The organism is Nocardiopsis sp. CNT312, assembly GCF_000515115.1.
GTDB lineage: Bacteria > Actinomycetota > Actinomycetes > Streptosporangiales > Streptosporangiaceae > Nocardiopsis.
The window spans coordinates 1-57671 of sequence record NZ_AZXF01000015.1 but is presented as its reverse complement, the minus strand read 5'-3'; the positions used below and the strand labels follow the sequence as shown (position 1 = coordinate 57671).

General features: G+C 71.8%; 50 protein-coding genes and 1 CRISPR repeat array (1 of these 51 running past the window's edge). Of the genes, 21 read left to right on the top strand and 29 right to left on the bottom strand.

Features of this window, described 5'->3' with window-relative positions; all coding sequences use genetic code 11:
• Positions 1–337: the 3' portion of an NUDIX hydrolase family protein gene (locus B042_RS0106620; RefSeq protein WP_028647619.1), read on the top strand. Its footprint begins 200 nt before the window's first position; the window shows 337 of its 537 coding nt (coding positions 201–537); its start codon lies off the left edge, out of view; the stop codon is at positions 335–337.
• A gap of 292 nt (positions 338–629) precedes the next feature.
• On the opposite strand, the gene B042_RS0106615 is transcribed toward B042_RS0106620, so the two are convergent.
• Positions 630–1067: a hypothetical protein gene (locus B042_RS0106615; RefSeq protein WP_028647618.1), complete on the bottom strand. Its 438-nt coding sequence runs from the start codon at positions 1065–1067 to the stop codon at positions 630–632.
• Positions 1068–1355: 288 nt separating this feature from the next.
• On the opposite strand from B042_RS0106615, the gene B042_RS0106610 reads away from it, so the two are divergent.
• From B042_RS0106610 to B042_RS0106600, 3 genes are read left to right on the top strand one after another with little or no spacing between them, the layout of a single operon-like run.
• A complete protein-coding gene (locus B042_RS0106610; RefSeq protein ID WP_028647617.1) occupies positions 1356–2012 on the top strand; it encodes a hypothetical protein in 657 nt (218 codons plus the stop codon).
• 58 nt (positions 2013–2070) lie between these two features.
• Positions 2071–2691 carry a TetR/AcrR family transcriptional regulator gene (locus B042_RS0106605; protein WP_051415511.1) on the top strand — a complete coding sequence of 207 codons (621 nt, stop codon included), beginning with the start codon at positions 2071–2073 and terminating at the stop codon, positions 2689–2691.
• A complete protein-coding gene (locus tag B042_RS0106600; RefSeq protein WP_028647615.1) occupies positions 2688–3902 on the top strand; it encodes an FAD-dependent oxidoreductase in 1215 nt (404 codons plus the stop codon). Before B042_RS0106605 ends, B042_RS0106600 begins: the two co-directional genes overlap by 4 nt.
• Positions 3903–3925: 23 nt before the next feature.
• Here the strand turns inward: B042_RS0106600 and B042_RS22160 are convergent, their stop codons facing one another.
• Positions 3926–5146: an NAD(P)/FAD-dependent oxidoreductase gene (locus B042_RS22160; protein WP_036554159.1), complete on the bottom strand. Its 1221-nt coding sequence runs from the start codon at positions 5144–5146 to the stop codon at positions 3926–3928.
• A gap of 296 nt (positions 5147–5442) precedes the next feature.
• Between B042_RS22160 and B042_RS0106590 the strand changes: the two genes are divergently transcribed.
• Positions 5443–6012 carry a pyridoxamine 5'-phosphate oxidase family protein gene (locus tag B042_RS0106590; RefSeq protein ID WP_028647614.1) on the top strand — a complete coding sequence of 190 codons (570 nt, stop codon included), beginning with the start codon at positions 5443–5445 and terminating at the stop codon, positions 6010–6012.
• 15 nt (positions 6013–6027) lie between these two features.
• On the opposite strand, the gene B042_RS0106585 is transcribed toward B042_RS0106590, so the two are convergent.
• Positions 6028–6801: a hypothetical protein gene (locus B042_RS0106585; RefSeq protein WP_081748633.1), complete on the bottom strand. Its 774-nt coding sequence runs from the start codon at positions 6799–6801 to the stop codon at positions 6028–6030.
• A gap of 150 nt (positions 6802–6951) precedes the next feature.
• On the opposite strand from B042_RS0106585, the gene B042_RS0106580 reads away from it, so the two are divergent.
• Positions 6952–7731: a phosphotransferase gene (locus B042_RS0106580; protein WP_028647612.1), complete on the top strand. Its 780-nt coding sequence runs from the start codon at positions 6952–6954 to the stop codon at positions 7729–7731.
• A 12-nt stretch (positions 7732–7743) separates the two neighbouring features.
• On the opposite strand, the gene B042_RS0106575 is transcribed toward B042_RS0106580, so the two are convergent.
• Complete coding sequence (locus B042_RS0106575) at positions 7744–8445, bottom strand: class I SAM-dependent methyltransferase (protein ID WP_028647611.1); 702 nt, start codon at positions 8443–8445, stop codon at positions 7744–7746.
• Positions 8446–8595: 150 nt separating this feature from the next.
• Between B042_RS0106575 and B042_RS24270 the strand changes: the two genes are divergently transcribed.
• Positions 8596–9222 (top strand): hypothetical protein, encoded by a 627-nt coding sequence (locus B042_RS24270; protein ID WP_155988917.1) that lies wholly within the window; start codon positions 8596–8598, stop codon positions 9220–9222.
• Between the two features lie 57 nt (positions 9223–9279).
• Here B042_RS24270 and B042_RS0106565 read toward each other — a convergent pair whose 3' ends face one another.
• The 3 genes from B042_RS0106565 to B042_RS0106555 all read right to left on the bottom strand — a co-directional run bounded on the left by B042_RS0106565 (position 9280) and on the right by B042_RS0106555 (position 12935).
• Positions 9280–10104, bottom strand: coding sequence for an alpha/beta fold hydrolase (locus B042_RS0106565; protein WP_028647610.1), 825 nt, complete (start codon positions 10102–10104; stop codon positions 9280–9282).
• Between the two features lie 113 nt (positions 10105–10217).
• Positions 10218–11984, bottom strand: coding sequence for a malto-oligosyltrehalose trehalohydrolase (gene treZ / locus B042_RS0106560; RefSeq protein WP_028647609.1), 1767 nt, complete (start codon positions 11982–11984; stop codon positions 10218–10220).
• A gap of 54 nt (positions 11985–12038) precedes the next feature.
• Entirely contained in the window at positions 12039–12935 is an 897-nt protein-coding gene (locus tag B042_RS0106555) for a putative RNA methyltransferase (RefSeq protein WP_081748632.1), read from the bottom strand.
• A 289-nt stretch (positions 12936–13224) separates the two neighbouring features.
• On the opposite strand from B042_RS0106555, the gene B042_RS0106550 reads away from it, so the two are divergent.
• Positions 13225–13509, top strand: a complete 285-nt coding sequence (locus B042_RS0106550; RefSeq protein ID WP_028647607.1) for a DUF1540 domain-containing protein — start codon at positions 13225–13227, stop codon at positions 13507–13509.
• 119 nt (positions 13510–13628) lie between these two features.
• Here the strand turns inward: B042_RS0106550 and B042_RS0106545 are convergent, their stop codons facing one another.
• Positions 13629–14267, bottom strand: a complete 639-nt coding sequence (locus tag B042_RS0106545) for a TetR/AcrR family transcriptional regulator (RefSeq protein ID WP_036554199.1) — start codon at positions 14265–14267, stop codon at positions 13629–13631.
• Between the two features lie 149 nt (positions 14268–14416).
• On the opposite strand from B042_RS0106545, the gene B042_RS0106540 reads away from it, so the two are divergent.
• Positions 14417–14782, top strand: coding sequence for a VOC family protein (locus B042_RS0106540; RefSeq protein ID WP_028647605.1), 366 nt, complete (start codon positions 14417–14419; stop codon positions 14780–14782).
• 161 nt (positions 14783–14943) lie between these two features.
• A CRISPR array of direct repeats spans positions 14944–16438; the repeat unit is 28 nt; unit sequence GGTCCATCCCCGCGTGCGCGGGGAGCAG.
• A 100-nt stretch (positions 16439–16538) separates the two neighbouring features.
• On the opposite strand, the gene cas2e is transcribed toward B042_RS0106540, so the two are convergent.
• From cas2e to B042_RS0106480, 11 genes are all read right to left on the bottom strand, one after another.
• On the bottom strand, positions 16539–16883 hold the full coding sequence (cas2e, locus tag B042_RS0106535) for a type I-E CRISPR-associated endoribonuclease Cas2e (RefSeq protein ID WP_028647604.1): 345 nt from the start codon (positions 16881–16883) through the stop codon (positions 16539–16541).
• Positions 16880–17815 (bottom strand): type I-E CRISPR-associated endonuclease Cas1e, encoded by a 936-nt coding sequence (cas1e, locus tag B042_RS0106530; protein WP_028647603.1) that lies wholly within the window; start codon positions 17813–17815, stop codon positions 16880–16882. Before cas1e ends, cas2e begins: the two co-directional genes overlap by 4 nt.
• Positions 17812–18510, bottom strand: coding sequence for a type I-E CRISPR-associated protein Cas6/Cse3/CasE (gene cas6e, locus B042_RS0106525; RefSeq protein ID WP_028647602.1), 699 nt, complete (start codon positions 18508–18510; stop codon positions 17812–17814). Before cas6e ends, cas1e begins: the two co-directional genes overlap by 4 nt.
• Entirely contained in the window at positions 18510–19223 is a 714-nt protein-coding gene (gene cas5e, locus B042_RS0106520) for a type I-E CRISPR-associated protein Cas5/CasD (protein WP_028647601.1), read from the bottom strand. The genes cas6e and cas5e overlap by 1 nt, the downstream gene beginning before the upstream one ends.
• The gene (gene cas7e, locus B042_RS0106515; RefSeq protein ID WP_028647600.1) at positions 19220–20416 is read right to left on the bottom strand and encodes a type I-E CRISPR-associated protein Cas7/Cse4/CasC; all 1197 of its coding nucleotides are present in this window, start codon (positions 20414–20416) and stop codon (positions 19220–19222) included. The genes cas5e and cas7e overlap by 4 nt, the downstream gene beginning before the upstream one ends.
• Positions 20413–21159 (bottom strand): type I-E CRISPR-associated protein Cse2/CasB, encoded by a 747-nt coding sequence (casB, locus tag B042_RS22150; protein WP_081748641.1) that lies wholly within the window; start codon positions 21157–21159, stop codon positions 20413–20415. The genes cas7e and casB overlap by 4 nt, the downstream gene beginning before the upstream one ends.
• Before the next feature lie 12 nt (positions 21160–21171).
• Positions 21172–22836 carry a type I-E CRISPR-associated protein Cse1/CasA gene (casA, locus tag B042_RS0106505; protein ID WP_028647599.1) on the bottom strand — a complete coding sequence of 555 codons (1665 nt, stop codon included), beginning with the start codon at positions 22834–22836 and terminating at the stop codon, positions 21172–21174.
• A complete protein-coding gene (gene cas3, locus B042_RS0106500) occupies positions 22826–25711 on the bottom strand; it encodes a CRISPR-associated helicase Cas3' (protein WP_255342303.1) in 2886 nt (961 codons plus the stop codon). The genes casA and cas3 overlap by 11 nt, the downstream gene beginning before the upstream one ends.
• A 615-nt stretch (positions 25712–26326) precedes the next feature.
• On the bottom strand, positions 26327–26998 hold the full coding sequence (locus B042_RS0106490) for a DUF4276 family protein (RefSeq protein WP_231493854.1): 672 nt from the start codon (positions 26996–26998) through the stop codon (positions 26327–26329).
• Positions 26995–28200 (bottom strand): AAA family ATPase, encoded by a 1206-nt coding sequence (locus B042_RS0106485; RefSeq protein WP_028647596.1) that lies wholly within the window; start codon positions 28198–28200, stop codon positions 26995–26997. The genes B042_RS0106490 and B042_RS0106485 overlap by 4 nt, the downstream gene beginning before the upstream one ends.
• Before the next feature lie 417 nt (positions 28201–28617).
• Entirely contained in the window at positions 28618–29133 is a 516-nt protein-coding gene (locus B042_RS0106480) for an ATP-binding protein (RefSeq protein WP_081748630.1), read from the bottom strand.
• Between the two features lie 289 nt (positions 29134–29422).
• Between B042_RS0106480 and B042_RS0106475 the strand changes: the two genes are divergently transcribed.
• From B042_RS0106475 to rpsN, 6 genes are all read left to right on the top strand, one after another.
• The gene (locus B042_RS0106475; RefSeq protein WP_028647594.1) at positions 29423–30289 is read left to right on the top strand and encodes a helix-turn-helix transcriptional regulator; all 867 of its coding nucleotides are present in this window, start codon (positions 29423–29425) and stop codon (positions 30287–30289) included.
• Positions 30286–30636: a DUF397 domain-containing protein gene (locus B042_RS0106470; RefSeq protein WP_028647593.1), complete on the top strand. Its 351-nt coding sequence runs from the start codon at positions 30286–30288 to the stop codon at positions 30634–30636. Before B042_RS0106475 ends, B042_RS0106470 begins: the two co-directional genes overlap by 4 nt.
• Before the next feature lie 160 nt (positions 30637–30796).
• Positions 30797–31897, top strand: coding sequence for a GTP-binding protein (locus B042_RS0106465; protein WP_028647592.1), 1101 nt, complete (start codon positions 30797–30799; stop codon positions 31895–31897).
• A gap of 3 nt (positions 31898–31900) precedes the next feature.
• Positions 31901–32158 carry a 30S ribosomal protein S18 gene (gene rpsR, locus B042_RS0106460; RefSeq protein WP_028647591.1) on the top strand — a complete coding sequence of 86 codons (258 nt, stop codon included), beginning with the start codon at positions 31901–31903 and terminating at the stop codon, positions 32156–32158.
• A gap of 39 nt (positions 32159–32197) precedes the next feature.
• A complete protein-coding gene (gene rpmB, locus B042_RS0106455) occupies positions 32198–32434 on the top strand; it encodes a 50S ribosomal protein L28 (protein WP_028647590.1) in 237 nt (78 codons plus the stop codon).
• A 2-nt stretch (positions 32435–32436) separates the two neighbouring features.
• Positions 32437–32742, top strand: coding sequence for a 30S ribosomal protein S14 (gene rpsN, locus B042_RS0106450; protein WP_028647589.1), 306 nt, complete (start codon positions 32437–32439; stop codon positions 32740–32742).
• Positions 32743–33769: 1027 nt separating this feature from the next.
• Here the strand turns inward: rpsN and B042_RS0106445 are convergent.
• Positions 33770–34771: a LacI family DNA-binding transcriptional regulator gene (locus B042_RS0106445; protein WP_028647588.1), complete on the bottom strand. Its 1002-nt coding sequence runs from the start codon at positions 34769–34771 to the stop codon at positions 33770–33772.
• Positions 34772–35280: 509 nt separating this feature from the next.
• Here B042_RS0106445 and B042_RS0106440 point away from each other — a divergent pair.
• The 4 genes from B042_RS0106440 (at position 35281) to B042_RS22145 (ending at position 41218) form a co-directional block, all read left to right on the top strand.
• On the top strand, positions 35281–36234 hold the full coding sequence (locus B042_RS0106440) for a carbohydrate ABC transporter permease (protein ID WP_028647587.1): 954 nt from the start codon (positions 35281–35283) through the stop codon (positions 36232–36234).
• A complete protein-coding gene (locus tag B042_RS0106435) occupies positions 36231–37055 on the top strand; it encodes a carbohydrate ABC transporter permease (RefSeq protein ID WP_028647586.1) in 825 nt (274 codons plus the stop codon). Before B042_RS0106440 ends, B042_RS0106435 begins: the two co-directional genes overlap by 4 nt.
• Before the next feature lie 55 nt (positions 37056–37110).
• Complete coding sequence (locus tag B042_RS0106430) at positions 37111–38373, top strand: extracellular solute-binding protein (RefSeq protein ID WP_028647585.1); 1263 nt, start codon at positions 37111–37113, stop codon at positions 38371–38373.
• Positions 38374–38464: 91 nt separating this feature from the next.
• Positions 38465–41218 carry an alpha-L-rhamnosidase gene (locus tag B042_RS22145; protein WP_051415509.1) on the top strand — a complete coding sequence of 918 codons (2754 nt, stop codon included), beginning with the start codon at positions 38465–38467 and terminating at the stop codon, positions 41216–41218.
• Here B042_RS22145 and B042_RS0106420 read toward each other — a convergent pair.
• Positions 41116–42459: a zeta toxin family protein gene (locus tag B042_RS0106420; RefSeq protein WP_028647584.1), complete on the bottom strand. Its 1344-nt coding sequence runs from the start codon at positions 42457–42459 to the stop codon at positions 41116–41118. The two genes, B042_RS22145 and B042_RS0106420, sit on opposite strands and share 103 nt — an antisense overlap.
• A gap of 293 nt (positions 42460–42752) precedes the next feature.
• On the opposite strand from B042_RS0106420, the gene B042_RS22140 reads away from it, so the two are divergent.
• Positions 42753–44309 (top strand): RICIN domain-containing protein, encoded by a 1557-nt coding sequence (locus B042_RS22140; RefSeq protein WP_231493853.1) that lies wholly within the window; start codon positions 42753–42755, stop codon positions 44307–44309.
• A gap of 66 nt (positions 44310–44375) precedes the next feature.
• Here B042_RS22140 and B042_RS0106405 read toward each other — a convergent pair whose 3' ends face one another.
• The 3 genes from B042_RS0106405 to treY form a co-directional block, all read right to left on the bottom strand.
• Entirely contained in the window at positions 44376–45344 is a 969-nt protein-coding gene (locus B042_RS0106405) for a TIGR03557 family F420-dependent LLM class oxidoreductase (RefSeq protein ID WP_028647583.1), read from the bottom strand.
• Positions 45345–45358: 14 nt separating this feature from the next.
• Positions 45359–45769 (bottom strand): ChaB family protein, encoded by a 411-nt coding sequence (locus B042_RS0106400; protein WP_028647582.1) that lies wholly within the window; start codon positions 45767–45769, stop codon positions 45359–45361.
• 86 nt (positions 45770–45855) lie between these two features.
• Positions 45856–48240 carry a malto-oligosyltrehalose synthase gene (gene treY / locus B042_RS0106395; protein ID WP_028647581.1) on the bottom strand — a complete coding sequence of 795 codons (2385 nt, stop codon included), beginning with the start codon at positions 48238–48240 and terminating at the stop codon, positions 45856–45858.
• 188 nt (positions 48241–48428) lie between these two features.
• On the opposite strand from treY, the gene pstS reads away from it, so the two are divergent.
• Positions 48429–49562: a phosphate ABC transporter substrate-binding protein PstS gene (pstS, locus tag B042_RS0106390; protein WP_231493852.1), complete on the top strand. Its 1134-nt coding sequence runs from the start codon at positions 48429–48431 to the stop codon at positions 49560–49562.
• An 80-nt stretch (positions 49563–49642) separates the two neighbouring features.
• On the opposite strand, the gene entS is transcribed toward pstS, so the two are convergent.
• The 5 genes from entS to B042_RS22130 form a co-directional block, all read right to left on the bottom strand.
• Positions 49643–50905: an enterobactin transporter EntS gene (gene entS / locus B042_RS22135; RefSeq protein WP_051415507.1), complete on the bottom strand. Its 1263-nt coding sequence runs from the start codon at positions 50903–50905 to the stop codon at positions 49643–49645.
• 101 nt (positions 50906–51006) lie between these two features.
• Complete coding sequence (locus B042_RS0106380) at positions 51007–51216, bottom strand: MbtH family protein (protein WP_028647579.1); 210 nt, start codon at positions 51214–51216, stop codon at positions 51007–51009.
• 135 nt (positions 51217–51351) lie between these two features.
• On the bottom strand, positions 51352–51612 hold the full coding sequence (locus tag B042_RS0106375) for a phosphopantetheine-binding protein (RefSeq protein WP_028647578.1): 261 nt from the start codon (positions 51610–51612) through the stop codon (positions 51352–51354).
• Between the two features lie 113 nt (positions 51613–51725).
• Complete coding sequence (locus B042_RS0106370; RefSeq protein WP_028647577.1) at positions 51726–55697, bottom strand: amino acid adenylation domain-containing protein; 3972 nt, start codon at positions 55695–55697, stop codon at positions 51726–51728.
• Between the two features lie 68 nt (positions 55698–55765).
• Positions 55766–57671 (bottom strand): amino acid adenylation domain-containing protein (locus B042_RS22130; RefSeq protein WP_155988915.1); only part of this gene is annotated, 1906 nt, incomplete at its 5' end.

The following is a 57671-nucleotide window of genomic DNA, read 5'->3' as shown; positions in this document are numbered from 1 at the left end:
CTACCACGAGCGGGTGCGCGACGCGCTCCTGCGGCACCTGGAGAAGGACCTGGGGCCGGTCGCCCTGCCCCGCATCCCCTCCTCGCCCCAGCCCTTCACCGTGGCGGAGTACTTCCCCACTCCGGGGGTCACGCCCTACCACGACCCGCGCCAGCACGCCGTGGCCCTGGCCTACGTCGTTCCGGTCTCCGGGGACTGCCAGCCCCGCCAGGACGCCCTGGACCTGGTGTGGCTCACCCCTGAGGAGGCGACCAGCCCGCACGTGCGCGAGGAGATGACCGGCGGCCAGGGGGTACTGGTGCGCCAGGCGCTGGCACACGTGGGCGACGCGCCGTAGGGTCTGCTCCGTAGACCTGGGTGCTGATCAGGACCCGCTCCGGCATCGCGGATGACGTGCCCGGACGTCATGGCCCCACCGATGCCGAGCGGGCCCTGCTCGCCCCGCTCGTGCCCGCCGACCCGCGCGAGGACAAGAAGCGGGCCGACCGCTGCCGCCCGCCCGACGCCACCTCGCAGCGCATCGCCGACCGGATCCACCACCCCGCCCGTGCGCAGAGCCGCACCCGGACGGGGCTCTGCGCACGGCGGTCGGATGCCCTGTGTCGGCACGAGCGATGCGGGTGCTGTGGTCAGACCGGCTGGAGAGCGAACTCGACATCCGACATGTCGTGAAGCCCCTTTCCGATGAGAACCTCTGCGACCTTGATGGGGAACATGACGTTCTTGATGAGCTTCCAGGTGAAGTCGTCATGGTCGGCGTACTTTGATCCCGGCCCCCCGAGCCAGCGCTCGCCGAACCTGAGTGCGTTCAGGGTGTGAGTCCCCTTGCCGATCACGATGCCGTGGTTGGTCGCGTGGACCTCCCAGGGCGTGGCAGATTCCCATCGGTCGAGATAGACGCCGTCATGGTCGAGTGACCAATACCGGTAACCGTCATAGTTGCTGTGGGTGTTTTCGATCGTGAAGAGACCGTCCGGGTTCTCGTGGAAGATGACGGCCTGCCCGAAATCCCCCTCCGTCTCGGTCAATCGGAGCCAGTCCCAACGGGAGCTGGTCTGCGCCTTCACTCCTCGATTCTGACATGTCAGAAAGTATTTATTTCCGGAAACGATGCCGTGTCCGGGCACATGTCCTCCAATGAAAATGAATACAAACAGAGACAGCAGGGACGCTATCAGAAACCGTCTTGCGAACCAGGGAGACACTCGAAATCCACCGAGAACCCCGAATGATTTCATCCGTTAATATTTTTTTCCTTTCCAGAGATACTCTGTTTGTTTCCCACGTGTGCTTGACCGCACTCAGTGGGCGCGGTGGATGAGGGACGTACAGGCCCACCGGCGTAGTCTCGTCCCATGTCCCCCTCTCCGCTCGCCGACGCCCTCGCCCTGGCCTCGAACGCCTCCCGCCCCGGGGCTGGCCGCGCCGTCCTCGCCCTGGCCGGTGCGCCCGGCGCGGGCAAGTCCACACTCGCCCGCCGCCTGGTGGCGGAGGTCGACCGCGCCACGGCGCCGGGGACCGCCGGGTACCTGCCCCTGGACGGGTTCCACTTGTCCAACGCCCAACTGGAGCGGCTGGGGCGGCTGGAGCGCAAGGGCGCTCCGGACACCTTCGACGCGCACGGCTACGTCGCGCTGGTGCGGCGGCTGCTGGAGGAGACCGGCCATCCGGTGTACGTGCCCGACTACGACCGCCGCCTGCACGAGCCGGTGGCGGCCCGGCACGTGTTCGCGCCGCACACCCGCCTGGTCGTGACCGAGGGCAACTACCTGGCGGGCGACGACGACCCCTGGCCGCGGGCCCGCGCCCTGTTCACCGAGCTGTGGTACGTGGAGGTGCCCGACACGGTACGGGAGGAGCGGCTGTACGGCCGCCAGCGGGAGGGCGGGCTGGCCGAGGGGGCGGCGCGCGCCTGGGTCGAGGGCAGCGACCGGGCCAACGGCGAGCTGGTCAAGCGCTCACGCGGCAATTGCACACGCGTGGTGCGCGGCGACCTGCCCATCTCTCCCTAGCGGGCCCGTCCACTTCCGTTCCCTTGACCGCAGCCCCGCACCCCCTTAGTTTAGTCATATGACCAAGGCGAATGGCCAAACACCGGTGAGGGCGGGTGCCACCTCCACCGAACGGGGGCGGGCCAGCCGCGCCGCGCTCCTGTCCGCCGCCGCCGAACTCATCCCCGAGGTGGGCTGGAACGCGGTCACCACCCGCCTGGTGGCAGCCAGGGCCGGTGTGCGGCCCGGCCTGGTGCACTACCACTTCGACTCGTTGGAGGCCCTGCTGCGCACCGCCGTGGACACGGCCGTCTCCGGCGCCCTCGACGGACCCGTGGCCGCGATGACCGCCGCCCCCGACCCCGTGGAGGGGCTGCTGGCCGCCCTGCGCGCCATGGACGCCTACCAGGGCGACGACCCCGACTCCGTGCTGTTCGCGGAGGCCTACCTAGCCGCCACCCGCGACCCCGTGCTGCGCGCCTCCATGTCACGGCTCATGGCAGAGGTCCGCACCGGCATCGAAAAGCGGCTGCGCACGCACCGCGTCCCCCAGCCCGAGGCGGTCGCCGAACTGCTGTGCGCCTTCCTCGACGGCCTCGTCCTGCACCGTGCCCTGGGGCCGGTCCCCGGCCCGGAGGCCTACGCCGAACCGCTGCGCCGCCTCCTGGCGGCGTCCGGAGACGGGGAGGCGACCCGATGAGGGCGATCGTCGTCGGCGCGGGCATCGCCGGACTGGCCACCGCCTGGTGGCTGCGCGAGGCGGGCTGGGAGACGACGGTCCTCGAGCAGCGGACCGAGCGCGGCGGTGCCGCCCGCACCGAGGCGGCCACGGCGGGCACCCTCCCCGGCGGCTACGTCATCGACTTCTTCGGCCCCGGCTACGACGCGGTCGAGCGGATGGGGCTGCTTGACCGGGTACGCGCCCACGACCTCGCGCTGGAGGGCGTCCAGTACCGCACGCCGCGGGGCCGCCCGACCGCGCGGATGGGCGGCGAGGCGCTCCTGCGGCTCAGCGGGGACCGGCTGGTCTCCCTGCTGCGCGGCGACCTGGAACTGGTGCTGCGCGCGTCCCTGGGACCGGAGGCCGACGTACGCCACGGGGTGGGCCCCGTCCGCGTCGACCCCGGCGGCGACGGCGTGTCCGTGGAGCTGACCGACGGCACCGTGGAGCGGGCCGACCTGCTGGTGGGGGCCGACGGCACGCACTCGCGCGTGCGCGCACTCGTCTTCGGCCCCGAGGAGGACTACCGCCGCTACCTGGGCGCGCACACCGCGGCGTTCCTGTTCGAGGACCCGGAGGTGGCCCGGGCCCTGGGCCGCGAACTGCACATGCTGGAGGCGCCCGGGGTGCAGGCGGGCCTGTACCGCCTCTCCGAGGCCACGGGCGCGACCTTCCTATGCCACCTGGCCCCGGACGGGGCGCTGCCCGCCGACCCCCGGGCGCGGCTGCGCCAGGTCTACTCCGGGATGGGCTGGCACCTGCCCCGGGTCCTGGAGACCTGCCCGCCCCGGCCGTTCTACGACGCCGTCGAGCAGATCACCGTGCCCGCGTGGTCGCGCCCACGGGTCGTGCTGGTGGGCGACGCCTGCCATGCGGTGTCGCTGATGGCGGGCCAGGGAGCGAGCATGGCGGTGGCCGCCGCCGAGGTCCTGGGCCGGGAACTGGCGGCGACGGGCCCCTCCGCGGAGAGGATCGGTGCCGCACTGGCACGCTACGAGGAGCGGGTCAAGCCGGTGATCGAGGCCAAGCAGGCCGCCGGCCGGCGCACGGCCCGGTGGTTCGTGCCCGCCTCGGCGGCGCGGCTGCTGGTGCGGCGCCAGGCGCTGCGCCTGTCCTCCACCCGCCTGGCCGCCCGGGTGATGCGGCCCTTCCTGACCGGGCCCGACACCGCCGGGCGGCCTCGGGTTTGACCCGCGGGGCGGCCCCGCTCCCCTCACTCGGACCGGACGGTACCGGCCTCCCACGCGCCAGCCGGGGACACGGTGCGCGCGGGACCGCGCCGCCCCATGAAGCGGGCCGCCGACAGGTACAGGCCCATCTGCCCCATCCCCCCGGCGGGGAGGGCAACGGCACCGGCGACGGTGGCCTCCTTGAACCGCGCCGCCCCCCGCCCGGTGAGCACCGCGCCGCGCGGGGAGTCGTCTCCGCGCACGAGCTGGACCAGGCCGTCCCGGCGCCCCAGGCTCACGCACTGGGCCGTGTACCCGAACGGCGCGGTCGCGGGCTCACGCCCCTGGATCCGGCCGGTGAGGGCGTCGGCGGCGGCCACCGCCATCGGCAGCCCCATCGCACACGACATCCGCAGGGGGCGGCCCCAGGCGTCGTCAGCGCGGGCCGCGTCGCCGATCACGTACACCTCGGGGTGGGACACCGAGCGGAAGGTGGCGTCGACGACGGCGCGCCCGTCACCGTCCACGGCCAGACCGGCCTCCCGGGCGAACGCCGAGACGGAGAAGCCGCCGTTCCAGACGACGAGGTCGGCGGGGATCCGGGCGTCGTCGTCCAGGAGAAGCCCGTCGGCGTCCACCTCCGCCACCGTGGCGTACTCGCGCAGGGCCACGCCCAGCCGGGCGAGGGAGCGCCGCACGTGCACACGCCCCCTCGGGCCCAGGCCGGGGGCGGCCCCGCCCCGGGTGACCAGTGCGACCTCCAGACCGGGGTGGGACTCGGCAAGTTCGGTGGCCGTCTCGATCCCGGTCAGGCCGCCGCCCACCACGGCGACGCGCCCGGCCGGGTCGGCGGCGACGCGTTCGGCGACCGCGCGGGCGCCGTCGAGTCCGGCGACGGTGAGCGCGTGCTCGTCCGCCCCGGGGACCGGGGAACTCCCCGCGGTGCTGCCCAGGGCGAGGACGAGGGTGTCGTAGGTCAGGGTGCGGACGGCCGCGCCGCTACGGACGTCGACCTCACGCCGTGCGGTGTCCCACCGCTCGGCGCGGCCGACGACCAGGTCGACGCCGTCGTCGCCCACCATCTCGGCCAGCGGGCGCGTGCCCGTCTCCTGGCCCGCGGCGACCTGGTGGAGGCGGATGCGTTCGACGAAGTCCGGGGCGGCGTTGACGAGGGTGACACGGGTACCGGTGCCGCGGCGGGCGGCCCTGCGCGCGGCGGTGAGCCCGGCGTATCCGGCTCCGAGGACAAGGATGCGGTGTGTCATGGCGGGCCTTTCGTTCGCTTCGTTGGCCTTCACACCACAGACGGCGCGGCCCGCCTCGGATGTGACACCGGCAGGTGTGTCCCGTGGCACGGAGTCCGGTGCGGGACGGCCGGGCCGAAGCCGGGTGTCCCATCTCGCCCCCGCCGCCGAGCCGCGGACCGCCCTCTCGCCGTTGTGTCGGGGCCGCCGCGGGGTAGGGGGAAGGTAGGGGGAAGGGCCCGTCGGCACACCGACGGGCCCACGGCCCGGACGCACTGCGTCGGGGCGAGCGGAGCGACCATGCCAGGGGGTTGGCGATGGAGGACAAGAGCGGGTCGGGAACGCAGAGCCGGGAGACGGCGGTCATGGCGGCCTCACCCCCCGGACAGCGGCACAGCAGCGACGACATCATGCGGGGCAGCGCGCGCCTGGACGAGGCGAACACGCTGCTGGAGGGGGCCGACCTCGCCGAGGGGGACGAGCGGGCGCGCTTCACCGTGCTGGAGCGGCAGACCTGTCTGAACCTGCTGGGCAGACACGACATCGGCCGGGTGGCCTTCACCATCGAGGGGGACTCCGCGCCGACGGTCCTGCCGGTGAACTACATGCTGGCGGGCGACGCGATCCTCTTCCGGTCGACGCTGGCCGGCACCATCATGCGACACGGGCGCGGATACGCCTCCTTCCAGATCGACCACTTCGACGAGGGGCTGCGCGAGGGGTGGAGCGTCCTGGTCTCGGGGCGCTGCCGGTGGATCCGCGACCAGGGGGAGCTGTCCCGGCTGCCCCGGGGGCGTATGCCGCAGCCGTGGGCGAGCGGTCCACGCGACCAGGTGCTGCGTATCACCCTCGGCCGGGTGAGCGGGCGTCAGGTCTCCCACGACTGAGCCGCGCGCGGCGGCTCAGCCGCCGCCCAAGGCGAGGGTGAGGACCGTCAGGGCGGACAGGGCCGCGGGGGTCGCGGTGAGGGAGCGCCAGCGCCGCGCGAAGGCGGCCTCGCCGACGGGCCAATCCAGGGCGGGGACGGCGTGGGCGGCCCGGGTGCGCACACGCAGGTCGCCGTAGGGGTAGAGCGAGAAGTCACCGGTGGTGTCGGCGACGGCGGCACGGGCGGTCCACGCACCGACTCCGGGTACCTCGCGCAGACGGTCGACCAGCTCCGGCGGGGAGGCGTCGGGCCACGCGGATCCGGAGGCGACGAAGGCTTCAGCCGCGACGGTCAGGGGGCCCCGCTGCGCGGCCATACCCAGCTCCGTGAAGTGCGACTCGTCCAGGGCGAGCACGGTGTGGGGGCCGGGGAAGGCCGAAGGGGAGCCCGGGACCGGGGAGCCGTGGGCGTCGCAGTAGCGGTGGTAGACCGGTCCCGCATGTCCCACGCCGGCCGTCCGGCGCATGAGAGCGGTGGCCAGGGCCTCCCACAGGTCCGGGGTGCGCAGCCGCCGTACGGGTCCCCGCGCCTCCAGCGCGGCGCGCAGCGGGGCGGGGACCGGTCCGTCTAGGTCCGCGGGCGTGTAGGTGTCCACGACCGGTTCGGGGTCCCGGCTGGTGGAGAGGCGGCGCAGGGTCAGGACGGGGCCCTCGTCCACCGCCCGCCAGACGTCGTGGCCGGTGCGTACCGTGCGGTGGTGCCCGGCACCGGCGGGCCGCCACCCGGGGTGGTCGTGGATCGTGCGCACGGCGGAGACCTCCTGCGTCAGTGGCGGGTGTCCACCGTGGCAGGCGGTGGTTTCGCCGTGCTTCGCGTTCGCTTACACCGCCCCCGGGTGCCGGTGCACAGGTGAAAGCGGGTGGCGGCGGGCCACCGCAAGAGGCCACGCTGGGGCACTGTGAGCGGTGGGGGAGCCGGCCGGGAGGCCGACGGGGAGGTCCTGGAAGGCGGCAACGTCGCCGAAGCGGTCGTGCGGGTGGGCGACACCGTCCGTAAACCGTGGCGGCGCTCCTCCCCCGGGGTCCACTCCCTGCTGGCGCACCTGGAGGCGCACGGGTACGAGGGCGCGCCGCGGACGCTGGGCCGCGACGCGCGGGGACGCCAGGTGCTGTCCTACGCGCCCGGAACGACCGCCGACCGGATGGCGCCGATGACGGAGCGGGAGCTGTACCGGCTCGGCCGGCTCATCCGCGCCCTGCACGACCTGGCCGCCGCCTACGAACCGCCGGGGGAGACCGCTTGGGAGGTGGCGGTCGCCCCGCGCGGAGACGAGCTCGTCTGCCACCACGACCTGGGACCGTGGAACCTCGTCCGCGACGGGCCGAGGTGGACGTTCATCGACTGGGACGGCGCCGGTCCGGGAACGCGGATGGGCGACCTGGGCTACGCGGCGCACGGTTTCGTCCCTCTGCACGCGGGCGGCGTCCCCGGGGAGGACAGGCGGCGGCTGCGTGCGCTGGCCGACGGCTACGGGTGCGACGGCGCGCAGCGCCGTGAGCTTCCCGACGCGATCGGCCACGAGGTGCGCGGGATGTACGACCTGCTGGTGGAGGGGGCGCGAACCGGCCGCCGGCCGTGGGCGCGCCTACACGCCGAGGGCCACGCCGACCACTGGGGGCCGGCGGCGGCCTACGTGGAGGAGCACCGGAACGTGTGGCTGGCGGCCCTCGGGCTCTGACCAGCGGCCGGTTCAGGCCGGCACGGTCCACACGAGGGCGGCGGAGACCGGGTGGCCGCGGAAGCGCTCCCACTTCGGCTTGGCGGCGATCCACCCGTCGTCGACCACGGCCTCACGCAGTTCGGCGAGCACCCACCCGGCGGCCATGGCCGCACGCGTGTGGTCGCTGAGCAGGTGCAGGTGGGTGCTGATCGCCACGTCCTCACCGGAGGCGTCGGTGAAGTGGGTGGGCATACCCGAGACCATCATGAACTGCGGGTGGTAGGCGACCAGGACGCAGCAGCCGCCGGGCGCGGCCAGGCGGCGGGCCTCGGCGTAGTAGGGGGCCAGGTCGGGCAGGTGTTCGTCGATGAGGGAGGAGACGACGAGGTCGTAGGCGCCCGAGGGCAGGCCCGTGTCGCGCACGTCGCCCCGGGCGAGGGTGGTGTGGCAGCCGCGCCTGTGGGCCCGTTCCAGCATTCCGGGGCTGAGGTCGACCCCGTCCACACGGGGGACGCCCCTGCCGCGCAGCCAGGCCCCGGTACGGCCCGTCCCGCAGCCGAGGTCGGCGGCGCGGGAGACGGCGGCCCAGTCGGGGCGGGTGAGGCTGTCGAGCAGGTCCAGGTCCATGGCGTCGAGGACGGTGTCCTCGTAGGTGCTCGACCACCGGTCGTATCCGGTGGCCACGTCCACGGTGCGGTAGTGGCGGGTGTCGAAGTCGGCGAAGTCGGGCATGGGCACAAGTGTGGCGCGAAACGGAGGGCCGGAGCCAACGTTTTTTCGCGACGGCCGCACCCGGCGACGCCTCCGGCGAAGAGCACGCGGTCCCGCTCGCGTTCCGTGCCGGACGGCGCCACTCAGGGCGACTCCCCTACGCTTTTGGCCATGCGTTCTACCGTGAACCCCCTCCCCCTGATCAGTACGGCGCTCCTCCTCGCCGTGGTCGGCTGCGGCCCCGGCGAGAGCACGACCGTCGAGCCCGGCGCGGCCGAGGAGTCGGCCTCCCCCTCCGCCAGCCCCAGCGAGACGGTCCTCTCCCCCTCCCCCGAACCCACCGACACCTCGGCCCCCGAACCGGCCGAGACCGACGAGGCCCCCGCCCCGGGGTCCGACGCGGACACCCCGCCGGTCCTGTCCGGAGCCCCCTTCGGTACGTCCGTGGCCGTGCCCTACCCGGTGGGCGCCTACGAGCACGAGTACGTTCCGGGCAACACGGCCGACGTGGTGTACACCCTCGGCGGCGTCACCTCCCCCTCCTCGGGCCAGGTGGACTTCAGCCTGACCGTGGACGTGCCGCACCTGGAGCGGGTCCTCGGTTTCGGGCACCTGTCCGCCGAGTGCGACGCGGGCGGGTCGACCACGCCCGCGTCGGTCACCATCACCACCTACGAGGCCGAGCAGGGCAGCTACACCTTCCCCGGGAGCTGCGGTGTCCCCGCGGGAACCGGGTCCCTGGGCATCACCGTCACGCACGGCACCGAGACGGTCGTGTTCGCCGGGTCCGTCTCCTGACCGGTTCCCTCCGTCCGGGCCTTCCCGGGCCAATCGGCCGCCCCGGTAAGGCCCGGGTCACCGCAGGAACTCGGCGAGGGCCGCGGTGAGTTCGGCCGGTGCGTCCTCCTGGACGAGGTGTCCCGCGCCGTCCAGGGGGTGCAGTCGGGCCCGGGGGATCACGGCGGCCAGCCGCTCGCCCCGCTCGATCGGCAGCCAGGTGTCCTCCCGGCCCCACACCACCAGCACCGGCAGGTCGAGGGCGGCGTAGGCGTCCTCGACCTCGGCGGTGTGCCGCTCGTCGGCCTGAGCGATCTGGCGGTAGAAGGCGGGGCGCCCCTCCTCGCCGAGCCAGGGCGCGGCCAGAGCGGAGAGGGTGTCGGCGCGCGGCGGCGTGTGCAGGGCCGAGGTGATGTAGGCGCGCACGAGCGCCTCGTGCAGGTGGGGCGGCAGGGCCGCGAAGACGCCGGCGTTGGCGGCGACCAGGCGGAAGAAGTCACTGCCCCACGGGCGCAGGCTCACCGCGTCCACCAGGGCCAGGCGGTCGTAGGCCGCCCCGTCCAGGACGGCCGAGCGCAGGGCCACGGCCCCGCCGTAGTCGTGGGCCACGACACGAGGCCGCTCCAGCCCCCAGTGGCCGAGCAGGGCGGTGAAGGTGCGCTGCTGGGCGGGCAGGGACACGTCCTGCCCCACGAACTTGGCGGAGGCTCCGTAGCCGGGCATGTCCCACACGTGGACGCGGTAGCGGGTGGCCAGGGCCCTGGCCACGTGGCGCCACACGTAGGAGGAGAACGGGGTTCCGTGTGCCAGGACGAGGGGCTCGCCCTCGCCGAAGGCGGTCCAGCGCACCGTGCCGTTGTGCGCCTCGAACCGCCGGTCCAGGGTCCACTCCGTGCCCGGCATGGCAACCGCCCTTCACGTGGATCCGGCAGCCGCACCCGGCCCGGACCGTCCCTTCGCCCGACAGCGGGATGCTACCGGCGCGGGGTGACGGCCGGGTGTCCTCCGGTCGTCCCTCACAGGCGCAGGAGCGCGAAGGACTCCCCCGGCACCTTGACAGAGCCGTCCCCGGCCCGGGGCGCGCCCGTGGCGAGCAGGACCTCTCGGGGCGGCGCGTCCACCTCGACGTCAGCGGCCTCCGCGGACAGGTTGCAGACCAGCCGCAGGCGGCCGCGTTCCAGGACCAGCCGGCGCCCGTCGGCGCTCGCGGTGACGCCGAAGCGGTCCAGGCGCGGGTCAGCGAGTTCGGGTTCGTTGCGGCGCAGGGCGATCAGGGCCCGGTAGGTGTCCAGGACCCTGCGGTGCGGCTCCCGTCGGGGCTGGTCCCAGTCCAGGACGGCGGAGTCGCGCGTGGCCGGGTCCACGGGGTCGGGGATCTCCTCCTCGGCCCAGCCCAGGGCGGCGAACTCGCGGCGCCTGCCCCGGCGCACGCCCTCGGCCAGGCCGGGGTCGGGGAAGGACGCGAAGAACGGCCAGGGGGTGGTGGCCGCCCACTCCTCCCCCATGAACACCATCGGGGTGTAGGGCGAGCACAGCACGAGGGCCGCGCCGCACAAGAGGAGCCCCGGGGAGACGTGTTCGGCCATGCGGTCGCCGCGCGCCCGGTTGCCGATCTGGTCGTGGGTGGCGAGGTAGCCGAGGAAACGGCTCCCCGGCACACGCGCGGTGTCGACCGGGGCGCCGTGGGTGCGGCGGCGGAAGGAGGAGTAGGTGCCCGCGTGGTGGAACACGCGGCGCAGCACCTCGGGCAGGACCTCGGGCCCGGTGAAGTCGGCGTAGTAGCCGTGCGTCTCACCGGTGAGGGCCGTGTGCAGGGCGTGGTGGAGGTCGTCGGACCACTGGGCGCTCAGGCCCAGGCCGCCCGCCTCTCGGGGCAGCACCGTGCGGGGATCGTTGCGGTCGGACTCGGCGACGAGGGACAGGGGGCGGCCCAGGGCGGCGGCCAGCGCGTCGACCTCCTCGGAGAGTTCGGCGAGCAGCGGGACGGCGCGGTCGTCGCGCAGGGCGTGCACGGCGTCCAGGCGCAGGCCGTCCAGGTGGAAGCGGCGCAGCCAGTCCAGGGCGTTGTCCAGGACCAGGCGGCGGACGGGGTCGGAGTCGGAGCCGTCGAGGTTGAGCGAGGGGCCCCAGGCGTTCTCGCCGGAGAAGTAGGGGCCGAAGCGGGGCAGGTAGGCGCCGGAGGGGCCCAGGTGGTTGTACACGACGTCGAGCAGGACGGCCAGACCGCGGGCGTGGCAGGCGCCGACGAAGGCCTTGAGCGCGTCGGGGCCGCCGTAGGGCTGGTGGACGGCCGACCACAGGACACCGTCGTAGCCCCAGCCGTGGGTGCCGTCGAAGGCGTTGACGGGCATGAGTTCGACGTGGGTGACGCCCAGGTCGGCGAGGTGGTCGAGCCGGTCGATCGCGGAGACAAGAGTGCCGTCCGGGGTGAACGTACCGACGTGGAGTTCGTAGACGACGGCTCCGGCAAGGGGGCGTCCGGTCCAGGCGGCGTCGGTCCAGATGTGGGCGGCGTGGTCGTAGACGCGGCTGGCGGCGTGGACGCCGTGGGGCTGCCACCGCGAGCGCGGGTCGGGCAGGGGGGTCGAGTCGTCGTCGAGGAGGTAGGCGTAGTCCGTCCCGGGCCCGGCGCCCTCGACCCGGGCGTGCCACCAGCCGTCGGCGTCTGAACGCATGGGGTGGTCGGTGCCGTCGGCGCGCAGGCGCACACGGTCGGCGCGGGGCGCCCAGACGGAGAAGTCGCCGTGGACGCCGAGGCCAGGGGTGGGATGCCGTTCACTCACGCGGGGTGACTACCCCGGTCGCAGGGCTCTCACTCACAGGCGCACGGAAGGGGCTCAGGCGTCGGCGGGCGCGGTCCGGGGGCGGTAGAGCCGCAGCCGGACGGCGGCGGTGACGGCGACCGGTTCGGGCAGGGCGGCGATGCGCTCGCCCAGCTCGGCGGGGTCGAGGTGGCGGGCGCTGGGGCCCATGCCGACGACGGTGGCGGCGGCGTCGCGGTCCAGGTCCAGGGTGAAGCGCACCGGCCGGTCGCCCGCCGGGGCGAAGTGTCCGTGGAGCCCCTGGGCGAGGCGGTCGTCCTTGCGGGGGTCGACGTCGAGCAGGCCCAGGCGCGTCCGGAGTTCGGCGAGGTGCTCGGGGTCGGGGGTGACGACCGCCAGGAGCCCGCCGGGGGCCAGGACACGGTGGAACTCGGCGGCCCGGCGCGGGGCGAAGACGTTGAGGAGGGCATCGGCGGAGCCGGTGCGCAGGGGCAGGCCGCGCCAGGTGTCGGCGGTGGCGGCGCCGCCGCGCGGGTGGGCCTTGGCGGCCCTGCGGGCGGCGAACTTGGAGGCGTCGAGGGTGAGGCCGACGGCGTCGGGCAGTGCGTCCAGGATCTGGGCGAGGTAGTGGCCGGTGCCACCGCCGATGTCGGCGATGAGAGGGACCGCACGGCCGTGGAGTTCGCGCGCGAGGGCGTCGGCCAGGGCACGGCCGATGGGGTCGTAGTGTCCGGCGCGCTGGAAGCGGAGCCGGTCGGCGACCATCTCCTTGCTGTCGCCGGTGCCGGGCGGGGTGGCGCCGGTGAGCAGGCTCGCGTAGCCCTCGCGGGCGATGTCGAAGGTGTGCCCGGCGGGGCAGGCGAGCCCGCGTTCGGCGGTGGTCAGGCCGCCGCCGCATACGGGGCAGGCCAGGGCGGCAGCGGCGGGTCCGGTCATGCGCAGGGCCGGGCCGGTGCGGTGCGGGGTGTTCATGATCGCCGCTCAGCCTATCCGTTCGCCGGGGTCCGCCGCGTTCCCGCGACGCGGGCCGGGACGTGCCGTGGCACGCCGTCCCGGTTCCAGGTGAACTCCCGCTCGGCCGCCGAGTGGTAGGGGGGGTGCGCACGGTGCCGGAGCCAGTGCACGGAGGCTCGCTGGCGGAGGAGGGTCGGAACGGACCCGCAAAGCCGACATGACACGGCGTGATGACATGGATTCGAAGAGTCGCAGATGGAAGGCTCGGGAGCGCCGTCGCCACAGCCAACGCGAGAAGGAGACCGTTATGGACATGCCCGTGGTGAACTCGTGCAGGGTGGACGCCTGCGCCTACAACGACGACCACGCCTGCCACGCCCTGGCCATCACCGTGGGCGAGGAGAACCACGCCCAGTGCGACACCTACATCAGCATCCCGGCCCAGGGCGGCGACCCGGTCAGCACCGGGCACGTGGGGGCCTGCAAGATGGCCGACTGCCAGCACAACGTCCAGCTCGAATGCCAGGCCCCCGGCATCGCCGTGGGCTACGTGCAGGACCAGGCGGACTGCCTGACCTACGCGCCTGCCTAGCGGCGTTCGCGGGACGGGGGCTCGGCTCGGCGCCGAGCCCCGCCACCATGCGCACGGAACACACTGACGGAGAACCGCGAACCGATCAGCGGCGTCCGCACGGAAGCGCCGCATGTCCTCTAGCGTCCGGCTCCGTACGCCGCGAGGAACACCCGCACGCCCTCGTCGACGTGTCGGCGCAGTTCGGCCTCCCCCGGAATGGCCTCGTCCCCCAACAGCATCACCCGGTTCACCGGCTCCGACATCACCAGCCAGTTGAAGTGGGACGCCGCGCGCTGGGGATCCTCCACCGAGAGCAGGCCGCGGTCAGCGAGCCGGGAGAAGCTCTCGGCCAGAGCCGCGATCGCCCGCTGGGGCCCGCACTCGTACAGCACCCGCGCCAGCTCCGGGAACCGCGCGACCTCACCGATGACCATCCGCCTCAACCGCATCAACCGGGGCGTGAGCACCACCGTGAGCTGGCGGCGGGCGTAGTCCCGCAGGTACGCCGCCACGTCCTCGGGCCGGTCCGGCTCGGGCGCCTCGCCGTGGACGGCGTCCCCCGCCCCGGAGGTCATGCTGGTGACGATCTCGACGAACAGGCCCTCCTTGCTCCCGAAGTGCTTGTAGACCGTCTGCTTCGAGACCTCCGAGAGCGCGGCGATCTCGTCCATGTTCGTGCCGAGGTACCCGCCTCTGAGGAAGACCTCCTCCGCGGCGTCCAGGATGGCCCGGCGCTTGCGGGCCGAACGGCTCAACCCCTTCTCAGGCGGACCCATGCTGCTCATCACCTCTATGTGGCCATCGGTTCAGGGCTGCTTCCCCCGATTGTCCTATCAGTACTGTACGGTCTAGTTTTGATGCAAAAAGAGTACTGGACGGTCCAGTATGAATCGGGCCGAGCGGCCCCAGGAGGAACGGAACAGCCATGTACGTCAAGTTCGCCGAGCTTCCCGTGTTCGACCAGGAGCGGGCCAAGGCCTTCTACACCGACAGGCTCGGGTGCCGGGTGACGGCCGACGCCCCCATGGGCGACGACGGGTGGCGGTGGATCGAACTCGGCCTTCCCGGGGCGACGACCACCCTGCACTTCAACCGACGCCCCGACGAGAAGCCCTCCGAGGAGCCCGTCATGGTGCTGGTGGTCGAGAACGTCGGGGCCACCGTCGAGAGCCTCCGGGACAAGGGTGTCGAGATCACCACCGAGCCGCAGGAGGCCCCCTGGCAGCCGGGCACCACGGTCGCCGAGTTCCGCGACAGCGAAGGCAACCACATGGTCCTCAGCAGCGGGTGAGCACAGAGCGCACAAGAGCAGGAGGCGGGTTCGAGGGCAGCGGGTGGACGACGGGAGGGCTCGGGCCTTCGGCAACGACACCGGCGCCCCGCCCGGTCCGGGCTCGGCCCGGCGACCCGCCACCTTGGGATAGCGGACACGCCGGCCACGCAGGAACGGGGGGTCCATCCCCGCGTGCGCGGGGAGCAGAGCAGGGCCTTGGTGGCGGCCAGCTCGCGCTCCGGTCCATCCCCGCGTGCGCGGGGAGCAGGAGGGTGCTGTTGGGCGCTCACCGCACGGCCGGGGTCCATCCCCGCGTGCGCGGGGAGCAGGATCTGTGTGGACGCCCGCACGGCACCCGCTTCGGTCCATCCCCGCGTGCGCGGGGAGCAGTCCGTGATCTTAAAGAAGCTGACCCACAAGTTGGGTCCATCCCCGCGTGCGCGGGGAGCAGAGGTAATGACGTGTCCAGTATGCCTGAAATGAAGGTCCATCCCCGCGTGCGCGGGGAGCAGCGTTGGGCGGGTGGTGGTCGAACCGGCGGTTCAGGTCCATCCCCGCGTGCGCGGGGAGCAGCGTTGGGCGGGTGGTGGTCGAACCGGCGGTTCAGGTCCATCCCCGCGTGCGCGGGGAGCAGGTGTCCAGGCCGACGAGCCGTTCACCGGCGCGGGGTCCATCCCCGCGTGCGCGGGGAGCAGCAAGACGACGGACCTGGGTGATCACGTCGGTGAGGTCCATCCCCGCGTGCGCGGGGAGCAGTGTGCACCCCCCACGGGACGGCGCGGCCGGAGGGGGTCCATCCCCGCGTGCGCGGGGAGCAGGAGGGCATCCGTCCGGCTGCGATCGGCGGCCGGGGTCCATCCCCGCGTGCGCGGGGAGCAGTCGGTGGAGCTGCCCGACTCCGAGACCGTCACGGGTCCATCCCCGCGTGCGCGGGGAGCAGCCGGTGCGGCCGATCAGCTCGGCCAGGGCGGCGGGTCCATCCCCGCGTGCGCGGGGAGCAGAAATTACCTTCGACCTCTAGACGGCTAGAGGTGGGTCCATCCCCGCGTGCGCGGGGAGCAGACCAGGTTCCGGCGGTTCGTCTTCAGGAACAGGGGGTCCATCCCCGCGTGCGCGGGGAGCAGGCGCGGCACGTAGACCCCTCCGGTCGCGGCCAGGGTCCATCCCCGCGTGCGCGGGGAGCAGCTACAGCCTGTCCTCTACCCATGAGCGAATAGGGGTCCATCCCCGCGTGCGCGGGGAGCAGTCTGCGTCGAGGGCGAGTTCGTCCAGGAGCAGGGGTCCATCCCCGCGTGCGCGGGGAGCAGGGTGCCCGACGTGGTGGCCCGCGCCCTGGAGGTGGGTCCATCCCCGCGTGCGCGGGGAGCAGGACCTCGCCCGCGACCACGACGGCGAACTCTGGGGTCCATCCCCGCGTGCGCGGGGAGCAGTCACCGCGCTCCGGCTCCCATTTTTCGATGTGGGGTCCATCCCCGCGTGCGCGGGGAGCAGTTTGGGGGTGGATCGCTGTCATCGTTGCAGGCGGGTCCATCCCCGCGTGCGCGGGGAGCAGGTCATCGTTGCAGGCGTTGGCGTAGCTTGGGTAGGTCCATCCCCGCGTGCGCGGGGAGCAGATCCAGCTGCTAGAACTGATGCTACGAACAGAGGGTCCATCCCCGCGTGCGCGGGGAGCAGTCTTGCTGACCTGCGTCTTTATACTCGCAGAGGGGCCGAATTTGCAAACTGTCGAGAGACAGACAAAAGGAACATAAAGTCCACTACCCCCAAAAACGCATCATCGACCAAACCTTCGACGCTTCGATGCCTTGCTCCACCCCTTCTTCACCTGGGCGGCATCGGCGCTCTTCGCCCGCGGGCGCTGGATCAGCATCATCCCCTCATGGTCCACCGGTTCCCATTTGTGATCGAAAGTCTCAAAAGTGAAGCCTTGCTCGCTGTTGGTCGAGTAGACCAACAGCGCTCGGCCGTTGCCCGCGTACGCCTGCACCTCCCCCCACAGGACCTCCCGAACGCGTGCGGACGGCCCACCGACGAAGACCCCGGGGGAGATCTCCAGCAGCCAACGGGTGAGCAGGCCACGCAGACCGGCCGAACATGTCGTCAGGACGATGACCGTCACCACATCACCCCGTAGTTCCTGCCTCCGGGAATGTCCACACCATCGTCGGTCTGTACACCCATACGATCAGGCTCCTCGATATCAACGCCAGGAGGAAGCAGAAGTCGCTTCACATCACTCACGCACCGGTCGAGCAGCCTCAACTCATGGACGCGGTCCCTGAGTGCGCGCCGCGTACGCGGCCCCACTTCCTCATCGCTCTCGGCGACCACGTCGAAGGCGACAGGGATGGCCACCTCCACCTTGTACAGGTCGGCGATGTCCAGGACGAACGACTGCTCATGGCCGGAGTGCACGAACCCCAGACCGGGCGTACAGCCCAGCGCCGCCACCACAGACTGTGCGATGCCGTAGAAGCACTGCGCCGCGGCGGTGACCGCCTGGTTCGGCGCATCGCCGGAGTCGAAGTCCCCAGGGGTGTACCGCCGCCCGTGCCAGGGCACCCCGCTCCGAGCCGACTGCTCCCGGTAGCACGCCTTGACCCGGTCCCCTTCCAGACCAAGCAACTGCCTGCGGCTCTTGCCCTCCACGTTCTCTCCCGGGAACCGCATCCGATACATGTTCCGCGCCACGTCGAGCCGGGTGCGCTGGTTGGCCCATGCTGTGGCCTGGGCCTGCACGAGGACGGACGACCGGGTCAGCGCCCGCCCTCCGGAGTAGTAGCGGACCCCGTGCTCACCCACCCACACCACACCCGTCCCACTGTCGCCCAGCAGGACCATGGCCTGGTGGGTGACACGTGTGCCCGGACCGAGGAGCAGGGTGCCGATCGTGGCCGAGGGGATGTGGCGCACGCCCTCGCCATCTTCGGCGGTGAGCGCGTTCGACTCCCGGTGCACCGTGCAGCGCTCCAGGTAGACGAACGAACTCCGATCGCCCACCCTGGTCAGCTCGCTGGGGCTCAGCGCCGCGCGCTTGCCGGGCGTGCTCACACCGGAGCCAGCGTCATCAACCCGCAGCCGTAGGCCTTGGCCCGGCCGATCCCGGAGACCAGAGCGTTCCGGAGGGCCTCGGGGTCGGTGACGCGCAGGCGCCCGTCGAAGGTGGCGCGTGTCAGCGGCACACGGTTACGCGCACCGCTGGCGCGTTCGACCTTGTCGAACCTGTGCGCCTGGCGATCGCGTACCACCAACTCGTAGGCGTCCTCGGGCCTGGGTACGCTCTCATCCTCCCTGCGCGGCACCTCGAACCCCAGGCGCTCCTGGCGTTCCAGAAGCCACCGCATCTGGTGCCGGGGCGTGACGTGCGCGGTGCGCTTGGTGGGCTGGCCGTCCTTGACCCGCACCGAGTGGACCGGGTTGGCGGTGAGCCGGAACGCCCACCTCTGCCCCTCGGCCAGCCGCTCCAGCAGCGGCGCGTACTCCCGCGTCTGCCAGGTGCCGGTCGTGGGCCAGCCCGCCTCCTCCACCAGGTGGGTGAGGTCGGGCTCGGCCGGACTGACCACGTACAGGTACACCTCCGCCTTGGCGTTGTGGTCCACCCGCCAGAGGACGCGCGCGCCGCTGGGGGCGCTGGGCACCTCCTCGGCGAACGCCGACATCACGGCGGCGTGGGTGACCTGGGGCGAAGACAGGACTTTCCGCGCACCGGCACGCGCGGTGTTGAAACGGAACCGGGTCAGGTACATCAGCCCTCCAGGGCTGCGAGGGGGTCATGGTGCTCGGGCTGTTCCGGGGGCGGGCCACCGACCCGCACCGGGGGACCGGCCGAGACGCCGCGCATCCGGTAGCGGCGGTGGCGGGGATCGAAGCTCTCCGGGAGGTCACGCAGGAGTTCGTCCGCCTGCTCCGACTCCCTTGTCTCGACGAACACGGGAAGCTCCGTCTCCCGGTCCTCCCACTCCGCGCGGTACCACGCGGATGCCTGCCAGGGCAGCACTTCCGTGTCCCCCAGGACGTCCTCCAGCCCTCCCGGGTGGACCCCGAGGTCGACGGGGCGGGAGGGCGGGCAGGAGCGGCGCCCCAGGTAGGGCAGGAAGTGCGGGGAGCGCACGGCCCGGTCCAGGGCGGACAGGACGTCCTCGTCGTCGCTCTCCACCCCCGCGACGAACACGGCGTCGGCCACGTAGAACCGTTCCGACACTGGCATCGAGTCACCGGTGACCAGGTGCCGTGCGGTCTGGTAGTCGCGTACTCGCGTCCCGGGCTGGTCGACGCGCACCCCGAACCGGAGCCCTGCCAGGTCGGCGGGGTCGGCGGTGCGCGGCCTGCCGAGGGCGGCTGCGAGGAGGCCGACGACACCGCTCTTGGTGGGGGTGTTCTCCGTGGTGCGCCGGGCGAAGCGCGCGGAGGCCCCCCAGGCCTGGAGCGGCCCCGCCAGACGCAGTGCGAGCACGCTCATGCGTCCCGGCCCAGCCGCTGGGAGACGGCGGCGCCCACCTCGGCCACCAGGTCCTTGAGCGAGGCGGCCTCCTGGGCACCGAGGTCGGCCAGGGGCGCGGTCCGCTCCCCCACCCGGACGGCCCACGCCGGCGCGTCCCCCGCCCCGTAGACGCGCTCGACCTCGGCGGCGTAGGCGGCGAGGGCCCGGCATGCGCCCTCGACGAACCCCTCTCCGGTGTCGCTGTCCACGGGTTTCTCAAACGCCCCGACGTAGCTGATCGGCCGCGCGTCGCGCAGCGTCACCACCACTGCGTCGGGCAGGGTGTGGTTGCCGAAGGTGTTCACCTTTCCGCTGGGCATGGAGGTGGCGAAGCCGCTGACGAACGCCTCGACGGCGCGCCGCACGGGTTCGGTGTCACCAGCGCCCTCCTTGATCCCCTGCCCCAGGTTCTCGGCGAGGCGGTCGACGTCCACGGCCGCGTACCGGTACAGGGTCGCGGAGTTGAAGTCGATGGTGCCGATCATCCCGGCGCCGGTCTCCTCCTCGGGGTTGGCGTCGTCCACGGCGGTGTAGTAGTCGGACTCGCTGTCGACCTCGTGGACGCTGATGGCGTGCGCCACCTGGGTGGCGGCGTCGACGTTGATGTCGGCTCCGTCGGCGACCATCCGGCCGAACAGGGCGATGTCCACCGAGTGCCCGGTGTCGGCGATGCTCTTGGCCCTGGCCTTGTTCTCCTTGTCCTTGAGGAAGGCCTTGATGTCGTCCCTGCCCTCCACCGCCAGGGCAGCCAGGCCGTCGCGCTGCCGGGCGCTGAGGAACATCAGGTAGCCGGACTCGGGCGCGGGCGCGGGCTCACCGGCCTTCTTGGCCGCCTTCACCTTGCGCTCGACGGCCTCGACCTTGGCGCCGGTGGCGGCCTGGACGGTCTGGGCGGCCAGGTCCCAGGCCTGCGTCCTCTCGATACCGGGGTCCAGTTCGACGATTCGCTTGGCGACGAACTCGGCGACGCGCTTGGTCCGGGTGCCGAGCTCCTGGGGGTCGAGCAGATCCTGGAAGCTCTCCCGGGTGGCGCGCTTCCACGCCTGGCTGGAAACCCGGGCGCGGCGCACCCCTCCGTACACGGCGGTCTTGGGGCTCCCCGTGTCGTCCCTGTTCAAGTTGCTCGGCGGGACGGTCTGGAGGACGTGCAGGTCGATGATGGTTCGGCTCACTGGTGTTCCTTCTCAGAGGCGGTGGTCGTGTCGTCGGAGGCCGTGCCGTCGTTCTTGGCGGGGCGGTAGGAGACGAATCCGTGCCCCCACTCGTTGCGGACCCGGGTGATGCCTCGGGGTTCCTGGGCTTGGAAGAGCTGGTCGGCGAGCAGGCCGTAGTCGAGCGCTACGCGGTTGCGGCGCAGGTGGGCGACGATCTGGCGCAGTTCACCCACCCGGGTGCGCAGGGAACTCGCCTGGGCGGCCTTCTTCAGCCGGTTGTGCAGGGCGGTGTCGATCTCACCGCTCCCCATACAGGCGCGCACCGCCCAGCCCAGGCCGTAGTGGGGACGGCGGCCGCGATCGCCGTCGAGGTAGCGGACCCGGCGGTGCATCCGGTTCTCATCCCCTCCCGAGGCGCCGCGCAGGGACTGCTGGTGGAGGGCGAACAGGCTGAGGGCGGCGTGGACCGCCTCTTCGGCCCGGTCCTGCCGATCGCGGCTCCACCCCGGGGCGGCGTAGGCGTGGGAGTCGACGGTGAGCCCCCACAGTTGCGGGCACTCCCCGAAGGTCTTGCCCGCTCCGCCGCGCAGTCGCGCGAGGGCGGCGACCGCTTCGGAGCGGTCGGCGAGGTAGCCCCTCAAAAGGTCCTCGACACGGTCGCTGACCGCGTTGCCGACCGGGCCGAGATCGCTGCGGCCCCTCTCCCCCGGTTCCGGTCGTCGCGCTTCTTCGACCCGTTCGGCCTGCTCTGTCTGTGTCATGTCCATCCGGTGTCAGTTCGTGGCGGCGGGTTCGGTGGCGGGCAGCAGCCGCGCCAGTTCACGGCGGAATCGGCTCCTGGCCTGCGGGGTGCTCAGCCAGAGTTCTCCCGAGCCGGTCTTGACCACACGCCCTTCCCAGGCGGCGGGGCCGGCGGTGTCGGCGAGTTCGTCGCCGATACGGCGGATCTGGTCGCGCAGTGTGTGCTGCCACCGCTCCCGTGCCCGGTCGGGGTCGGTGTCGGAGTCGAGTGAGGCCAGCCAGCGCCGGTAGTGGCCGTCGAGCTGCCCGTAGCCGCGGTCGCGTGCGGCGTCGCGCCGGGGCGCCGGTTCGTTTCCGGCCGCCCGGGCGAGGTCCTGGGCGAGGACGCCGAGGATCTCCACGGCCTTGTGGGCGTCGTCCACGGCGTTGACGGCCTGTTGGCGCAGTCCTTCGCACCGGTCGTCGAGGAGGACCAGAGCCATGGTGACGTCGTCGTCGACCACCTCGTCGACGACGGATTGCTGGGTGCCGTAGAGGGCGCCGACCAGGCGGGCCCGGACCCGTTTGTCCTTGTCCTGGAGAAAGCCTTCGGTCACCAGCCAGTCCACCCAGTCCAGGAGGCGCGGTCGGAGGAAGTCGCTGGAGGAGCCCTGGACCCGGTCGGTGATGAGCGAGGCGAGGCCGCGCCAGGCGCTGCGCGCGGGATCGTGTTCGCGCGGCATGTACACCAGGGGCATCTTGTGCTTCTTCTCCTGGGCCTGGCTGCGCCGCCATCCGGTCATGGGTTCCTGGCGGTGGCGGTGCTCATGGGGGGTGAGGCGGTCGCCGTAGGCGAGCAGGACCCCGTAGACGCCGTCGGTGTCGAAGTGCAGGCGGACGCGGCGGCTCTGCCAGGTGTAGAGGTCGCGGACACCGTGGGGTCGGTAGGCGGCCTCGACGGGTTTCAGGGGGCCGGGGCCCGGCGGGTCGTGGCGCCAGGCCGGGGCGTCGGCCTCATCGGCGCGGATCTGGTCGTATTCGGAGGCCATGAGGTTGAGCAGGAGTGATTCGCGCAGGTCGGCGGCTTGGACCATGACCCCGCCGAGGTTTCCGGCCCAGGCGACGCCCTGCGGGTAGCCTTTGCCGCCCTTGACCCGGTGGTCGCCGACGGCGCCGGACTTGATTCCGGAGGTGTCGAAGGCGTGGGCGTGGACGAGCCAGCGGGCGGCCTCGGCGAAGCCGAGCCGCCGCGCTCCGTGGGCGCGCATGGTGAAGAAGCGGTTGCCGTTGGGGACGTCGGCGACGATGCGGTCCAGGGAGGAGTGTTCGCCCTTGTCGGTGTGGAGCCCGGCGACCTGGAAGAACGGTGTCTCGGGGTGGAGGAGGTCGAAGCGCTCGCGGTGGCGGTCGAGGTAGTCGTCGATCCGCTCGCACGGGAGCGCGTCGGCCTCCCAGAGCTCACACCAGTCGTCGGCGTCGCGGGGTCCGTCCACGGCGTCGTGGAGGATGGCGAGCAGGAGCCGGAAGAGCGCGAACTCCTGGGTGGACAGGTCGCCGACCAGGCGGACCAGGTCCGGGGCCTGGTGGAACACCTCGCGGAGTGAGAGTTCGTCCTCGGTGCCATTGGGGCGCAGGACACGGATCCATGGATGTGTGGTCAGGTCGAACGAGGGGGGCCGCTCGGGGGCGGGGTTGTCGTTCAGGGGTTCACTGGGCACGGCTCACCTTCAACCCGTCGCTGCGGCTGTAGTGGAGAAGGAATCCTGACAATTGCCTACGACATTCCTCGTCGAGGATCAGGAGGAGTTCGCCCGCCAGCCAGTGGCATTCCTTGGCCTGCCAAGCGGGGAAAACGTCATCTTCGAGTTCTTCGATTGCTTTCATGGCGGTTTGCTCGAAAGTGAATTCGAACGGAAGGCGCAGTCCGCACGCCGCGACCGTGCGGGCGAGTTCGTCGGGCGGGACCGCCTCGGTGGGCAGTTCCCGGCCGCCCCGGCCCTCGGACAGCCAGGGGACGGTGGCGACGGTGCCGTCCACGCGCCGCTGTAGCACGAGGACCTCGATCGTGTCCGGGGTGTCACGGACCTGCTGCCGACCGGCCCGGGTGTCGTCGGCGTCACCCGCCCCGGCGGCCACCCAGCCCACCAGGGACCGGCCGTCCCTGCCCACGTCACCGAGGAGGAAACCCTCGGCCTTGTGGCGCTGTTCGGCCAGGGAGACCTCGAAGCCCTCCCGCTGCCGATCGATCGCGCTGTGCCAGCCTCGCGGCCCGAGAGGAGCGTCCCCGTACACCGCCTGCACGAGCGGGCTGATGTCGTCGGGAAGGGACACGGCAGAGGCCGCGGCGTCGCCGGTGTCGGCGGCGGCCAGACGGCCCTCCAGCACGGCCGCCGTACGCAACAGCAGGTAGGGCCCGTAGATCTTCGCGCCGCTGAGGGGCGTGGGGACGCCGGACGACCAGTCCGCTCCGGTGACGATGCAGCGGGCGGTGCGCAGACGCGGCGGACGGTCGCCCTGCCCGCTCCCCCGCATGTGCCGGTGGAGGCGGCCCATGCGCTGGAGCATGAGGTCGACCGGGGCGAGGTCGGTGACGAGCAGGTCGAAATCGATGTCCAGGGACTGCTCGGCGACCTGGCTGGCGACGACCACGTGCGGGCCGGTCGGCCTCCCTCCGTCCAGTTCGGCGACCTCGTCCGGGCTGCCGAAGCGCCGCAGCAGGTCCTCGTCGTTGGCCGCCCGGTCCAGGTCCAGGAAGCGGGCGTGGGCGACGGTGACGCTCTCATGGCCGAAGCGCTCGCGGAGCCTTTCGGCGGTGTCGTGGACCCTGGCGACGGTGTTGCGGATGACCAGGGCGTTGCCGCCGTCGGCGAGTTCGGCGGACAGGCGTTCGGCGAGGGCGTCGAGGCCGTCGCCGAGGCGTTCCAGGGACACGCGGGTCGAGCGCCCGGAGGCCGCCGGACGGTACAGCGCCGGCGCCCCTCCCCTCTTCACTGCGGTGACCAGGGGGTAGGCGTCCTCCTGTGCCAGGGGGGCGAAGTCCGCATCGCTGGAGCGCACACCCGCGTAGGCCTCGGCGAGGGCCCGGCGCCGACGCGCGGGAAGCGTCGCCGACAGCACCACCACGGGCACCCCGTAGGCGCCCAGCCACGACAGGGACCGGTCCAGGTAGCGTCCCATGTAGGTGTCGTAGGCGTGGGCCTCGTCGACCACCACGACCTTGCCCGCCACGGCCAGGTGCCGCAGCGCCAGGTGGCGGGTCTTGAGTCCGACGAACAGCAGTTGGTCGATGGTGCCGACCGCGAAGGAGGCGAGCATCCCCTTCTTACGGCCGCGGAGCCAGTGGTGGGCGACCAGTTCGGCGGAGGTGCGCACCTCGTCCGCGCGGTGGTCCCAGTGGTCGGTACCGCCGTCCGGGTCAATGTGGGCGCTGCGGCCGCTCGACCACATCAGGCGGGTGAAGTCCCTGTTGAGCGCGGCCTTGGAGTGGGCCAGGTGCACCGAGTGGCGCGTGTGCCCCTCGGGCACGGGCAGGCGTTCCAGCCAGGAGAGGAGCCGGGGGAACATCGCGTTGCCGGTGGCCATGGTGGGCAGCGCGAAGAAGCAGCCGCCCGCGCCGGTGTGCGCGGCGAGGATCTCGGCGGCGGCCAGGGCGGCCTCGGTCTTGCCCTCGCCCATGGGCGCCTCCACCATGAGCAGACCCGCACCGCCGAGGTCGCGGGCGGCCGTGACGGCGGCCTCCTGGACGGGGCGGACCTTCGCCCCCGGGGGAAGGTCGAAGCGGGCCTCGAACAGGTCGCCGGTGTCCGGTCCGGGGTCCCGGGGCCGCCAGGGGGCGGGCAGGTCGAGGAGGCGCCAGGCGTGCTCGGCGCGGTCGGGGTCGTGCTGGCGGTCGCCCGGGAAGAGGGGGAAGAGATCGGGGTTGGAGGCGATCCAGTCGGCGGCGATGACCACTGCGGTGAGCAGCACCTGGACGGGCTGCGGGAGTTTGACGCCCGACCACTCCGCCAGGTGATCCGCCGCTCCGGTGGCGGCGGCCGCGTGGTCGAGGAGTTCGTACTGGACCGCCTTCCACTCGGGTTCGCTGCCACGGGTCCGCAGCATGTGGGGGTGGCTCCGCAGGGCCTCGATAGCGCCCGCCTCGGGCGGGACCCCGTGGTGTCCGCCGGCCACGATGGTGAACGGCAGGGTGGCGCGCTTGGCCCAGCCGTGGCGCTCCACGAGCCACTCCTGGATCAGGAGTTGCCCGGCCAGGCCGTGGGGGGCGAGTTTGCGGTCCTGTCTGATCCGCTTCTCCAGCGGGACGTCGAGACCGTGGCGCCGCATCGGGTCCGCGAGCTGCTCGACCTGGCAGGCGAACGCGGGGGTGGCCTTGCCGATGTCGTGGGTGCAGGCGAGGAACACCGTCAGGGTCCGGGCGGTGCCGGCCCCGCCCTGGAGTGCGTCGGCGATGCGGCGGCGCACCTGGTCGGGAAGCCAGTGGTCCCAGAGGCGGCCCGCGACGGCGGCGCTGTCGGCCATGTGCCGCCACAGCGGCAGCCAGCCGTCGGTCCGGCGGTCGTGCTTGGCCCACACCGAGCGGGCTGGAGCGGACAACGTGCCTGGCCAGGGGGTTGATGAGGGGGGTTCGGTCACGGGGGCATCCCATCAGATCCCCGGGGACCGTGTACCGAAAACCGTGGAGATGGCCGGATCCGGCCATGTTCCGCTGCTTCCACCAAAAGCAAAGTCCGCCCTCCCAACGCTCTCATCTGGGAAGACGGACCCATCCCCGCGTGCGCAGGGAGCACTGTGAGTAACCTTTCCTTGCTAGGTGTTAGCTTGGTCCATCTCCGCGTGCGCGGAGCTCCGCAACATCACACGCACCAGTGTACGATCCGAGGTGTCCACTTCAAGATCTTGAACAGTTAACACCTAGCAAGATCATCACCATTGATGCTCATCGAGCCAGGAGGCCAACAACACATGCCCCCCCAAGTCCTTCAGCGCCCCCGATGGCCACATCTCCTCCCGCACAGCCATCATTCTGGCCCTCTCCCTCATCTCCGCCGGTATCGTCTTCGCCCTACTCTGGTGGGGAGGTGACCATCCGGCAAAAGCCGGCGTCTTTGCTCTCGGCGCAGCAGGCGCTGCCTTCTTCTCCTTCGAGAAACTCATCAGTTAGTCCCGATGCCACACCTTCCGTTCCCGCACGCACGCGGGCCAGCCCTCTCAGAGGTGTTCCCGTCCGCACAGTTCGACATCCCACCGAAACCGCGTCCAAGAACTGTTGGTGCCCCGGGGGGAACCCATGTGGCCGCCCTCGACGACGGCACGGAAGACCTCGGGTGCGTCGGACTCGGTGTATTTGCGCCCGGTACCCGAGACCTCGCGCATGAGGATGCGCTTCGGGTCAGAGAAACGCCCGGTGTCCTTACCCAGGTACTTGGAGGGCACTTTCCATGCCCTCACCACCGAGGACAGCGCACCGGGGAAGAGCAGCATCCACGCCTCCATCTCAGCGACCGCCAAGACGTAGTGCCCGTGGCCCATCTGACGGCGGATCTCCTCTTCGACGCGCCGGTGGGCCTCCCGGTAGGCGGGGCCGTCGACAGCATCGAAGTCCTCGTGCACGTAGAGGCAGGTGACCCGAGTCCCCGGCCCCTGCTTCTCCGCGACACCCTCGGCCTTGTTGAGGACAGCGCGGACCCGTTTGGCGAGGTTGTCTCCGGTGGCCCTGTGCAGGCGGACGGTGTCGCGGATCTGCACGATACTGCCGCGCAGGCTGGGCTCTTCCTTCTCCAAGAGGGTCTTCAGGCTCTCCCGGTCGTTGCGGTCCTCACCCGCGATGACCACGACGGAGCGGGGACGGCTCTTACGCCGGTTCTGGGACCGACCGCTCATAGACCGCCGCCCAGGACACCTGAGAACCAGAGTTCGCCCAGGGGGAGGCCCTCGCTCCGCTCCACGATGGCTTCCAACCGGTCACGGGTGAGGGCTGGAATCCGGGAGGCCCCGTCACCGTCGCGTTCACAGATGATGAGTTCTTCCGGCCTGAGTCTGTCGGCCAGGGCCGGCGAGTGGGTCGCTATGAGGAACTGGGTGTGCTCGCTCGCCTCGCGCATCCGTTCCACCAGGAGTTCCAGCGCCTGCGGGTGGAGCCCGTGGTCGATCTCCTCGATACAGGTCAGGGCAGGCGGGTTCGGGTCGTACAGAAGCGCGAGGAGACCGAGGAGGCGGATGGTCCCGTACGAGGCGTCGGCGAGTTCGGTGGGTACACGGAGGCCGGCTTCATGGAGAACCACGATGACCTCACGCGCCGCCCCGGAGGGGAACACGAAGTCGATCTCTTCGAGTTGGGGCAGCACGGCTCTGGCATCGGCCACCAACCGCCGCCACACATCCGGATCGTTCCTTTTGAGGGTGAAGAGGAAGAGTGCGAGATTCGATGCGTTCTCCTCAAGGGTGGTTCCCGGAAGAACGCTGGACAAGCGCGAGGGGAAACGGGCCGAGGACACGTCCACGTCGAATACCCGGAACGAGGCCAGCGCCTCGGCCACTGCGGCGACCTCGTTGCCACCGGCGTCGTCGCTCAGGCGTGGAAGGGTGGACAACCCACTGCTGAAGCGTTGCAGGCCGATGGAGTGCACGTCCTCATTCCCGCCCTGGCGCATATCCACGACCTGGGCCTCCTTGCCCTGGATGGTGATGCGCCGCCCTCGCCCCTTGACCCGCTTGAACTGGAAGCTCTCCTGCCGGGAGAGCACGAACCGTTCGTCCCTCTTTCTCCGTTTAATCTCAAGTTCGTACTCGTCCGGAGCTCCGGGGCTGCTGTGCCTGGTCCAGGTCGCCTTGAGCCGGATACGGATGAGTCCCGGCGTGCGCGAGCCTCCACGAAACGCTGTGCTCTCGAAACCTCCGCGCGCCGCGAGTGCCGGTTCGATGTCGGTCTGGATGATGTCGGCCAGGAACCGGAAGACGTCCAGAAGGTTGGTCTTACCTGCTCCGTTCGGCCCCACAAGGACATTGAGCGGACCAAGCGGAATGCTGGCCTGGCGCAGACTCCGGAAGTTCTGGACTTCGAGTTCCAGCAAGCGCTTGTGCATAGCTCCCAGCGTTCATTGTCGTCATTCCGAGCCACCCGAAAACGAAGATGGCTTCTCAGGCCCTCACACTCGCCCAAGGGGATACATTTCCATCACGGTCAGAACACCGGTATGAGCGGGTCTGTCCCCCATGTGCGCAGGGAGCAGGTCGGCGAGTTCCAGTGGGGATCCCTGCCAGCGGGTCCATCCCCGCGTCCGCGGGGCTCACCCTACCGGCGAGGCGCACCAGCCAACCTGGACCGCCCCATCCCCGCGTCCGCGGGGCTCACTGCAGAGCGTCAGGTCCCGGAACGAGCACGTTCGGTCCATCCCCGCGTGCGCGAGGCTCACAGCAAACGAACTGGGACAACGCAGAGCTTTATCTTCTTGAGACATAGCCCCCGCGTGAGCACCAAAAGCCTACTGCCCCAGTCACAGTCAGGTGTCGGGGTCGCGGTAGGGGTCGATGAGTGCCCACACCGTCAGCGGGCCACCTTGGAAGCCGGTCCACCACCACCGCTCCGACAGAGCCGCCACCAGGTGCAGGCCGCGCCCGCCCGAAAGCGGCCCGGCCGGGTCACCGGCCAGGGCGGGCACGGTGGCCTCCCGTCCCGGACGGGGGCCGTCGTCGGTCACCGACAGCAGCACGATGTGGGCGGGCATCGTCTCCGCGGTGATCCGCACGCGCCCGCACCGCTGGCCCGAGGCGCTGTGCCGCACCGCGTTCGTCACCAGTTCGCTGGCCACCAGCAGTACAGGGAACATCCGGTGGGCGGGCAGGCGCGTGCCCTGCTGGCACCAGCTCCGGACGCGGGCCACCTGGTCGTAGGTCCCGCCGAAGGAGGCGGCGCGCACCCCCGGGCGCGGGCCAGGCACCCTGCGGGGCAGAGCGGCGGGAACAGGCGCCCCCTGGTTTTGCGGCTGACGCGGTGGCGGGATCTCAAAATCAGGCATGGCGGCCTCCAGACAGCGATCGAACTCCGTGGGCTCTCCTCGAACGCGCGGACGAGACCCGCCAGCCACGCTGGCAACCGGCAGGCCATCCGCACGCGGCAAGCAGACCCGTGACTCTGGGCAAGAGGCGAGCGCACTCTCGGTGATCTCCATGATGCGCGACAGGAAATTTCCATGCAAGCAGTTCTTGGAAATTTCCAAGACATCTGTCGAAGATGTCCCCAGGCAACTGACTTCACGGGATACTGGGGGACTGGCGGGAGTCCGAGACGGTCACGGAGGGACATACATGCCTCAGGAGCAACACGGCCCTGTCGCCAGTCGTCTACTGCTGGGTAGGGCTCTCCAGCAGCTCAGAGACGAGGCCGGGATGAGCGGGGCCGAGGTCGCCGAGCTAATGGGGTTCGGAGCGGCCAAGCTGTCGAAGATCGAGCGAGGCCAGACAAGTGTCTCGAAGGCAGACCTCCACCTGTTCTTCCAGGTCCTGAACGTCAGCGAGGACGTACGCCCCACCCTGCTGGAGCTCGGATCTCAGTCACGCAGGCCGCGGCGCAACCGCACGACCACGTTCGAGCAGGAGCTCCCCGGAAGGAATTTCGAGAAGTACCTGGGATTGGAGGAGATCGCGCTTGGCATCAAGGACTGGCACCCCTACCTGCTTCCAGGGCTCCTCCAAACCCCCGAGTACGCCCGCACCCTGATCTCCGCCAACCCGCTACTGCTCCCCGACCAGGTCGACCACCTTGTCCAGCTCCGCTTGAAGCGCCAACAAGCACTCCACCGCACAGACGAACCCCTCCAGTTGTGGTCGATCGTGGAGGAGTACGCGCTTCGCCGCATCCTCGGCGATAGAGAGATCCGTGACGACCAGCTACGCCATCTGCTCGCAATGGGGCACAAGCCCAACATCAACATCCAGGTCATTCCCGACTCCGCAGGTGCGCACCCCGGTTTGGACGGCGGCTTCGCGATCCTCGACGCCGGGAACCATCTGCCGCCGGTGGTCTACATCGACAGCCGGGGCATGAACACCTACGTCGAATCCGTGACCGAACTGGCCGCCTACAAAGCGACCTACGACCACATCCAGTCCGCCGCGCTCTCCCCGATACAGTCGGCCGAGGCCATCACGGCGATTCTGGAGGAAACCCGATGAGATGGACCAAGTCCAGCTACAGCAGCACCGGGGCGACGTGCGTCCAGGTACGGGTCCCGCGCGCGGGCGCGGTCGAGATCGGTGACACGAAGGACCCCCACGGCCCCACCCTGACCGTCCCCGCCCGGGACTGGGACCACTTCCTCGACCAGGTCGCACGCGGCACCACCGGCTTCGCGCGCCTGCGCGCCGCGTTCCCGCCCGGCGGCGGCTTCACCCTCACCGACACCGCCGACCCGCACTCCCCCGCCCTCGTCTACACGCAGGCCGAGTGGGACGCCTTCAAGCTCGGCGTCGACGCCGGAGAGCTGCGCAGCCACGACCCGCGCGGCGTCCCCGTGGGCTGAACCCCCCGCGGCCCGCCGGGCGCCCCGTCTGTGACGGGGTGCCCGGCGGGCTCCGTCGTCCCTGTCGACGTCCCTGTTCCGTACCTGGGTTCCTTGTGGTGTATCTTCGAAAACGATAACCGTTTTCACTACTGGCCGCAGCCACAGGAAGGGGATCCCCATGCGAGTGGTCCTGGTCGTGGGCATGCACCCGGCGGCGCGCCGACGCACCGTCGACGCACTGCTGGCGGTGTCGACCGGATCGGTCGCCGTCCACCACGACATGTCCGACATCGGAGAGGGCGCGGTCCGCTGCCTCACCTGGGACGGCGACGGCACCAGCCACAGCAGCGAGGTGAGCCTCGCCCACCCGTGCGCCTCGTGCACCCTGCGCGAGAGCCTCCTCCCCCTCCTGGTCGACCTGGCCGCGCAGGGCAGACACGACCTGTGCGTCGTGGAGGCCTGGGACACGATCGAACCGCAGCTGATCTCCGAGACCATCGCGGACCAGCCGTCCCTGCGCCTGACCGGGGTCGTCACGGCGGTCCAGGCCGAACTGGCCACCGACGACCTGCGCAGCGACGACGAACTGGCCGACCGGGGCCTGGACATCGCCGAGGACGACGAGCGGTCGGTCTCGGAGGTCCTCGCCCGGCAGGTCGAGTACGCCTCGGTGATCACCGTGCAGGGCACCGCGGACCTGGAGCGCACCCAAGCCCTGCTCGGCCAGCTCAACCCCGCCGCCGCCCTCACCACCGCCGGTCCAGCGCTGGCCGAGCTGTGCCGGGGGCGGTTCGACACCGATTCCGCCGCCGCACGCTGCAACCCGGCCTGGGCCCAGTACGGCGACCGCGCGGAGGGCCGAGTGCGGACCCTGGCCTGGACGCGGACCCGCCCCCTGCACCCCCAGAGGTTCGCCGACGCGCTCGAGCGGATCACCTCCTTCGGGCTGCGCGGTCGCGGGCGCTTCTGGCTGGCCGGGCAGGACGACACCCTCCTGGTGTGGGAGTCCTACGGAGACCTGATGGTGGTGGAGAACGCCGGGCCGTGGCTGGGCTCCCTGCCCGAGGCGGCCCTCGACCTCGTGCCGCAGGCCCGGCGCCTGTCCGCGCAGGCCGACTGGCTGCCGGAGATCGGGGACCGCCGCCAGCACATCGCCTTCACCGGTATCGACCTGGACGTGCCGGCCCTGACCGCGCTGCTGGACTCCTGCCTGGTGGACGAGGCGGAGCCGGTCCCGCAGCGGCAGAGCGACCCCTTCACCGAACTCCTGGAGCGTTGAGAGATGACCGGCAAACCCCGCCGGGGCGCCAAGCGCCCCTCCCCGCGCAAATTCGCCAACCCGCTGGGGGACGCGGACTACGTCGACTACAAGGACACCGCGCTGCTGCGCACCTTCATCTCCGAGAAGGGCAAGATCCGCAGCCGCAGGGTGACGCGCGTCACCGCCCGCCAGCAGCGGCTGGTCGCGGCGGCGATCAAGAACGCCCGCGAGATGGCGCTGCTGCCCTACCCCTCCAACACTCCGACCGCCAAGCACTGACCAGCACCGGCCCACGGGCCGCGAACGAAAGGAGCCGCCGTGTCGCGCGTCTGCCAGGTCACTGGCAAGGCACCCGCCTTCGGCAATGCCGTCTCCCACTCGCACCGGCGCACCAAGCGCAGGTTCGACCCCAACATCCAGAGCAAGCGGTACTGGCTGCCCAGTGAGCAGCGGTTCGTCAAGCTTCGGGTGAGCACGAAGGGCATGAAGGTCATCGACGCGCGCGGGATCGAGCGCGTGGTCGCCGACATCCGCGCCCGGGGAGAGAGGGTCTGACCATGGCCAAGAAGAGCAAGATCGCCCGCAACGAGCAGCGCAAGGCCGTCGTGGCCCGCTACGCCGAGCGGCGCGCCGAACTCAAGCGCCTCATCAAGAGCCCCCACACGGACGAGGGGACGCGCGCCGCGGCCGTGGCCGAGCTGCGCCGCCAGCCCCGCGACGCCAGCGCGACCCGGGTGCGCAACCGCGACTCCGTCGACGGGCGTCCGCGCGGCCACCTGCGCAAGTTCGGCCTGTCGCGGATCCGTTTCCGCGAGATGGCCCACCGGGGGGAGCTCCCCGGCATCACCAAGTCCAGTTGGTGATAACGGGTGGCGGGTCCGCCGCCGCGATCGTAGCCGGCCGCTCCTCCTGACGCAGCCGCCGCCGGGCCGGAGAGCGGGGCGGGAAGCACTCCAATCATCCTCCCTCCCCCTTTCCGGCCGACCACCGGGCCGGTGCGCTCACGGGGCGCACCGGCCCTCTCCGCGCTTCCGTCTCTCCCCTGCCGCTTGTTCGCTTGTCGGAGCGCTCGTGTGCGATCACAGCGCACACCGCCCGTCGACCGAAGGGGGCACGGCACTGGATCACCGGGTTCCGGCTCTGAGCCCTCTTACCGGAGGCCCTGCCTCTGGCCGAGCGTGCCCGCGATCCGGCCCCGGACCCGGCGGCGCTCCTGCACTACCTGGTGGTGCTCGCGGTCGGGGTGTTCGTGTGCAGGGCCGCGTCGGGCCTCGCTGACCTGGCCGTGCGGATTCTGGCACACCGGCTGGAGCGGAGATGGCCGGGCTCGGCCCGAGAGGCCTCCCACGGGCCGCCGGGCGGTGGAGGTTCCGGGACCGCACACGCGAACACGGTGCACGGGGACGTGTACGGCACACTCGTCCAGGTCGGACGCATCGAGTTCCACCTGCACACCGGCGCGGATCCACCGCCCGCCGGCACCGATACCCGCTCCCGGTCCCAGTGGCGGCCCAGACGGCACAGGGACACGCGACAGCGGTCCGGCCCTGCTCGAAGTCCGGGGCCGAACGGCGGACGAGGGCGCCGGAGCACCCGCGCCGCTCAACAACCCCGCCCTCCGCCGGGCCGGGGGCGCGGAGCGGCCGGCTCGCAGGAGCCCGGAACCGTCCCTCAGAAGTGCACCATGAGGCAGACCAGCCAGACGTCGTCGTCCAGGGAGCCGATGTACCCCTCGGCCCGGCTCGGGGAGGCCTCGCCTTCCGGCCAGGCTCCGCGGTCCTCCCACCGCTCCCCTCGGGGGTGACCAGCGCTGTTCGGATCCGGACCCCGTTTCGGGAAAGTCCGTTCCCCGCCCGGCGAGGCGGCTGTAGGCCCGTAGTGCGCCGGTCCTCACGTGGAGAGGCGTTCGATGAGCCGGGGGGAGAAGAGCTTGCGCCGGTGGGCGTGCCCGTCGGGGTCGCGTTCCTCGTCCAGGAGCATCTGCGCGGCGGCGCGGCCCAGTTCGTGGCCCTCGACGCGCACGGTGGTCAGCGGGACGCCGGTGGTGGTGACCGATTCGATGTCGTCGTAGCCGACGATCGCCAGGTCCTCGGGGATGCGCTTGCCCGCGCGGAAGGCCGCCTGCATGATGCCCAGGGCGAGGAGGTCGTTGGCGCAGAACACCGCTGTGCCGGGCTGGGTGGCGACCAGCAGTCGCTCCCCGGCCCGGCGGCCCTGTTCTATCGTGAAGTCGTCCACCTCGATCACCCGGAGCGCCTCCTGCGTGCGCCCGGAGCGCAGGACGGCACGCAGGCACCCCTCGTACCGGTCGCGGGGCGCGCGCATGTTCATCGGTCCGGTGACGAAGACGATGTTCTGATGGCCCCGGGCGAGCAGGTGCGTGGCCGCCTGTTCGCCCCCCAGGGCGTCGTCCACGGCCACCGAGCAGACCTCGGGGTGCTCGTCGGCGTTGTGGATGAGGACGAAGTTGAACCCGCGTTCCCTGAGCCGTTCCAGCCACCCCTGCGACACCTGGACCGGGGCGATGATCACGTTGCGTATCCGCTGGTGGGCGAGCTGGTCGAGGTACTCCTCCTCCCGCGCCGTGTCCAGGTCGGTGCTGCAGAGCACCGACAGGTGGCCGGCCTGGCGCAGGACGTCCTCGGCACCGCGGGCGATGTTGGCGAAGTAGGGGTTGCGGACTCCGAAGAGGACCAGCCCGACCGCGGTGCTGCGTCCGGTGATCAGGTGGCGCGCGGCGGAGTTGGGGACGTAGCCCAGGGCGTCGATGACCGCCCGCACCCGGTCGCGTGTGGCGGCGGAGACCACTGCCGGGCGGTTGATCACGTTGGAGACGGTCGCGATCGAGACCCCGGCCTCGGTCGCGACTGTTTTGATGCTGACCGTCTTCACGCTGTCCGTTCCCTCTGTTCCCCGTGCCGGTTGCGGCATCGACGCCTGTGGTGCTGTGCGCCCGTCGTCGCCGCCGAGGGCGAAGCGGATACCAGAGCTCCGGCCGTCACCGATCCTTCCAGTCGCACATCTGCCCTGCGGCAACCGGTTCCGGTTCGGAACACGTCCTCGGCGACGCTGCGGGGCGCCCTGGGCGGGTCGGCCCCTCCTTCGTGATCGAATCGTTTTAAGTAATTTTAAACAGACACCTTGCCATGGATCACAGCCCGGGCACACGCTCCGGCCCGCAAAAGGCCGCGTCTACGCGCTTGTGCCCAGCAACAGGCGATTGTCCTGCTTGTTCTCCGACTGTGACTTCGGTCACGAATACGGGTTGACGGCGCCACACTCGCGAAGCTACCTTCTCACATCAGCAACTAAAACCTTTCAAAGTTTTAACTCAGGCGGTACGCACCGGTCAGTTCGAAGGGCTGGGGCACGCCATGGACGCAAAGGACGGAGGAGCCGCCATGCCCGCCGCGGACGCACCGACGGACACCCTGGCTCGAACGCGGCCCGGCCCGAAGAGACGTACACAAGGTGAACGCGACCGGCGGGGCACACCCGTTCCGTGGTGGTTCGTCCTGCCCGCTCTGGCCTTCTTCACCTTCGTCATCCTGGTGCCGAGCCTGCAGGGGGCGTGGTTCGCGTTCACCGACTGGGACGGCCTCGCCCGGGACCGGGCGTTCGTGGGCCTGGAGCAGTTCCGCGAGATCCTCGACGACCCGGACGCCCGCGGAACGGTGGCCAACACGCTCCTGATCGCCCTCGCGGTCACCGTGGTCCAGAACCTCATCGGCCTGCTGCTCGCGCTGGGACTGCACAGCGCCGTGAAGTCCCGCAACCTCCTACGGGTGCTGTTCTTCGCCCCCGCGGTCATCACCCCGGTGGTGGCGGCCTACCTGTGGCGCTACCTCTACGCACCGCGCGGGGCGATCAACACGCTCCTGGAGGCCGTCGGGCTGGAGTTCCTCCAGCAGGACTGGCTGGGGGACTCCTCACTCGCCCTCTGGTCGGTGGTCGTGGTGATCATCTGGCAGTTCTCCGGGATGTCCATGGTGATCTTCCTGGCCGGCCTGCAGACCGTGCCCAAGGAGCTGCACGAGGCGGCGGCCGTGGACGGCGCGGGGCCCTTCCGGCGCTTCTGGAACGTAACGCGCCCGATGCTGGCCCCGGCGATCACCATCAACCTGATGCTCTCGATCATCGGCGGGCTCAAACTCTTCGACCAGGTGTGGGTCATGACCGGCGGCGGTCCGGGCGGGGCCACCGACACCCTGTCGACCGTCATCTACCGGCAGGCCTTCCAGTTCAACCAGTTCGCCTACTCCACGGCGCTCGCCCTGGTCCTGACCGGTTTCGTCATCGTGCTCAGTGCCGTCCAGTACGGCTACCTGCGCCGTGAGGAGAGGAAGACGGCATGAACAACCGCTACACCTGGCGCACCGGCGTACTGGAGGCGGTGATGATCGCCGCCGCCGCGGTGTTCGTCTTCCCCCTCTACATCCTGGTCTCGATCGCCCTGGAGCCGGCGGGAACGGCGTCGTCCCCCGTGGCGTTCCCGACCAACCCGACCCTGGTGAACTTCGGCGACGCCTGGGAGAAGGCGGACCTGGGTTCGGCGATCCTGTACAGCCTGCTGATCACCGGCGGCAGCATCGTCCTGCTGGTCACGCTGGCGAGCCTGGCGGCCTACCCGATCGCCCGGTCCACCCGGCTGTGGTCCAAGGGCATGTTCGCGCTGTTCATGCTCGGTCTGCTCCTGCCCTTCCAGCTCGCGATGATCCCGCTGTACTGGACGATGCGCGACCTGGAACTGCTCGGCAACCCACTGGCGCTGATCATCTTCTACACCGGCCTGCAGATGCCGATGTCGGTGTTCCTCTACACCGGTTTCCTGCGGGCCCTGGACCCGGGCTACGAGCAGGCCGCCCAGATCGACGGCTGCGGCCCCCTGCGCGCCTTCGTGAGCGTGGTCTTCCCGCTGATGAGACCGGTGACCGGGACCGTGATCATCATCAACACCATCTTCGTGTGGAACGACTTCCTCACCCCGCTGATGTACCTCAGCGGCACCGAGCAGCAGACGATCCCGGTGGCCCTGTTCGGCTTCGTGGGCCAGTACGTGGCGCAGTGGCCCCTGGTGTTCGCCGGGCTGATCATCGGCACCGCCCCCGTGCTCATCGCCTACTTCGCGCTGCAGAAACACGTCATCCAGGGCTTCGCCAGCGGCCTCAAGGGATGACCCGGGCCGGACACGCCCCCCGATCCCCGCACACACAGAGAGAGAAGCACCGATCATGAGACCACGCCGAACGCTCGTCCCCACGGCCGCAGCGCTGCTCACCCTCCCCCTCCTCGCCGCCTGCGGCGGCGACGGCGGCAGCGGTGACGCGGCCGGAAACGAGATCACCGTGTTCGCCGCCGCCACCGAGCGCTCCTCCATGGACGCCGTGATCGCGGCCTTCGAGGACTCCCACGACGTCGAGGTCACGGCGAACTACGCCGACACTGTCGAACTCCAGAGCACCCTGCGCACGCAGCTCAGCGCGGGCACCGGCCCGGACGTGTTCACCGTCTGGCCCGGCAACGGCAACTCCGCCGCACTCCAGGTCCTGCAGCCCGCAGGGTTCCTGGCGGACCTGAGCGACACCGAGTTCGCGGGGCGGATCGGCGAGGGCGACCGGGCCGTCACCGACGTGGACGGCAGCACCTACATCGTTCCGGTCACCTACGCCGGGATCGGGGTGCTGTACGACACCGCGGCCCTGGAGGAGATCGGCGGCCAGACGCCCCAGACCTGGGACGAGCTGATCGACCTGTGCGGGCAGGCCAGGGACAACGACAAGGTGCTGCTGTCGCTGGGCAACCAGACCGACTGGGTGACCCAGCTCGTCACCTACTCGCTGGTGTCCACCCTCGTCTACGCCGACGCCCCCGGCTTCGACGAGGACCTGGCCGCCGGGCAGACGTCCTTCGGCGACTCGGGGTGGCGCGATGCCCTGGAGGCCTACCTGGAGATGGACGAGGAGGGCTGCTTCACCGACAGCCCCCTGGGCACCAGCTTCGAGGCCTCGGTCAGCGACGTGGCCGAAGGCAACGCCGTCGGCGTGGTCCAGGTGACCGCGACCCTGGCCCAGTTGAGGGAGGGCACCGGCGACGCCGAACTGGGCATGTTCGCCCTGCCCGCCACCGGCGACCCGGACCAGACCCTGATGCCCGGCGCGGTGGGCGCGGCCTACGGCATGGGTGCCGAGTCCGAGAACCCCGAGGGGGCACGGCAGTTCCTGGAGTTCCTGGGCTCGGACGAGGGCCAGCAGATCTACGCGGCCGAGGGCGGTTCGCTGCCGGCCCTGCCCAACGTCGAGTTCGACGCCGACCCCGCTCTGCAGACCCTGATCGACTACCAGGCGCAGGGCCGGACCGTGCCCTTCATGGACCAGCTCTGGCCCAACCCCGAGGTCCAGCAGGAGCACTTCACCGTGGTGCAGCAGCTCTTCGCCGGTGACACCGACGTCGACGAGGCCCTGTCCCGCCTGGACGAGGCCTACCAGCAGGACTGACCCCGCGGCGTCCCCCACCGGGGCGGCTCCGGCCGCCCCGGTGGGCCCCGCCGCACCGACCCCGCACCGAAGAGGACTACCCGTGGCTCCGATGAGCTCTCCCCAGGCCGCGCCCCCGACCGACACAGCACCCATCGACCTGAGGGTGGAGGACGCCCCCGCCCCCCTGGGCATCGACGTCGCGCGACCGCGCCTGTCGTGGCGGCTGGCACCGGTGGGACGCGGTGTGCGCCAGAGCGGCTACCGGATCCAGGTGGCCGGCTCGCGGGCCGCGCTGCTCGCCGACGAGGCCGACCTGTGGGATTCGGGCGCCGTCGAATCCGGCTCCTGCGCGCACCTGCCCTACTCCGGACCCGCCCTGGAGTCGGCCACCCGCTACCACTGGCGTGTGCGTGTCCGGCTCGCCGACGGCACATGGACCGCGTGGAGCTCCCCCTCCTGGTGGGAGACGGCCCTGTTCGACGAGGCCGACTGGCGGGGCGCCGCGTGGATCGGCGGCCCCGCCAGCCCGGGGGACCCGCACGCCGACCACACGGCCGCGCCACGGTTCCGGTGCGAATTCGACTCCGGCGGCCCCGTGGAGCGGGCGCGCCTGTACCTGAGCGGGCTGGGCTACTCGGTCGCGCACATCAACGGGCGGCGTGTGGGCAACGCGGTGCTGGACCCCGGCCAGACCGACTACCGCAGCACCGTCCTCTACGTGGTCCACGACGTCACCGACCTGGTGGACGAAGGGGCCAACGCCATCGGCGTGGAACTCGGCCGCGGCTTCTACGGCATCAGAACCGACAACGCCTGGAACTGGAACACCGCGCCTTGGTGGTCCGACCCCGAGATGCGGGCCCTGCTGGTCATCACCCACCCCGACGGAACCACGAGTACCGTCGCCTCCGGCGGGGACTGGTCCACGTCCTCGGAGGGCCCCACCCGTCACGACGAGGTGTTCATCGGAGAGGTCTACGACGCCCGCAGGGAGCAGTCCGGTTGGAGCGCCCCCGGCTACGGCGGTGCGGCGGCCTGGGACAGGGCCAAGGCGACCCGGGGCCCCGAGGGCGGGCTGCGGGTGCGGCCGCACGAGCCGATCCGGGTCACCGAGACCATCGACCCCGTGGCGGTCACCGAGCCCGAGCCCGGTGTGTACGTGTTCGACCTCGGCGTCCAGATCGCCGGCTGGGCCCGCCTGACCGTGGCGGGCGAGGCGGGCACCGAGATCTCCCTGCACTACGGGGAGCGGCTCGACGGCGGCCTCGTCTCGATCCCCGAGTACGGCGACTTCCACACCGTCTCCCGGCCCCAGACCGACGTCTACACCCTCGGCGGTGCCGGGGGGCCGCAGACCTGGGAGCCCTCCTACACCTACAAGGGGTTCCGGTTCGTCGAGGTGCGCGGGCTGCCCTCGCCTCCCGCTGCCGGCACCCTCCAGGGCAGGCGGACGCACAACGACTTCGCCTCCATCGGGCACTTCCACAGCGGTTCGGAGCTGCTCGACACCATCCGCGGCAACACCCGCCGGGCCCTGCTCAACAACCACCAGCACATCCCCACCGACACTCCCGTCTACGAGAAGGCCGGGTGGACGGGCGACGCACAGCTCACGGCCACGACCGTGAGCTATGAGTTCGCCATGAGCCGGTTCCACCGCAAGTACCTGAACGACATCCTGGACGCCCAACTGCCCTCGGGGGAGCTGCCCACGATCGTTCCCACCCCCGGCTGGAGCTATGAGGGCGCCCCCGGGTGGACCGCCGTCCACGGCCCCACCCCCGAATGGGACATCGCCCTGTTCGTGCTCGCCCTCAACCTGTACGAGACGGAAGGCGACGTGCGGGTCCTGGAGGACTGCTACGACGCCATGCGGCTGCACTTCTCGTGGGTGGAGTCCCGCGCGGACGCGTCCGGTCTCTTCCCCTACGGTCTGGGCGACTGGCTGCCTCCCGGTGGAGAGCCGCCGGAAGGGCCGGTGCTGAGCGCGACGGCGCACGTCCACCTCATGGCCACGCAGTTGAGCCGGATCGCCCGGGTCCTCGGCCGAGCCGACGACGAGGACCTCTACCGGTCCCGCGCCGAACGGATCGGGGCGGACTTCAACCGCGCGTTCCTCGACGGGGAGGCGGGCCTGTACCGCACACCCGGGGTCGAGGAGTACCGGCAGACGTCCAACATCCTGCCGTTGGCCTTCGGCCTGGTGCCCGAAGAACACGTCGACGCGGTCGTGGACCGCCTCGTCGCCGACATCCGGGGCCGCGGCGACCGGTTGAACACCGGGGTGGTGGGCGCCCGCTACCTGCTCCCCGTGCTGTCCCACCACGGCCGGACCGACGTGGCCTACGCGGTGGCCACCCAGACCGAGGAGCCCGGCTGGGGGTACTGGATCGAGCTCGGCAACACGTCCCTCCAGGAGCACTGGCACGCCGGGACCCGATCGCTGAACCACCACTTCTTCGGCTCGATCGGCCACTGGCTGTACGCCGACCTGGCCGGGATCACCCCGGCCGGGCCGGGCTACTCCGCGGTGCGCTTCAAGCCCCACCCGCCCGAGGGCCTGGACCACGCTGAGGCCCGTACCTCGACGGTACGGGGCGAAGTGGCGTCGAGTTGGCGCCGCGACGGTGGGGGCGGCCTGTCCATGGAGGTGGTGGTCCCGCCCAACGCCACGGGTGAGGTCCACGTCCCCCTCCTCGGCCACGGCGTGGAACGGGTGGCGGCCTCCCCCGGGGCGGCGTTCGCGGAGGAGCGCGGGGGCTACGCGGTCCACACGGTCGGATCGGGGGTGTGGCGGTTCACGGTGGCCGGACGGTCCGAGGGAGTCAGCGGGGAACCCGCCAGGGCGGTTTCCGTCCGCTGACCGTCCCCGCCGGCCGGGCTCGGATCCGGTGACCGCACCGGAAGTCGGTGTACCGCGTCCCGGACCTCCCGTCGCGAGTAAGGCTGGAGAACTCCCCGCAGGTGCTCGAATCCCTCAGGAACCCTGGGTCCGAAGAGGGGTAGCGCCCCGTTCCACGGCCTGGGTGGGAACCGCCCCACCCGCGGCCGAATCCAGGAGGCGGCGGTGGGCGCGTTGACGGGACCGGTCCCGCCGGGCCTCCTCGGGGTTGAGGCGGGCCTGGGCGGCGACGGTGTCGGCGTCGGTATGCAGCCGCTCCAGGGTCGGCAGCGTGGTCGCACCGAGTTCGCCGCGCCGGGCCAGGGCGGCGGTGCAGTCGTCGCGGCGGGAGGGCCAGGCCCGCGCCTGGTCCGGGTCCAGGGGGCCTCCCGGTGGGCGAGGAGGGTGTCGGCGGCGCTCCGGCCGTCGCCGGTGGGCAGTTCCCGGCCGGAGCGGTCGGTGACGGTGACGCGGTGGACGTGCGGGCTGTTCTGGGCTTCGCGAACGGTGTGCGGGGTCATGCGGTAGCCGAGGTCGTGGGCGGTGGCGGGGGTCCACCGGTTGGCCGGGCCGGGGGCGAGGTAGCGGTTGACCGAGTCCAGGCGGCTGACGCGTTCGTTCACGGCGAGGGCGACCAGGTGGACGCGGTATCCGGCGGCGGCGAACGCGCGGGCGGTGCGCAGGGTGGTCGGCGCGGTGGCGTTGGGCATGGCCAGGGGGTCGTGGTCCATGAGGGTGTCGTAGCGGGGGTCGAAGCGGCGCAGGGTGTCGCCGCTGAGGGGGGCCAGGTCGGGGTGGGTCCGGGTGAGGGCGGTCTGGGCCCTGGTCTTGCCGGCCGCTGGTTGGGCGCCGAGCAGGACGAGGACGGGCCGGTCGGAGGGGTGGCGGCCCCGGAAGAGGAACGGGGCGACGTCCCGGTCGCAGACCTCGCGTGGTGACGCGTCGGTGCTGTCCTCCCCCGCCGGTCGCGGGAGCATCGCGGTCTGGGCCTTCCACTCCCTGACTCGGGCGGTGAGCGCGTCGCGGTCGTCGGGGTCGGTGGCCTCACGGTGGTCCTCGGCCTCGTACATGCGGTGGAGGAGCCGTCGGCGGCGGGTGTCGGTGGCGGCGGTACGGGCGAGGAGCCGGCCGCCGAGGCGGGTGGCGGTGTCGGCGAGCAGATCATTGAGGACGGTGGTGGAGGAGGTCGCGTAGAAGCGGGCCCCTTCGGGGTTCTGGGTCATGGCGCTTCCTTACCGTGTCGTGTTCGTGGCCCGGTGGTTACCCGGATGTCATCGAGTGTGAGCCGTGTTACGTTCACGGCGCGCGCCCGTCCGGGTGCGCCCCGCCAACCCCCCAGATCCCCGGGCGGGACCCGCTACCGCCCGGGGGCCGCACCCTCCCGAGGAGCCACCGTGCGCCTTCGACCCCCCGCACGCGGCCCGGACCCGGCACCGCCCGCCGGGCCCTGGCCGTACTCGCGGCCCTGGCCACCACTCTGGCCCTGACCACCCTCACGGCCTCCCCCGCCCAGGCCGTGCAGATCGACACCGACGCCTACTACCTGCTCCAGAACCACCGCAGCGGCCTGGTCGCCGACGTCCCCGACGGCTCCACCGCCAACGGCACCGAGCTCGTGCAGTGGGAGCGCAACGGCAGCGCCGCCCAGCAGTTCCGCTTCGTGCCCTCCGGGGAGGGCTACTACCGCATCGTCAACCGGGGCAGCGGCAAGGCCGTCGACGTGTGGGAGTGGAACACCCAGGGCGGCGCCGAGATCCGCCAGTACGACGACCTGGGCGGCGCCAACCAGCAGTGGATGCCCGTCGACCGCGCGGGCGGGGTGCAGTTCGTCAACCGCCACAGCGGCATGGCGCTGGAGGTGTGGGCCTGGAGCACCCGCCAGGGCGACCGCCTCTCCCAGTGGGACCCGCACGGCGGCGCCAGCCAGATCTGGGACCTCATCGAGGTCGACGGCGGTACGCCCGATCCCACGGACCCGCCCGAGCCGACCGATCCGCCGGACGGCTCGGCGATCCACGCCGCGCCCGGCGGCAGCAGCGGCGCCTCGGGGACCGCGTCGAACCCGACCACGCTCACCTCCGCGATCGACCGTGTCGACCCCGGCGGCACCATCTACCTGCGCGGCGGCACCTACCGCCTGTCCCAGACGGTCGCCATCGACGGCAACGGCGGCAGCTCCAGCGGCCGCACGCTGCTATCGGCCTACCCGGGTGAGACGCCGGTGCTGAACTTCTCCGCGCAGAGCGAGAACTCCTCCAACCGGGGCCTGTCGCTGAACGTCTCCTACTGGCACCTGCGCGGCCTGGTCGTGGAGCACGCCGGGGACAACGGCATCGCCATCGGCGGCAGCCACAACATCGTGGAGGGCACCACCACCCGCTTCAACCACGACACCGGGCTGCAGATCTCCCGCGCCTCCTCCAGCACCCCGCGCAGCCAGTGGCCCGCGCACAACCTGGTGGTGTCCTCGGTCTCGCACGACAACGCCGACTCCGACGGCGAGGACGCGGACGGGTTCGCGGCGAAGCTGACCTCCGGTGAGGGCAACGTCTTCCGGAACACGGTGGCCCACCACAACATCGACGACGGCTGGGACCTGTACACCAAGACCGAGACCGGTGCGATCGGCGCGGTGACCATCGAGGACTCACTGGCCTACGGCAACGGCACGCTCAGCGACGGGACGCAGAACGCCAGCGGTGACCGCAACGGGCTCAAGCTCGGCGACGAGGACATCTCGGTCCGGCACGTCATCAGGAACAACGTGGCCTACGGCAACGGCAAGCACGGGTTCACCTACAACCGCAACCCGGGGCCGATGATGGTGACGGGCAACGTCAGCCTCGGCAACGAGGTGCGCAACTTCAACTTCGACGGCGGGTCGTCCTACTTCCGGGACAACACCTCCTGCGACGGCGGCTCCACCGACCGGTACTACGGTGACGCCGACGGCTCGAACCAGTTCTGGAACGGGTCGAACGGGTCGCGCTGCTCGTCCTACGGAGGCGGGCTGGACTGGTACTTCACCGGTGACGGCCGGCTCGTGGTGACCATCGGTGGCAACCGGGTCTGATCCGGGGCAGATCGGAGCGGGGTCCGCACGGTTCGTGCGGGCCCCGTTCGCGTGCACGGCCCGACGTCAGACGCGCGCGCCCATCCGCCGCAGGGGCTCGGCGAGTTCGGTCTCGAAGAACGCGAAGAACCCCTGCGGGTCGGGACCGGCGTTGATCAGGCACAGGTGGTCGAAGCCGGCGTCGACGAACCGGGAGGCGGCCTCCAGGTGGCGGTCGGGGTCGGGCCCGTGACCGAAGGTGCCGGCCATCTCCTCCTCTCCCACGAAGGCGGTGGCGGCCTCGAAGTTCACGGGGTTGGGCAGTTCGGCCTGCACCTTCCATCCGGTGGCCCCGAAACGGAACATCGCACGGGCCGACTCCAGAGCGCCCTGCTCGCTGTCGGCCCAGGCCAGGGGCACTTCGGCGTAGCGCGGTCCGGTGCCGCCGCCGTCCTCGTACACCCTGGTGAACTCGCGCTCGGGTTCCGTGCAGAAGAGGCCGTCGCCGAGTTCGGCGGCCAGCGCGGCGGCGCGGGGGCCGCCCGCGGCCACCAGGATCGGCGGCGGCTCGTCGGGGAGATCGAACACCCGGGCGTCCTCCAGTACCAGGTGCCTTCCCCGGTAGGAGTGGTATCCGCCGGACCAGAGGAGGCGGATGATCTCGATCGCCTCCCGCAGCATCTCGTGGCGCGTGGCGATGCTCGGCCATCCCTGGCCGACCACGTGTTCGTTCAGCCGCTCGCCGGATCCCACTCCGAGGCTGAAGCGCCCCTCGGAGAGGAGGGCCGTGGTCGCGGCGGCCTGCGCGACGATCGCCGGGTGCACGCGCATGATCGGGCAGGTCACACCGGTGGCGAGTCCGACGGTGTCGGTGCGCTCGGCCATGGCGGCGAGCATCGACCACACGAAGCCGGAGTGGCCGTGGTCGAAGAGCCACGGGTGGAAGTGGTCGCTGACCTCGACGAAGTCGAACCCCGCCTGCTCGGCGCGGATCGCCTGGTCGACGATCTCGCGGGGCCCGTACCCTTCCGCGAAGAGCTTGTAGCCGACCTTCATCTCTGCCTCCCGTCTCAGGACGCGCCTCCGGAGCCTGAGGTGCGCCGCTCGCTCTCCTTGCGCAGGGCCTCCACGAGTTCGTCCTTGCCCATGGACGAGCGGCCCCGGAGCCCCAGATCCCTGGCCCGTTCGTAGAGGTGTTCCTTCGTGGCGTTGGCGTCGACACCGCCGGCGGTCGGCAGGTCGCGGCCACGTCCCGCGTCCGGGTTCTCGGCCTGGGCGTCGGAGGGGCCGCTGCGTTGCTTGGGCACCCAACGGTCGCCGTGCTTCTCGAACTCGTGTTTGACCGCCGCGAACGCGACGCGGTGTGCGCGTTCGCCCTCCCCGTACTGTTCGACGGCCGAGTCGTGGGCCTTGATCCAGGTGTCCCGGGCCTTCCTGGGTGACCGCTGGAGGGTCGCCGGGAGTTCGCTTCTGCCGGGCACCGGCCTCATCTCCCCTGCTCGGGACGGTTCACGGTGTGACTCACCATGCCCGGGCCCGGGTCACGCGAAAACCAAGGGGCCGGCCCCTACTCGCGGACGAGGACGGCGACGGGGTAGGGGTCGAGCAGATCGGCCAGGGGCGCGGCGGTGAACCCGTCGGTGCGCACGGGGGCGACGGCGCGGCCGGTGAGGCGGTCGGTCCAGACGCCGGGGCCCGAGGGCAGCGGCAGCAGGGTGTCGCGCCAGCCGCCCGCCCCGGCCAAGGACAGCGGCAGCCGGGTGGCGACGGCGGCCAGGTCGGGGAAGCGCCCTCCCCTCGAGGTGCGCGCGAAGGCCACGGCGTGCTCGGCGGCCGGTCCGGCGGCGGTGAGCGGAAGGTAGCCGGTGGGGCGCAGGTCGCGGCGGGCGTGCAGGCAGGCGCGGACGAGGTGGAGTTTGGCGGCGCCGGTGGCGTCCACGGGCGGGCACCAGCCGCGTTCGACGCGGCTCAGGAGGTCGTCGCGGGTGTCCCAGTCGACGGGGCGGCGGTTGTCGGGGTCGACCAGGGACAGGTCCCACAGTTCGGTGCCCTGGTAGACGTCGGGGACGCCGGGGCCGAGGAGCTGCAGGGCCTTCTGGCCCAGGGAGTTGCTCCACCCGGCGCCTTCGACCCGGTCGGTGAGGGCGGCGACCTCGCCGTACAGGGCGGGGTCGCCCAGGACCCGGTCGGGCCAGTGGCGGACGCGGTCCTCGAACCCGGGGTCGGGGTCGGTCCAGGAGGTGCCAAGGCGGGCCTCCTTGGCGGCTTTGAGCAGGTAGGCGGACAGCCGTTCGGCGCTGATGGGCCAGGCGCCGACGAGGGTCTGCCAGCCCAGGAGGTTGAGGGAGGGCTCGGGGAGGGGGCACCGCCGGGTCCAGCGGCGCACGGCGGCGGTGAAGTCGTCGGCGATCTCGGTGAGCGCGGCCAGCCGGGCCCGCACGTCCTCGGAGCGCTTGGTGTCGTGGGTGGACAGCGCGGTCATGGTGCGGGGTGCGGTGGCCTCGCGGTGGGCGGCACGCAGGTGGAACTCCTCGGGCGGGACGGAGAACAGGGCGGGGTCGCCGCCGACCTCGTTGAGCGCGGTGAAGCGGGTGCCGCGGTAGAAGGCGGTGTTCTCGGTGCCCATGGCGGTCACCATGCCGCTGGTCTGCTGGATGCGGCGGGCGGCCTCGCCTCCGGGGTCCCGGCGTACGCGCCGGTCGATGGCGCGCAGGTCGTGGGCGAGGTCGGGCCTGCGGTCGGCGGCGCGGCGGACGGCCCGGGTCCAGGCGTCCTCGGACTCGGGGAGGTAGGAGCGGTAGACGTCGAAGGAGCACAGGAGTTCGGCGACGGCGTCCTCGCGCTGGCGTACGGCCATGCCGGAGGGGCGGGGGGTGTTCTCCGGGGGCTGGGCGGGCAGCAGGGCGGCGATGCGGCGCACCTCGGCCCGCAGGAGGCCGGTGGCGGCCTGGCGGCGGGCACGGGCGTCGATGGCGTCGGTGTCGGTGTCCACGCCCTCCTCGACGGCCAGGGCGGTGAGCGCGTCCTCTCCTGCGGGGTCGGTGAAGACGCCGCACACCTCGCGCAGGGCGTCGTAGCCGGTGGTGCCGTCCACGGGCCAGGAGGCGGGCAGGGACTCGTCTGGGGCGAGGATCTTCTCGACCACCACCCACCCGTCGAAGCGCTCGGTGAGGCGGCGCAGGTACCCGCCGGGGTCGGTGAGGCCGTCCACGTGGTCCACGCGCAGGCCGTCGAGCTGGCCCAGGGCGGCCCAGCGCAGGATCTCGGCGTGGGAGGCGTCGAAGACGCCGGGTTCCTCGACCCGGACGGCGGCGAGTTCGCTGACGTCGAAGAAGCGGCGGTAGGTGAGTTCACTGTCGCCGCGGCGCCAGGAGACGAGCCGGTAGTGCTGGCGCCGGTGCACGGCGGCGACGTCCTCGCCGGGGGTGTGGGTGCCGGGGGCGAGGGGGTAGCGCCTGTCGTGGTAGGCGATCAGGCCGTCGACGATCGTGAGGTCCTCCAGCGCGGAGCGGCCGCCGTCGCCGTCGTCGGCCAGCACGGGGATCAGCACGGGCCCGGCGCTGAAGTCGATGTCGAAGCAGCGTGCGTAGGCGGAGTCGCGGCCGTGGCGGAGCACGTCCCACCACCAGGGGTTGGCGGCCGGGTCGGCGACGCACATGTGGTTGGGGACGATGTCGGCGACCACGCCCATGCCCAGGCCGTGCGCCTTGACGGCGAGGGCCTCGCGGGCGGTGTCGCCGCCCAGGGCCGGGGAGACCCGTGTGGGGTCGACCACGTCGTAGCCGTGTTGTGAGCCGGGGACGGCGGCCAGGATCGGGGACAGGTAGACGGCGCCCGCACCCAGGCGGTTCAACTGGTCCAGCCGCGCCGCCGCGTCGGCCAGGCCGAACTCGGGCCGCAACTGGAGGCGGTAGGTGGAGGCCGGTTCTCGGGTGCTCTCGTGGACGCTCATCACGCTTGACTGTGCCCGCGCCGTGCGCGAGTCATGCACGGCCGCGGCTGCGAGTGGTGCCCGCTCCGCGCCGGGGTGTGTTCGGCCGCTCGGTGACGCAATGGTTAAATCCTTGGGGGCCGCGCACCACCAGCCACGACGTGTGCGCGAGTGCCGGAACCGACGAAGAGGTGAGAGAAGTCGTGCCCGTGTCCAAGCAACGCGCCCGTTCCTCCGGTGCCCGGGGTGCGGCGTCGGCCGCCCTGGCGGGTCTGCTGCTGTCGGCGACCGCCTGCGGCAGTGACGAGGCCGTGCCCGGGGGTCCCGGCCTGGCGGTCCCCGACAGCCTGGAGTGTTTCACCGGGAGCCTGTCGGGGGCGGGGTCGAGTGCCCAGGAGAACGCGATGATCACGTGGATCGCGGGATACCAGTCGGCGTGTGAGGGCGCGCGAGTGTACTACGACTCGATCGGGTCCGGCGGCGGGCGCAGCCAGTTCATCGACGACGCCGTGGACTTCGCCGGCACGGACGCGGCGATGGGCCCGGAGGAGAACGCCGAGGCACGGGAGCGCTGCGCGGGTTCGGACACGCTGAACCTGCCCGCCTACGTGGTGGCGATCGCTGCGGTGTTCACGTTGGAGGGCGTCGACTCGCTGAATCTGGCGCCGGACACCCTGGCGCGGATCTTCAACCGGGACGTCACGCGCTGGGACGCCCCGGAGATCGCCGAGGCCAACCCGGGTGTGGACCTTCCGGACCTGGAGATCACGCCGGTCAACCGGTCCGACGACTCCGGGACCACGGAGAACTTCACCCGCTACCTGTCGGCTGCGGCTCCTCAGGCGTGGCCGCACGAGCCCGACGGGCAGTGGCCGATCAGGCCGCGCGAGTCGGCGCAGGGCAACAGCGGTATCGCCGACACCGTCAAGCGCACCGAGGGTGCGATCGGCTATGTGGAGATGTCGCACATGCACGGCATGTCGGTAGTGAACCTCGGTGTGGGCGGCGAGTTCGTGGAGATCTCCCCAGAGGCCGCCGCCCAGGTGGTCGCGGGGTCCCCCCTCAGCGACACCAGCACCGGTGAGCACGACCTGGCCCTGGACCTGGACTACGGCACGACCGAGCCCGGCGCCTACCCGATGGTGCTGGTGAGCTACGAGGTGGTGTGCTCGGTCTACCCCGACGCCGACACGGCCGCGAAGGTCCAGGCGTTCCTGCGCTACATCGTCAGCCCGGAGGGGCAGGACAACGCCTCGGAGGAGACCGGGTCGGCACCGGTGAACGACCGGCTGCGCGAGCAGTTGCTCGCCTCGATCGACTCGATCACCGTCCAGGAGGACTGAGGGCGGCACGGGGGCGCCTGGGCGCTCCCGCACCTGTGTCGGCCCAGGTCCCCTCGATGCGGACGAGGTGCGCTCACACCTCAGGACGCCGGTGCGATGGGCTCCTCGGTCCGCAGGCGGGACGTGCGCAGTCCGGGGGCGCACAGGGCGAGCACTCCGACGCAGGCCGCGGTGAGGCCGCCGCCGACGAACAGCGCACCGGTGATGCCGACGAGCGGAGCGAGCACGCCGCCGAGGGTGAGGGCGCCAGCGGAGTTGCCCAGGGTGTGCTGGGTGGTCCAGACGGCGTTGACGCGGCCGCGCAGCCGATCGGGGGTGTGCGACTGCAACAGGCTGTAGCGCAGGATCTCCTCCATGACCTCGCCGAAGCCCAGGACGACGAAGACGGCGAGGGCCACCGGGATCCAGGCAGCCAGCCCCAGGGCGGCGGAGGCCGCGCCGCACAGGGCCACGGCGAGCAGGACGGGCGGCCCGATCCGGTTCACACGGGAGGTCCATCCACTGGTCAGGGAGCCGATGAGGGCGCCGACGGCGGGGGCGGTGTAGAGCAGTCCGGCCACGGAGGCGTCGCCGCCCAGGACCTGGTCGTTGAACGCGGGGATGAGGACGATCGGCGCGGCGAAGAGCATCTGGACCGCGCCGAGCAGGAGCAGGGGGCCGACCACCCTGTGGCGGACGGCGAAGAGCGCCCCCTCCCACAGGTCGGCGAGGACTGTGTCTCCGGTGGCGGCCGCGGGCGGGTTGAGCGGGGGCAGCCGCCACACCAGGACCGCGGTGACCAGGGACAGCAGGCAGGTGACGGTGTAGTTGGCGCCCATGCCCAGCAGGGCGATGAGGGCGCCGCCCAGTGCGGGGGCGAACGCCGATCCCAGGCGGCCGTTGAGGGCGAGCAGGGCCCCGGCGGCGGGGAGCCGGTCCCGGGGCACGAACCCGGGTGCCGCCGCCTGGAGGGCGACGGCGCTCAGCGAGCCGAACCCGCCGTTGAAGGCGGCCACGATAAAGATCACCCACAGCAGGGGCTGTTCGGGGAGCACGGTGTTGAGCGCCAGCACGCCGAAACCGAGGACGGCGGAGGACCGGCCGAGCACGATGAGGCGGCGCCGGTCGCCGCGGTCGGCGAGGATCCCTCCGACGAGGGTGCCCAGCAGGGTGCTCATCGAGATGGTGGCCTGCACGGCGGCGACCAGGAGGGTCGACCCCGTCAGGCCGTAGACCTGGAGCGGGAGCGCGACGGTGGTGAACCCGAGACCGAAGATGGAGATGAGGCGGGCGGTGAACACGATCCTGAACTCTCGGCTCAGGCAGAGCGGACTGGTGTCGATCACCATCCTGGACAGTTTCACGGGTTCCTCGAAGGGGGTAGACGCGGGCGGTGGAGGGCGGGGCGCCCTCCACCGCTGTGGCGGACGTACGGTGCGGCCATGTTCTCAGGGCCGTACCAGTGTCAGGACAGGGCCTCGCGCAGGCTGCGCGGGCGCATGTCGGTCCAGTGGGTGTCGACGTAGTCCACGGCCCGGTCGCGCGTGTCGGGGCCGTACACGACCGTCCATCCCTCGGGCACGGGGGCGAACTCCGGCCAGAGCGAGTGCTGGTCCTCGTCGTTGACCAGCACCAGGAAGGAGCCGTCGCTGTCGTCGAAGGGGTTGGTGGCCATGGGTGCCTCTTTCCGTGTTCTGTGTGGGGTGGGGCCGTGCGTGGTGCGGCGCCGCGCACGGCTGGTCGCCGGGCCGTCAGAGGGAGGGCTCCCGCCAGCGCAGTCCGTCGTCGGACCCGCCGGGGACCGGCGGGTCTACCGGCCCGTCAGCAGGCGCTGCCACGCCTGGAGGGTGGCGTCCTCGGCGAGGGCGATGAAGTCGGTCTCGACTCCGTACCCGCGCCAGATCTCGACCAGGCTCATGAGGCGGATCGAGTCCATGCCCTGGTCGAGCAGGTTGTCGGTGTCGCCGATGCTCTCGGGGGACTCGCCGAGGGTCGTGGCGACGTGCTCCCGGACGAGTTCGGCGGTGAGTTCGCCCTCGCGGGCTGATCCGGCGTTGTGGTCCTGGGACATGTACGGCTCTCCTGATCTCTTGGGTGGCTGGTGCGTACAGGGGCGGTCAGAGGGGTTCGGGTGCGGACCGCCCCGTGCTCCCCGGGGTGGTCCGCACCCGGCGCGGCACCCCCTCACCGCTCCCCCAGCCAGCGGGCGAGGACGGGGCCGACCACCGACAGTGCGGACGGTCCGGTCAGTGCCTCGTGGGTGGCGTTGACGCGCTCACGTGTGACGGAGCCGCTGGTGTAGGGCTCCCACGCGCGGTGGTCGACCCCCGTGCGCGGCGTCCCCTCGGCGGTGAAGAACAGGAGGTCGCCGTCGAAGACGCGGTAGGTGGCGCGCGTCATCAGGGCGGCGTTCTCTCGGTAGGTGTCCACGACGGCGTTGAGCGCGGACTCCTCCAGGTCCGCCCAGATCCCGCCGCCCTCCCGGATGAACTCGGTGACCTCGGCGCGCGCGTAGGGGGGACGCAGCCCCTGGGGGATCTCGGTGAGGGAGCTGGAGAGCAGGAAGTGCAGGGCCTCCTGCTCCATCGCGGCGGGGTCGGCGTCGGCCTCCGCCGAGCGCCGCCGCCCGTCGAGGGGGTAGGTGTCCATGATGCCGAGGAAGGCGACCTCCTCGCCCGCTTCCTGGAGGAGCGTGGCGGCGGCGTGCGCCGCCTGGCCGCCGAAGGACCAGCCGAGCAGGTGGTAGGGGCCGCGGGGCTGGACCGCGCGGATCCGCTCGATGTAGTGGCGTGCCAGGCCGTCGAGGTCCTCGGCGACACCGGAGCGGCCGCGCAGGCCGGGCGACTGCACGCCGTAGACGGGGCGGTCCGTCGGCAGGTAGGGCAGGAGCCCGGCGAAGGACCAGCTGAACCCGGCCGCGGGGTGCAGGCAGAACAGGGGTGGGACGTCGCCGCCCGTGCGCAGGGGAAGCACGGTGGCCAGCGGGTCACCGCCCTCCTCCTTGCCCAGCACGCGCGCGGCGATCCTGGCGGGGGTGGCCGTGGTGAGGACCTCGCCCACGCGCAGGCGCGCGCCCAGTTCCTTCCTGACCCGGGCCACCAGGCGCATGGCCAGCAGCGAGTGTCCGCCCAGGGCGAAGAAGTCGTCGTCGACGCCAACCGAGGGCAGGCCGAGCAGGTCGGCGAAGATCGCGCACAGGCGGCGCTCGGTCTCGTTGGCGGGTGCGCGCCCGCCGCCGGCGGACCACTCGGGCTCGGGCAGCGCGGCCCGGTCGAGCTTGCCGTTGACGGTGAGCGGCAGGCGGTCAACGCTCACCAGCGCGCTGGGGACCATGGGTTCGGGCAGGCGCGCGGACAGGGCGCCCAGGATCTCGGCGTGGTCCGTCTCCTGCCCTCGGGGCACCAGGTAGCCCACGAGCCTGCGCACGCCGGGGGCGTCCTCGCGGACCGTGACCGCCGCCTGGGCGACGTCGGGGTGGGATTCCAGGACGGCGGTGATCTCGCCCGGTTCGACGCGGTGGCCGCGGATCTTGATCTGGTCGTCGGTGCGGCCGAGGAAGTCGATGAGGCCGTCCGCGCCCCGGCGCACCAGGTCGCCGGTGCGGTACATGCGCGAGCCGGGCGGGCCGAAGGGGTCGGCGACGAACCGGTCGGCGGTGGTGCCGGGGCGGCCGGTGTAGCCGCGGGCCAGGCCCGCGCCGGAGACGTAGAGCTCGCCGGGGACGCCCGGCGGGACCGGGGACAGGCCCGAGTCGAGGATGTGGACGCGGGTATTGTGGATGGGCGCGCCGACGGTGGGCGCGTCGCTGTCCCCGGTGCCGCCGCCCAGGGTGTTGATCGTGTACTCGGTGGGGCCGTAGAGGTTGTAGCCGAGCACGCCGGGGGCCTCGGCGAGGCGGCGCCACACGGTGTCGGAGACGGCCTCGCCGCCGAGCAGGACCAGGCAGGGGCGGTGGCGGCCGTCCTCGGCCAGCAGCCCGTCCTCGATGAGCTGCCCGCAGTAGGAGGGGGTCACGTTGATGACGTCGATGCGGTGGCGCGCGCAGTAGTCGGTGAGCGCGTCGGAGTCGCGGCGCAGGTCCTCGTCGAGGAGGTGGACCTCGTGCCCCTCGACCAGCCAGAGGAGTTCCTCCCAGGACATGTCGAAGGCGAAGGAGACGGTGTGGGCGATGCGCATGGTGCGCCCGCCCTGGGCCCGCACCACGGGGTCGAAGATGCGTTCCTGGTGGTTGATGAGCATGTTGGTGAGGCCGCGCAGGGGCACGGCCACGCCCTTGGGGCGGCCGGTGGAGCCGGAAGTGTAGATGGTGTAGGCGAGGTGGTCGGGGGTGAGGGGGCCTGACCGTTCGCTGTCGTCGAGGTCGCCGGAGGGCAGGGCGTCGAGTTCGGCGGCGGTCCCGTCGGAGTCGAGCACCAGGAGGCCGGTCCCCTCCGGTGCCGGGACCCGGTCGGCGGACCCGCGCGAGACCAGGACGGCCACGGGGTCGGCGTCGGTGATCATGTCGGCGAGCCGGTCCCGGGGGTGGGCCAGGTCCAGGGGGATGTAGGCGGCGCCCGCCTTGAGGATGCCGAACAGGGCCGCGACCGCGTCGGCGGTCCGGGGCAGGCCCAGGACGACGCCGGTGTCGGGCCCGGCCTTGCGCGCGATGAGCAGGCGGGCGATGCGGTTGGCGCGGGCGTTGAGTTCGGCGAAGGACGTGCGGCGGCCCTGGAAGACCAGGGCGGTGCGGTCGGGGAACCGCCGCGCCGCGTCCTCCAGCAGGCGGGTGATGGTGGTCTCGGGCAGCGGGCGCTCGTTGTCGTCCGGCGCGGCCAGGACCGCGGCGCGCTCGGCCCCGGTCAGCAGGTCCAGGCCGGCCACGCGTCGGCCGGGGTCGGCCACCAGGGCTCGGATCGCCGTGAGCGCCCGGTCGAACAGGCCGCGTGCGGTGTCATCGTCGAACAGGTCGGGGCGGTAGGCGAGGGAGAGGGAGAAGCCCTCGCCGGGTTCGACGACGAAGGTGAGGGGGTAGTGGGTGGCGTCGGCCGCCGACACCCGCTCCAGGCCCGCGGCGTCGCGCAGTTCCTCGGCCCGGCCGGTGTCCTTGGGGGTGTTGCGCAGCACGTAGAGGGTGTCGAAGAGGCCGCCCAGCCCGGCGTGGCGCTGGATGTCGGCGAGGTTGACGTGGTGGTAGGGCAGCAGTTCGGCCTGTTCGCGGTGGACGCGGGTGAACAGGTCGATGAGGCGTTCGGCGGGGCGCACGTCCACCCGGACGGGGATGGTGTTGAAGAACAGGCCGATGATGGAGGAGACGTCGGGGATCTCCGGGGGGCGTCCCGAGACGGTGCTGCCGAAGACGATGTCATCGCGCCCGGTGTGGGCGCGCAGGGTGAGCGCCCAGGCCGTGTAGAGCAGTGAGTTCGGGGTCACGCCGTGCTCTCGGGCGAGCGCGGTCAGCGCCCGGGCGGTCTCCGGGTCGATCTCGGCCTCGTGGGAGCGGGGCATGACCGGTCGGCGCTTGGGGTCGGGCCGGGTGACCAGGGTGGGCGACTCCAGGCCCGACAGGGCCCGCTTCCACGCCTGGGCCGCCCTGTCGGCGTCCTGGCGGGAGAGCCAGACGAGGTAGTCGCGGTAGGGGCGGGGCGCGGGCAGGGCCGAGGGATCGCCGCCGCGCCGGTACAGTTCGAGCAGTTCGACGATGTAGAGGGTGCCCGACCAGCCGTCCATGAGGATGTGGTGGTGGGTCTCCACCAAGGCGGTGCGCCCCTCGCCGCACCGTACGAGCACGTTGCGGATGAGCGGGGGCCGGGTGAGGTCGAAGCGGCGCTCGCGCTCCTCCTTGCGGATGCGGGTGAGTTCGCGTTCGCGCTCCTGCGGCGGCAGGTGGCCCAGGTCCACCTCGCGCCAGTTGGCGGGCATGGCGCCCCGGATGAACTGGACGGGCTGCTCCATGCCCTCGTGGGCGAACCCGGCCCGGAGGTTGGGGTGGCGGCGGAGCATCTCGTCGGCGCTGGCGCGCAGCGCGGCGGCGTCCACGGGGCGGTCGAACTCGAAGAAGTGCTGGACGGTGTAGACGTCGAGGTGCTGGTCGTCGTCCAAGGCGTGGAAGAGCAGCCCCTGTTGGAGGGGGGCCAGGGGGAGGACGTCTTCGAGGGCCGGGGCTTGGGTCTGTGTCACGGTGGTCGGCTCCTGCTTGTCGCGGATCGTGGTGTTGGGGAGCGGTCTCCGGCGGGCGCGGGGCGCGCCTACTCGGGGTCCAGGCCCAGTCGTTCCAGGAGCGCCATCTGGTCGGCTCCGAGGTCGACCAGCGGCTCGGTGCTCGCCTGTGGCGCGGGGTCGGCCTTCCGCTGCGGGGTCTGGCCGGCCAGTGCGGCGAGCGCGGCGGGGGTGGGGCGGGTGAAGACGTCGTGGACGTCCACGGTGACGCCCGCTTCGGCCAGTCCGGAGACCAGGCGCAGGGCGCTGATGCTGTCTCCGCCCAGGCGGAAGAAATCGTCGCCCGTGCCCACGCCGGACAGCCCCAGGACCTCCTCGAACACCGCGCACACCGCGCGCTCGACCCCGGTCACGGGGACGCTCCCCCGCCCGGCCTCCGCACCGAACTCCACGGCGGGGAGCGCGGAGCGGTCGAGCTTGCCGTTCGGCGACAACGGCCACGCCTCCACGTCGACGAGCACCGCCGGGACCATGTACCCCGGCAGGGTGCGCCCGGCCTCCCCGCGCACCCGCTCGTGCGAGCGGTCCGCACCCGCCTCCCAGCGCACGTACCCGGCCAGGACCGGTTCGCCCGCGCTGCCGTCGGCGACCACGGCGACCGCGTCGGCCACACCCCCGGCACCGGCCAGAGCCGCCTCCACCTCGCCCAGTTCGATACGCAGCCCCCGCAGCTTCACCTGGAAGTCGGCACGCCCCACGAACTCCAGCACACCCCCGCGCAAACGCACCACGTCACCGGTGCGGTACATGCGCGAACCGGACGGACCGAAAGGGTCGGCGACGAAGCAGCCAGCGGTCAGCACGGGCCGGTGCTCATACCCCCGCGCCAACTGGCCCCCGGCCAGGTACAGCTCACCGGACACGCCCTCGGGCACCGGCCGCAGGAACGCGTCGAGCACGTACACCCGGGTGTTCCACACCGGCACCCCGATCGGCACCGAGCCGCCGCCCTCGTCCCGGGCCGCGTCGAACCACGTCACGTCCACCGCGGCCTCGGTGGGCCCGTACAGGTTGAACAGCCCCGTGCCGGGCAGGATCCGCGCGAACCGCTCGGCCGTGTCCGAGCCCAGCGCCTCACCGGAGGAGAAGACCCACCGCAGACCGGTGCACCGGGCCGCCGAGGGCTCCTCCGTGAACACGCGCAGCATCGAGGGCACGAAGTGGCACACCGTCACACCGTGCTCGGCGACGGTCCGCGCCACATAGGCCGGATCGCGGTGCCCTGCCGCAGAGGCCACCACCAGCGAAGCGCCCACCCGCAGCGGCCAGAACAACTCCCACACCGACACGTCGAACGCCGACGGCGTCTTCAACAGCACCCGGTCCTCGGAACCGAGGGGGAACCGCCCCTGCATCCACTCCAGCCGGTTGACGATCGCGCCGTGCGAGACACCCACACCCTTGGGACGGCCCGTCGAACCCGACGTGTAGATGACATAGGCCAGATCCGCGCCGTGCAGCGGCCGCACCCGCTCGGCATCCGACACCTCACCACCAGGCAGCCCCGACAGCTCCTCCACGACCAAAGGATCGTCCAATACCAGGACCTCGCCGGTGTCCCCGGGCAGGTCCGCCGCCGAAGCTCCGTCGGTGACCACCAATCGCGCCCGGGAGTCGGACAGGACGAAGCCCAGACGCTCGGCCGGGTACTCCACATCCAGCGGCAGATACGCCGCACCCGCCACCACCACCGCGTGCAGCGCCACCACCAGGTCCGGCGAACGCGGCAGCGCCACCGCCACCACGTCCCCCGGACCCACACCACGCCCCACCAGCAGCCGCGCCAGACGGTTCACCCGCCCACGGAACCCCGCGTAGTCCCAGCACTCACCCGAACCGGCATCCACCAGCGCCACCCGGCCCGACCACCGCCCCGCACCCCCCGGCGACCCACCCAGCACACCACCGGACACCACCACCGCCGTATCGTTGACC

Bases quoted from the DNA above. Each gene is read 5' to 3' on its own strand.
- B042_RS0106465 (WP_028647592.1), top strand. From the start codon at position 30,797: ATGCGAGTGGTCCTGGTCGTGGGCATGCACCCGGCGGCGCGCCGACGC.
- B042_RS0106565 (WP_028647610.1), bottom strand. From the start codon at position 10,104: ATGCCGGGCACGGAGTGGACCCTGGACCGGCGGTTCGAGGCGCACAAC.
- B042_RS22145 (WP_051415509.1), top strand. From the start codon at position 38,465: ATGAGCTCTCCCCAGGCCGCGCCCCCGACCGACACAGCACCCATCGAC.
- B042_RS0106480 (WP_081748630.1), bottom strand. From the start codon at position 29,133: ATGCCTGATTTTGAGATCCCGCCACCGCGTCAGCCGCAAAACCAGGGG.
- B042_RS0106545 (WP_036554199.1), bottom strand. From the start codon at position 14,267: ATGGGTCCGCCTGAGAAGGGGTTGAGCCGTTCGGCCCGCAAGCGCCGG.
- B042_RS0106475 (WP_028647594.1), top strand. From the start codon at position 29,423: ATGCCTCAGGAGCAACACGGCCCTGTCGCCAGTCGTCTACTGCTGGGT.
- B042_RS0106540 (WP_028647605.1), top strand. From the start codon at position 14,417: ATGTACGTCAAGTTCGCCGAGCTTCCCGTGTTCGACCAGGAGCGGGCC.
- rpsR (WP_028647591.1), top strand. From the start codon at position 31,901: ATGACCGGCAAACCCCGCCGGGGCGCCAAGCGCCCCTCCCCGCGCAAA.
- rpsN (WP_028647589.1), top strand. From the start codon at position 32,437: ATGGCCAAGAAGAGCAAGATCGCCCGCAACGAGCAGCGCAAGGCCGTC.
- B042_RS22160 (WP_036554159.1), bottom strand. From the start codon at position 5,146: ATGACACACCGCATCCTTGTCCTCGGAGCCGGATACGCCGGGCTCACC.
- B042_RS0106420 (WP_028647584.1), bottom strand. From the start codon at position 42,459: ATGACCCAGAACCCCGAAGGGGCCCGCTTCTACGCGACCTCCTCCACC.
- B042_RS0106430 (WP_028647585.1), top strand. From the start codon at position 37,111: ATGAGACCACGCCGAACGCTCGTCCCCACGGCCGCAGCGCTGCTCACC.
- B042_RS0106380 (WP_028647579.1), bottom strand. From the start codon at position 51,216: ATGGCCACCAACCCCTTCGACGACAGCGACGGCTCCTTCCTGGTGCTG.
- B042_RS24270 (WP_155988917.1), top strand. From the start codon at position 8,596: ATGCGTTCTACCGTGAACCCCCTCCCCCTGATCAGTACGGCGCTCCTC.
- cas5e (WP_028647601.1), bottom strand. From the start codon at position 19,223: ATGAGCGTGCTCGCACTGCGTCTGGCGGGGCCGCTCCAGGCCTGGGGG.
- B042_RS0106610 (WP_028647617.1), top strand. From the start codon at position 1,356: ATGTCCCCCTCTCCGCTCGCCGACGCCCTCGCCCTGGCCTCGAACGCC.
- B042_RS0106435 (WP_028647586.1), top strand. From the start codon at position 36,231: ATGAACAACCGCTACACCTGGCGCACCGGCGTACTGGAGGCGGTGATG.
- B042_RS0106605 (WP_051415511.1), top strand. From the start codon at position 2,071: ATGACCAAGGCGAATGGCCAAACACCGGTGAGGGCGGGTGCCACCTCC.
- B042_RS0106485 (WP_028647596.1), bottom strand. From the start codon at position 28,200: ATGCACAAGCGCTTGCTGGAACTCGAAGTCCAGAACTTCCGGAGTCTG.
- B042_RS0106555 (WP_081748632.1), bottom strand. From the start codon at position 12,935: ATGAACACCCCGCACCGCACCGGCCCGGCCCTGCGCATGACCGGACCC.
- B042_RS0106600 (WP_028647615.1), top strand. From the start codon at position 2,688: ATGAGGGCGATCGTCGTCGGCGCGGGCATCGCCGGACTGGCCACCGCC.
- B042_RS0106440 (WP_028647587.1), top strand. From the start codon at position 35,281: ATGCCCGCCGCGGACGCACCGACGGACACCCTGGCTCGAACGCGGCCC.
- cas6e (WP_028647602.1), bottom strand. From the start codon at position 18,510: ATGTACCTGACCCGGTTCCGTTTCAACACCGCGCGTGCCGGTGCGCGG.
- casB (WP_081748641.1), bottom strand. From the start codon at position 21,159: ATGACACAGACAGAGCAGGCCGAACGGGTCGAAGAAGCGCGACGACCG.
- B042_RS0106490 (WP_231493854.1), bottom strand. From the start codon at position 26,998: ATGAGCGGTCGGTCCCAGAACCGGCGTAAGAGCCGTCCCCGCTCCGTC.
- B042_RS0106590 (WP_028647614.1), top strand. From the start codon at position 5,443: ATGGAGGACAAGAGCGGGTCGGGAACGCAGAGCCGGGAGACGGCGGTC.
- B042_RS0106405 (WP_028647583.1), bottom strand. From the start codon at position 45,344: ATGAAGGTCGGCTACAAGCTCTTCGCGGAAGGGTACGGGCCCCGCGAG.
- B042_RS0106575 (WP_028647611.1), bottom strand. From the start codon at position 8,445: ATGCCCGACTTCGCCGACTTCGACACCCGCCACTACCGCACCGTGGAC.
- B042_RS0106470 (WP_028647593.1), top strand. From the start codon at position 30,286: ATGAGATGGACCAAGTCCAGCTACAGCAGCACCGGGGCGACGTGCGTC.
- treY (WP_028647581.1), bottom strand. From the start codon at position 48,240: ATGAGCGTCCACGAGAGCACCCGAGAACCGGCCTCCACCTACCGCCTC.
- B042_RS0106375 (WP_028647578.1), bottom strand. From the start codon at position 51,612: ATGTCCCAGGACCACAACGCCGGATCAGCCCGCGAGGGCGAACTCACC.
- B042_RS0106550 (WP_028647607.1), top strand. From the start codon at position 13,225: ATGGACATGCCCGTGGTGAACTCGTGCAGGGTGGACGCCTGCGCCTAC.